General features: G+C 73.1%; 46 protein-coding genes (2 of these 46 running past the window's edge). 23 read left to right on the top strand and 23 right to left on the bottom strand.

The window, feature by feature from the left end; translation table 11 throughout:
• The 5 genes in view from IQ279_RS01070 to IQ279_RS01050 are tightly spaced (at most 56 nt apart) and all read right to left on the bottom strand, a layout consistent with a single transcriptional unit that may run on beyond the window.
• Positions 1-804, bottom strand: partial view of a cytochrome P450 family protein gene (locus IQ279_RS01070; protein WP_206346335.1) — the 5' portion only. 306 nt of this gene lie to the left of the window's left edge; the window shows 804 of its 1,110 coding nt (coding positions 1-804); it begins with the start codon at positions 802-804; its stop codon lies beyond the left edge, outside the window.
• The gene (locus IQ279_RS01065) at positions 801-1,424 is read right to left on the bottom strand and encodes a GTP-binding protein (protein ID WP_206346334.1); all 624 of its coding nucleotides are present in this window, start codon (positions 1,422-1,424) and stop codon (positions 801-803) included. The genes IQ279_RS01070 and IQ279_RS01065 overlap by 4 nt, the downstream gene beginning before the upstream one ends.
• Positions 1,405-1,788 carry a DUF742 domain-containing protein gene (locus tag IQ279_RS01060; RefSeq protein WP_206346333.1) on the bottom strand — a complete coding sequence of 128 codons (384 nt, stop codon included), beginning with the start codon at positions 1,786-1,788 and terminating at the stop codon, positions 1,405-1,407. The genes IQ279_RS01065 and IQ279_RS01060 overlap by 20 nt, the downstream gene beginning before the upstream one ends.
• Positions 1,785-2,171 (bottom strand): roadblock/LC7 domain-containing protein, encoded by a 387-nt coding sequence (locus IQ279_RS01055; RefSeq protein ID WP_206346643.1) that lies wholly within the window; start codon positions 2,169-2,171, stop codon positions 1,785-1,787. Before IQ279_RS01055 ends, IQ279_RS01060 begins: the two co-directional genes overlap by 4 nt.
• A 56-nt stretch (positions 2,172-2,227) precedes the next feature.
• Positions 2,228-3,799, bottom strand: a complete 1,572-nt coding sequence (locus tag IQ279_RS01050) for an ATP-binding protein (RefSeq protein WP_206346332.1) — start codon at positions 3,797-3,799, stop codon at positions 2,228-2,230.
• Between the two features lie 576 nt (positions 3,800-4,375).
• On the opposite strand from IQ279_RS01050, the gene IQ279_RS01045 reads away from it, so the two are divergent.
• Complete coding sequence (locus IQ279_RS01045) at positions 4,376-4,927, top strand: hypothetical protein (RefSeq protein ID WP_206346331.1); 552 nt, start codon at positions 4,376-4,378, stop codon at positions 4,925-4,927.
• 7 nt (positions 4,928-4,934) lie between these two features.
• On the opposite strand, the gene IQ279_RS01040 is transcribed toward IQ279_RS01045, so the two are convergent.
• Both IQ279_RS01040 and IQ279_RS01035 read right to left on the bottom strand, forming a co-directional pair.
• Positions 4,935-5,096 (bottom strand): hypothetical protein, encoded by a 162-nt coding sequence (locus tag IQ279_RS01040; RefSeq protein WP_206346330.1) that lies wholly within the window; start codon positions 5,094-5,096, stop codon positions 4,935-4,937.
• The gene (locus IQ279_RS01035; RefSeq protein ID WP_206346329.1) at positions 5,089-6,009 is read right to left on the bottom strand and encodes a Gfo/Idh/MocA family protein; all 921 of its coding nucleotides are present in this window, start codon (positions 6,007-6,009) and stop codon (positions 5,089-5,091) included. Before IQ279_RS01035 ends, IQ279_RS01040 begins: the two co-directional genes overlap by 8 nt.
• A gap of 215 nt (positions 6,010-6,224) precedes the next feature.
• Between IQ279_RS01035 and IQ279_RS01030 the strand changes: the two genes are divergently transcribed.
• From IQ279_RS01030 to IQ279_RS28595, 9 genes are all read left to right on the top strand, one after another.
• Positions 6,225-6,692 carry an SRPBCC family protein gene (locus tag IQ279_RS01030; protein WP_206346328.1) on the top strand — a complete coding sequence of 156 codons (468 nt, stop codon included), beginning with the start codon at positions 6,225-6,227 and terminating at the stop codon, positions 6,690-6,692.
• Between the two features lie 98 nt (positions 6,693-6,790).
• The gene (locus IQ279_RS01025; RefSeq protein ID WP_206346642.1) at positions 6,791-7,198 is read left to right on the top strand and encodes a hypothetical protein; all 408 of its coding nucleotides are present in this window, start codon (positions 6,791-6,793) and stop codon (positions 7,196-7,198) included.
• A 66-nt stretch (positions 7,199-7,264) separates the two neighbouring features.
• Positions 7,265-8,911, top strand: coding sequence for a phytoene desaturase family protein (locus tag IQ279_RS01020; RefSeq protein WP_206346327.1), 1,647 nt, complete (start codon positions 7,265-7,267; stop codon positions 8,909-8,911).
• Between the two features lie 308 nt (positions 8,912-9,219).
• Complete coding sequence (locus IQ279_RS01015) at positions 9,220-9,672, top strand: subtilase-type protease inhibitor (protein WP_206346326.1); 453 nt, start codon at positions 9,220-9,222, stop codon at positions 9,670-9,672.
• Positions 9,673-9,870: 198 nt separating this feature from the next.
• Positions 9,871-11,016, top strand: coding sequence for an alkaline phosphatase PhoX (locus IQ279_RS01010; RefSeq protein WP_206346325.1), 1,146 nt, complete (start codon positions 9,871-9,873; stop codon positions 11,014-11,016).
• 157 nt (positions 11,017-11,173) lie between these two features.
• Positions 11,174-12,217: a phosphatidylinositol-specific phospholipase C domain-containing protein gene (locus tag IQ279_RS01005; protein WP_206346324.1), complete on the top strand. Its 1,044-nt coding sequence runs from the start codon at positions 11,174-11,176 to the stop codon at positions 12,215-12,217.
• Between the two features lie 206 nt (positions 12,218-12,423).
• Positions 12,424-15,609, top strand: coding sequence for an alpha-N-acetylglucosaminidase (locus IQ279_RS01000; protein WP_206346323.1), 3,186 nt, complete (start codon positions 12,424-12,426; stop codon positions 15,607-15,609).
• 107 nt (positions 15,610-15,716) lie between these two features.
• On the top strand, positions 15,717-16,412 hold the full coding sequence (locus IQ279_RS00995; protein WP_206346322.1) for a TetR/AcrR family transcriptional regulator: 696 nt from the start codon (positions 15,717-15,719) through the stop codon (positions 16,410-16,412).
• A gap of 10 nt (positions 16,413-16,422) precedes the next feature.
• On the top strand, positions 16,423-17,280 hold the full coding sequence (locus IQ279_RS28595; RefSeq protein ID WP_206346321.1) for a DUF4253 domain-containing protein: 858 nt from the start codon (positions 16,423-16,425) through the stop codon (positions 17,278-17,280).
• Positions 17,281-17,391: 111 nt separating this feature from the next.
• On the opposite strand, the gene pulA is transcribed toward IQ279_RS28595, so the two are convergent.
• The 7 genes from pulA to IQ279_RS00955 all read right to left on the bottom strand — a co-directional run bounded on the left by pulA (position 17,392) and on the right by IQ279_RS00955 (position 31,263).
• A complete protein-coding gene (gene pulA / locus IQ279_RS00985) occupies positions 17,392-22,794 on the bottom strand; it encodes a pullulanase-type alpha-1,6-glucosidase (RefSeq protein WP_206346320.1) in 5,403 nt (1,800 codons plus the stop codon).
• A 233-nt stretch (positions 22,795-23,027) separates the two neighbouring features.
• Positions 23,028-24,692 (bottom strand): carbohydrate-binding module family 20 domain-containing protein, encoded by a 1,665-nt coding sequence (locus IQ279_RS00980; protein ID WP_241027437.1) that lies wholly within the window; start codon positions 24,690-24,692, stop codon positions 23,028-23,030.
• A 486-nt stretch (positions 24,693-25,178) separates the two neighbouring features.
• Positions 25,179-26,285, bottom strand: coding sequence for a LacI family DNA-binding transcriptional regulator (locus IQ279_RS00975; RefSeq protein ID WP_206346318.1), 1,107 nt, complete (start codon positions 26,283-26,285; stop codon positions 25,179-25,181).
• Complete coding sequence (locus IQ279_RS00970; protein WP_206346317.1) at positions 26,282-27,937, bottom strand: glycoside hydrolase family 13 protein; 1,656 nt, start codon at positions 27,935-27,937, stop codon at positions 26,282-26,284. The genes IQ279_RS00975 and IQ279_RS00970 overlap by 4 nt, the downstream gene beginning before the upstream one ends.
• Before the next feature lie 58 nt (positions 27,938-27,995).
• Positions 27,996-28,922 carry a sugar ABC transporter permease gene (locus IQ279_RS00965; RefSeq protein ID WP_206346316.1) on the bottom strand — a complete coding sequence of 309 codons (927 nt, stop codon included), beginning with the start codon at positions 28,920-28,922 and terminating at the stop codon, positions 27,996-27,998.
• Positions 28,923-28,927: 5 nt separating this feature from the next.
• Positions 28,928-29,947, bottom strand: a complete 1,020-nt coding sequence (locus IQ279_RS00960) for a carbohydrate ABC transporter permease (protein WP_206346315.1) — start codon at positions 29,945-29,947, stop codon at positions 28,928-28,930.
• A 38-nt stretch (positions 29,948-29,985) separates the two neighbouring features.
• Entirely contained in the window at positions 29,986-31,263 is a 1,278-nt protein-coding gene (locus tag IQ279_RS00955; RefSeq protein WP_206346314.1) for an extracellular solute-binding protein, read from the bottom strand.
• 239 nt (positions 31,264-31,502) lie between these two features.
• Between IQ279_RS00955 and IQ279_RS00950 the strand changes: the two genes are divergently transcribed.
• The 3 genes from IQ279_RS00950 to IQ279_RS00940 all read left to right on the top strand — a co-directional run bounded on the left by IQ279_RS00950 (position 31,503) and on the right by IQ279_RS00940 (position 34,894).
• Entirely contained in the window at positions 31,503-32,837 is a 1,335-nt protein-coding gene (locus tag IQ279_RS00950) for an extracellular solute-binding protein (protein ID WP_206346313.1), read from the top strand.
• 104 nt (positions 32,838-32,941) lie between these two features.
• Positions 32,942-34,012, top strand: a complete 1,071-nt coding sequence (locus IQ279_RS00945) for a LacI family DNA-binding transcriptional regulator (protein ID WP_206346312.1) — start codon at positions 32,942-32,944, stop codon at positions 34,010-34,012.
• A gap of 36 nt (positions 34,013-34,048) precedes the next feature.
• The gene (locus IQ279_RS00940; RefSeq protein WP_206346311.1) at positions 34,049-34,894 is read left to right on the top strand and encodes a phosphatase PAP2 family protein; all 846 of its coding nucleotides are present in this window, start codon (positions 34,049-34,051) and stop codon (positions 34,892-34,894) included.
• 270 nt (positions 34,895-35,164) lie between these two features.
• On the opposite strand, the gene IQ279_RS00935 is transcribed toward IQ279_RS00940, so the two are convergent.
• From IQ279_RS00935 to IQ279_RS00925, 3 genes are all read right to left on the bottom strand, one after another.
• Entirely contained in the window at positions 35,165-38,203 is a 3,039-nt protein-coding gene (locus IQ279_RS00935; protein ID WP_206346310.1) for a bifunctional [glutamine synthetase] adenylyltransferase/[glutamine synthetase]-adenylyl-L-tyrosine phosphorylase, read from the bottom strand.
• 59 nt (positions 38,204-38,262) lie between these two features.
• Positions 38,263-39,624: a gamma-glutamylpolyamine synthetase GlnA2 gene (glnA2, locus tag IQ279_RS00930; RefSeq protein ID WP_206346309.1), complete on the bottom strand. Its 1,362-nt coding sequence runs from the start codon at positions 39,622-39,624 to the stop codon at positions 38,263-38,265.
• Positions 39,625-39,720: 96 nt separating this feature from the next.
• Complete coding sequence (locus IQ279_RS00925; protein ID WP_206346308.1) at positions 39,721-40,353, bottom strand: GNAT family N-acetyltransferase; 633 nt, start codon at positions 40,351-40,353, stop codon at positions 39,721-39,723.
• 188 nt (positions 40,354-40,541) lie between these two features.
• Here IQ279_RS00925 and IQ279_RS00920 point away from each other — a divergent pair, with 188 nt between their 5' ends.
• Positions 40,542-42,296: an NAD+ synthase gene (locus IQ279_RS00920; protein WP_206346307.1), complete on the top strand. Its 1,755-nt coding sequence runs from the start codon at positions 40,542-40,544 to the stop codon at positions 42,294-42,296.
• A gap of 370 nt (positions 42,297-42,666) precedes the next feature.
• On the opposite strand, the gene IQ279_RS00915 is transcribed toward IQ279_RS00920, so the two are convergent.
• From IQ279_RS00915 to IQ279_RS00905, 3 genes are all read right to left on the bottom strand, one after another.
• Complete coding sequence (locus IQ279_RS00915; protein WP_206346306.1) at positions 42,667-43,953, bottom strand: MFS transporter; 1,287 nt, start codon at positions 43,951-43,953, stop codon at positions 42,667-42,669.
• A 270-nt stretch (positions 43,954-44,223) separates the two neighbouring features.
• On the bottom strand, positions 44,224-45,270 hold the full coding sequence (locus IQ279_RS00910; protein WP_206346305.1) for an endonuclease/exonuclease/phosphatase family protein: 1,047 nt from the start codon (positions 45,268-45,270) through the stop codon (positions 44,224-44,226).
• Positions 45,271-45,554: 284 nt separating this feature from the next.
• Complete coding sequence (locus IQ279_RS00905) at positions 45,555-47,210, bottom strand: MFS transporter (protein WP_206346304.1); 1,656 nt, start codon at positions 47,208-47,210, stop codon at positions 45,555-45,557.
• A 172-nt stretch (positions 47,211-47,382) separates the two neighbouring features.
• Between IQ279_RS00905 and panB the strand changes: the two genes are divergently transcribed.
• From panB to IQ279_RS00890, 3 genes are all read left to right on the top strand, one after another.
• The gene (gene panB, locus IQ279_RS00900) at positions 47,383-48,240 is read left to right on the top strand and encodes a 3-methyl-2-oxobutanoate hydroxymethyltransferase (protein ID WP_206346303.1); all 858 of its coding nucleotides are present in this window, start codon (positions 47,383-47,385) and stop codon (positions 48,238-48,240) included.
• A 163-nt stretch (positions 48,241-48,403) separates the two neighbouring features.
• Positions 48,404-48,865 carry an Hsp20/alpha crystallin family protein gene (locus IQ279_RS00895; RefSeq protein ID WP_206346641.1) on the top strand — a complete coding sequence of 154 codons (462 nt, stop codon included), beginning with the start codon at positions 48,404-48,406 and terminating at the stop codon, positions 48,863-48,865.
• Between the two features lie 62 nt (positions 48,866-48,927).
• Positions 48,928-49,704 carry a site-2 protease family protein gene (locus tag IQ279_RS00890; RefSeq protein WP_206346302.1) on the top strand — a complete coding sequence of 259 codons (777 nt, stop codon included), beginning with the start codon at positions 48,928-48,930 and terminating at the stop codon, positions 49,702-49,704.
• On the opposite strand, the gene IQ279_RS00885 is transcribed toward IQ279_RS00890, so the two are convergent.
• A complete protein-coding gene (locus IQ279_RS00885; RefSeq protein WP_206346301.1) occupies positions 49,691-49,912 on the bottom strand; it encodes a hypothetical protein in 222 nt (73 codons plus the stop codon). The two genes, IQ279_RS00890 and IQ279_RS00885, sit on opposite strands and share 14 nt — an antisense overlap.
• Positions 49,913-50,278: 366 nt before the next feature.
• Here IQ279_RS00885 and npdG point away from each other — a divergent pair, with 366 nt between their 5' ends.
• Entirely contained in the window at positions 50,279-50,995 is a 717-nt protein-coding gene (gene npdG, locus IQ279_RS00880; protein WP_206346300.1) for an NADPH-dependent F420 reductase, read from the top strand.
• Positions 50,996-51,362: 367 nt separating this feature from the next.
• Here npdG and IQ279_RS00875 read toward each other — a convergent pair whose 3' ends face one another.
• Positions 51,363-51,590: a hypothetical protein gene (locus tag IQ279_RS00875; RefSeq protein ID WP_206346299.1), complete on the bottom strand. Its 228-nt coding sequence runs from the start codon at positions 51,588-51,590 to the stop codon at positions 51,363-51,365.
• A gap of 53 nt (positions 51,591-51,643) precedes the next feature.
• Here IQ279_RS00875 and map point away from each other — a divergent pair, with 53 nt between their 5' ends.
• The 4 genes from map (at position 51,644) to IQ279_RS00855 (ending at position 56,260) form a co-directional block, all read left to right on the top strand.
• Positions 51,644-52,501 carry a type I methionyl aminopeptidase gene (gene map / locus IQ279_RS00870; protein WP_206346298.1) on the top strand — a complete coding sequence of 286 codons (858 nt, stop codon included), beginning with the start codon at positions 51,644-51,646 and terminating at the stop codon, positions 52,499-52,501.
• 122 nt (positions 52,502-52,623) lie between these two features.
• The gene (locus IQ279_RS00865) at positions 52,624-53,289 is read left to right on the top strand and encodes a biliverdin-producing heme oxygenase (protein ID WP_206346297.1); all 666 of its coding nucleotides are present in this window, start codon (positions 52,624-52,626) and stop codon (positions 53,287-53,289) included.
• Positions 53,290-53,435: 146 nt separating this feature from the next.
• Positions 53,436-55,097 (top strand): cellulase family glycosylhydrolase, encoded by a 1,662-nt coding sequence (locus IQ279_RS00860; protein WP_206346296.1) that lies wholly within the window; start codon positions 53,436-53,438, stop codon positions 55,095-55,097.
• Between the two features lie 176 nt (positions 55,098-55,273).
• Positions 55,274-56,260 carry an SCO2278 family lipoprotein gene (locus tag IQ279_RS00855; protein ID WP_505011405.1) on the top strand — a complete coding sequence of 329 codons (987 nt, stop codon included), beginning with the start codon at positions 55,274-55,276 and terminating at the stop codon, positions 56,258-56,260.
• A 48-nt stretch (positions 56,261-56,308) separates the two neighbouring features.
• Here IQ279_RS00855 and IQ279_RS00850 read toward each other — a convergent pair whose 3' ends face one another.
• On the bottom strand, positions 56,309-57,043 hold the full coding sequence (locus tag IQ279_RS00850) for a bifunctional DNA primase/polymerase (protein ID WP_206346295.1): 735 nt from the start codon (positions 57,041-57,043) through the stop codon (positions 56,309-56,311).
• Between the two features lie 457 nt (positions 57,044-57,500).
• Between IQ279_RS00850 and ddaH the strand changes: the two genes are divergently transcribed.
• Positions 57,501-57,671: the 5' end (the start) of a dimethylargininase gene (ddaH, locus tag IQ279_RS00845; protein ID WP_372445055.1), read on the top strand. It continues 639 nt past the right edge of the window; the window shows 171 of its 810 coding nt (coding positions 1-171); it begins with the start codon at positions 57,501-57,503; the stop codon falls past the right edge of the window.

Genomic DNA, 57,671 nt, shown 5'->3' with positions numbered 1-57,671 from the left:
CGACCAGGACGAGGAGGTCCAGGTCAGCTCCTCCCCGGGGACGGCCAGCCGCAGGTCCGGCAGTCTGGCGATCAGGGTGTCGATCCCGGAGCCGGTGACGGCCCGCCCGATGTCCTGGCCCGGGCACTCGTGCGGCCCGCTGTTGAACGACAGGTGCGAGCGGTTGCCGTACATCTCCTGGCCCGTGGTGCGCCCGGTGGCCGGGTCGGCGTTCCCGGCCGCCAGGCCGAGCAGCAGCAGATCGCCCTCGCGGATCTCGCGCCCGGCGATCTCCATGTCGTACCTGGGGAACCGCGCGGGCAGCACCGTCAGCGGCGGCTCGTCCCACAGGATCTGCTCCACGGCGGCCGGGAGGGTCATCTGGCCGCCGTGGAGGGTGCCCCGGAAGCGCGGGTCGGTCAGCACCATCCGCAGTGTGTTGACCATCAGGTTGGTGGTGGCCTCGTGGGCCAGGACGAGGACGAGCCGCAGGTGCTGGCGGACCTCGTCGTCGCTGAGCGCGGCCTCGTGCTCGATCAGCCAGGAGGCCAGGTCGGGGCCGGGCGCCCGGTGCTTGGCGGCGACCAGCCGGCCCAGGATCCCGTGGATGTGCCGGTCGGCCTCCAGCGCTTTCCGCGTACCGCCGACGAGCTGCCGGCTGGCCGTGACCAGCCGCGCCCCCTCCTCCAGCAGCCCGCAGAGGTCGGTCAGCACCATCATGGGCAGCGACAGGGCGAACTGGCCGACCAGTTCGGCCCGCCCCGCGCCGGCGGCCGGGATCCCGCCGTGCGCGGCGGACGGTCCGGGGAAGGGCGGCGTGCTCACAGGACCTCCCGGGTCGCGGTGGCGGAGTCGTGGAGGTGGTGCATCAGCGTCAGCAGGACGTCGCGGCTGGAGTCGGATCTGCGGGCGTCGCAGTCGACGACGGGGACGTGCCCGGGCAGGTCGAGCGCGGACCGCAGCTCACGGGCGGGATGGACGGGGGCGCCGGGGAAGTTGTCGGCGGCGACGACGAAGGGGACGCCGCCCTGCTCCAGGCGGTCCATGGCGGGGAAGCTCTCCTCCAGCCGCCGGGTGTCCACCAGCACCACCGCGCCCAGCGCGCCCGCGATCACGCCGTTCCACAGGAACCAGAAGCGCTGCTGGCCGGGTGTGCCGAACAGGTAGAGGACGAGCCGTTCGTCGAGGGTGATCCGGCCGAAGTCCATGGCCACGGTCGTCTCGGTCTTGCGCTCCACGCCGGAGAGGTCGTCCACGCCGACCCCGGCCTGGGTCATCGTCTCCTCGGTGGTCAGGGGGCGGATCTCGCTGACGGAGCCCACCATGGTCGTCTTGCCGACGCCGAAGCCCCCGACGACGACCACCTTGACCGATCTCTCAGCGGAGGCCGGCAGCAGGTCCTCGCGCCGCGGGCCGGGCGGCGTTCTACAGTCGTTGCAGTCCATCGATCAGCGCTTTCAGGATCTCGACGTCGGGGTCCGCGGCCGCCGTGTGCGCCGCGCGGGTCTGCCGCGCCTCCACCAGGCAGTCGCCGACCAGATCCGCCAGCAGCACCTGGACGGCGCTGAACGGCAGGTCCAGGTACGCGGACAGTTCGGCCACGGAGAGCGGGCCGGTGCACATGCGCAGGATGGAGACGTGCTCGGGGCGCATCCCCGGCTGCGGCTCGGACCGGGCCACGATCAGCGTGACCAGGTCGAGCACCCGTTCCTCCCCGGCCTCGGTGCGCCCGCCGGTGACGATGTACAGGGGGACGGGCGTGCCCTCCTCCCAGTCCCCCTCCCCCGCTGCCCGGCCGTCCCCGCTCACGGGGCCTGCTCTGGGGCCCGGGGCGGACTGGCGAGGTGGTCGCCGATCCTGGTGACCAGATCCCTCATCCGCTGGCTCATCAGTCCGGCGTCCACCCCCTCGTCGGCGGTCACCGCCAGGCAGGAGTTGGCGGCGGCCGCCATGAGGTAGAAGAAGCCGCCGTCCACCTCCAGCACGACCATGCGCACACCGCCCTCGCTGTGCGGGAACTCCGCGGCCACCGACTGCGCCAGGCTCTTGAGGCCGGAGGAGGCCGCGGCCAGCCGGTCGGCCGCGTCCTTGTCGCCGCCCCACCGGGCCATGCACAGGCCGTCGGCGGAGAGCAGGACGATGTGCCGGGTGCGGGGGACGGTGACGGCCAGGTCCTTGAGCAACCAGTCCATGTTCTTGAGCCGCTGCTGCGTCGTCACGTGCAGATCACCTGATTCCACTACTGGTTTCACGAGTCGTCGCCGGCCGCGGGCCGGTCCGGTGCCCGCCGGGGCGCCGGAGGCGTCGGGGGCTGGGGCGGGGCCGTGCTCCCGCCGGGTTCGGCGCAGCCGGGCTTGTCGCCGTCGGGTTCGGCGCCGTCGGGCCCGGCGAAGAACGCGCCCGTCCACAGCCCCGTGCCGGGGTGGGTCAACAGGGGCGACCTCCCGGCCGCCTCCGCGCCCGGCGCCCCGAACACCCCGTACCTGCCGCCCAGGGTTCCCGTGCCACCCGCCCCGGTCGTGGGGACGGCGGCGCTGCGGCGGCGCTGCGGCAGCCCGTTGGCGTTGCGCTCGACGGCGGCCGGTCCGCCGTCCGCGTCCGCCCCGGCGGCGGACCGGGCCGCGGGCGGACGCGCCGCCGGGTGGGCGGGCGCGGGCGGCGGACCGGCCATGGCCCGACGCCGGGTCACCGGCCCGGGAGGACGGCCGCCGACCCGGGCGTAGGCCTCCATGGGCAGCGCGGTGAGCAGGTCGTGCGGGACGAAGACGACCGCGCGCACCCCGTCGCAGGTCGAGGGCCGCAGGGAGATCCTCAGCCCGAGGCGGCCCGCCAGGACGCCCGCCACGCGCAGGCCCATGCGGGCCGTCTCGCCGAGGTCCTCCAGGTCCAGCCCGTTCTGGGCCTGGGTGAGCAGGAACTCGGCGTGCCGGCGGGTCTCCTCGGTCAGGCCCACCCCCTTGTCCTCGATGGAGACCTCGATACCCGAGGCCACCTCCTCGGTGTTGACGACCACCTTGGTGCTGGGCGGCGAGTAGCGGGTGGCGTTGTCCATCAGCTCGCTGAAGACCAGGCTCAGCGGCTCGACCGCCGGGCCGAGCACCGCGATCTCGGCGATCCGGTGCAGTTCGATGCGCAGGTACTCGGCGATGGGGGCGCTGCCCGCGCGCAGCACGTCGTAGAGGGAGACGGGTTTCTGCCACTGGCGCGCCGGGCTGCCGCCGCCGAGGACGGCCAGACTGGTGGCCACGCGGCCGGCGACGTTGACGCCGTGTTCCAGGTGCATCAGGTCGCCGAGGGTCTCGGGGGCCGGGTGCTTGAACTGCATCCTGCGCAGGTCGGCCTGGAGGCGGTGGATCTCGGCCTGGATGCGGCAGGCGATCGCGACGATCGCGCGGCGGGCGGAGTCGCGCTGGAACTCGCGGTCCTGGACCGCCCTGACCACGGTGCTGGTCAGCTTCTCGTGGGCGGTCACCAGTCGCGGGTCGGAGTCGGCGGGGTGCAGCGAGGGGGGCAGTACGTCGCCGGGCACCTCGCCGCGCTGCACGGCCTCGACGACGGGCGGCATGACCTCCAGGCAGTAGTGCTCCAGGTCGGCGAGCTGGCGTTCGGCGCGCTGGTGGGCGGCGGTGATCTCACGGCCCCGGCGGACCACCTCGTGGGCGGCCGCGGCCACCGCGAGCGTCGCCGCGGCCCCGCACCAGGCGACCGCGGCACGGGCCGGGGCGGTGACGAAGATCGCGGCCAGGGCCGCACAGGCGGCCGCCAGTACGGGGGAGGCGAGCCACAGGCCCCCGGGAGAGGGGGGTCGGCCTCCCGTCAACGAGCCGGCGGGCTCCATGGGCATCCTCTGGGACGTTGGGGTGGACGGTGGGACGGCTGCGGGACGGTTCGTGCTCCGGGGCGGCGGGCGCCTGCGGATGACGTGTCCGGGGCACCTACCAGCGGCATACGCCACTCACTGAGAGAGGGAGGTCCGGCCCCGTCGGCCCCCCGGCCACCCCGCTTCGGGGCATGGCGGCACCGGGGCACCGCACGCGGCGGCGCCCCCCCGTGACGGAGGTGCCTCGCTGCGTGACGGGGAGCATAGGGGCATTCGGCCGGCCGTCGAGGAGACTTGACAAACACCGTGCGAATGTGCGGCGACACGCCGGGTGATCATGCGGGCGTTACGGCCCGAGCCTGCGCGTTCGCTCCACTTTGGGCGGGTGTGCACACCGCCACCCCTTGGCCAGAACCGGATACCCGTTCCATCACCCGCGGGAGTGACGGCCGCTCGGTCCGCGGCCTTCCGCAGGAACACGGGAAAACGCGGGAAAGTACGGAAAGCGGCCCCGCCGGAGGTGTCGGATGGTGCAGTGTGCGGTCATCCTCTCCGTGGGACGACAGGGGGGCGAGGATGAGCAGTTTCGGTACGCACCGGGCCCGTGTGCACGACGCGGCGCGGCCCGCGCACCGCCGGCTGAGCGATCTGCGGACGTGCCTGCAGCACTTCGCTCCGTACGGCTTCCGGGCGACGTACCACCACCTGCGCGGGAGCGCGGGCATACCGGGCAGGCCCGAGAGGGACCCGGACTCGCTGGTGCGGGCCGTCGAGGAGCTCCACGCGGCCCGGCAGGTGTGGCTGGCCGCCGAGGCCGCGTACGCCGGGCGCCGGATGCGCGAGAAGCGCGCGGGCAGGCGGCAGCCCGGCCGCGCCGAGGCCTGGCAGGCGCAGCGGCGCCGGTGGCACAGCCTGGCCTACTGCCCCGACCCCCGGCGCCACCCCGCCGAGCCGCTGCCGGTGGTGGTGCGCCGTGTGCTGTGCGCCCGGCCGCCCGGCCGCCCGGAGCCGGGCGGCACGCCGGGGTGCTGGGTGTGCGCCGGGCCGGCCGGCACCGAGCTGTGGCGCGACGGCTACTGGACGTACACGCTGTGCGCGGGCTGCGGTGTGAGCCTGCGCCGGGAGTGACGCGCCCTCAGGCCGTCCGGGGCCCGGACGCCTCCGCCTCGGCCGCGCGGAGGAGGCGCAGCAGCTCGCGGGCCGGGGCGCTCTCCCCGTCGAAGGCCGGCGACTCCCGCTCCCCGCCGGGTCCGAGGACGAGCGCGAAGGGGGCCGGCGGCCGCGCGGGGTCAGTCACGGCCGGGCGCGGAGCGGGCCCCGTCGAGCCGGGCCTGCGCCGCCGCGAGGATCTCCGTCACCCGCACCCCGAACCGTATGTCGCACGGGTGCGGCTCACCGGTGCGGGCCGAGGTGATCAGGGCGTCCACGGCGTGCCCGAGGGCGGCGACCGCGTCCGTCTCCCCGTCCGGCAGTTCCACCGCGCCCGCGGTGCCGCGCAGTTCCACCCGGGTCACGGACGCCGCGGGCGCGACGGCGAGGCCGAGCGCACAGGTGCTGGCGGCCCCCGAGGTGTGGCTCAGGGCGAGCTGGACGGTCTGCCCGGCGCCGCGGACGGCGGCCACCGCCCCGTCGAGGCCGGCCACGTCGCCGAGCACCGGCAGCAGCATGGACAGGGCGTGCGGGCCGACGTCCCACAGCCCGCCCTTCTCCCGCCGCCAGGGCGAGTCGGCGAACGGGCTGGGCTCGGCGCCCTCGGCGAAGATGCCGCCGAGCCAGTCGGCGCGGCCGAGCTGCCAGCCGCCCGTCCGTTTCTGCTCCTCCAGCCATGCCGCCGTCTCGGGCCGGAACCGCAGGGTGAAGAAGACGACCGAGGCCACTCCGGCCGCCCCGGCCGCGCGGGCGATGCCGCGGGCGGCGGGGACGGTGGTGGCCACCGGCTTGTCCAGCAGCAGATGGCGGCCGGCCTCGGCGGCCCGTACGGCCAGGGGCGCCTGTATGTCCGGGGGGAGCGCCACGGCGACCGCGTCGCAGTCCGCCAGCAGCGCGTCCACGTCGTCGTAGGGCCGCCCGCCGAACCGTTCGGCGATCTGCGCCGCCGCCTCGGGCCTGCGGCCCCACACCCCCGCCAGCTCGGCGTCGGGGTGGGCGAGCAGTGCGGGGCCGTAGGCGAGTCGCGCCCAGGGGCCGGTGCCGAGCAGGCCGAATCTCATGTCGCGGTGTCTCCTTGGCTGTGCGGGTGGCCGTACCGGCCGCTGTACCGGTAAAGACGGGCGAGGGCGCCGCCAACCATGCCAGACGGCAGCCGGTGCCCGACACCCCGCTCGGGCCTGGGACGGCGGCGCGGGCGGGCGGCGGGCTCGCCCGTAAGGGGGCCGACCGCCCCGCCCCGGCGGTGCTTCGCGCGAAAGCGGGTACCCGGCCCCGCATGGCAGTGCGACATGTGTGGGTGAACAGGAAGCCAGAGAGAGTGTGGAGCGTCCTCGGCGACGCCGAGCAGTACCAGAAGTGGGTCGTGGGCACCCGCGAGACGCATGAGTCCGAGGGGCGCTGGCCCGAGGTGGGCACGGCCCTGCGCTACACGATCGGCATGGGGCCGCTGACCGAGCGCGGCCACACGATCGTCCGCGTCTGCGAGCCGCCCGGGCAGCTGGAGCTGGAGGCGTCGGCGGGGCGGCTGGGTACGGCCCGCATCGCCATCTCGGTGAAGCCGTGGGGCGAGGGCTCACTGATCACCATGGACGAGCACCCACTGCGCGGCGCGGTGGCGCAGCTGCACACCGCACCCCTGGACGCGGCGCTCCAGCTGCGGCACCGGATGATGCTGTCGCGGCTGCGGAAAGTGGTGGAGTCCGGCCGGAGCGAGGCCGACCGGGAAGCGGGGAGGCACACGTGACGGACGAACGCACCGGGGACCGCGCCGCCGGCCGGCCCGGGGAGGATTCCGGCGACCGGCCCGACCGGCCCGACCGGGCGCACCGCCGCCCGCCGGGCGTGGACGACGCCACGGTCGAGGCCGTCGGCAAGGTCACCGAGGCGCTGGAGGCGACCGAGCGGGCGCGTGGCCACCTGTACTCCTTCCACCAGATGACCGGCCGCTCCGACCTGCTGCTGGGCGAGGCGGTGGAGCTGCTGCGCGAGGCCGGGCACACCGGGGAGGCCGAGCTGCTGGAGACCGAGGCGCTGGGCCGCAACGTGATCCCGGGCCACTGGACGTTCCAGATCGTCGAGGGCTACGACTCGCACTACTACAAGCCGTTCGCGCGGCTGGAGGAGTTGGTGCGCGACCGGCTGACGGGCGGCCTGAAGCACCTGTACGAGGCGGAGATGAAGGAGGCCCGGCGCACCCACGGCCACCCCGCCCACACCGCGCGCCCCGACACCGCCCCGCCCGGGGACTGACCACCGCGCCGGCCCGCTCACCTCGCTCCCGTAACCCCCGCCGTCGCAACAGGAGGCTGTCCGCAGATGTCCGAGGCGTACGACGCCGTCGTGGTGGGATCCGGCCCCAACGGACTGGTGGCCGCGAACCTGCTGGCCGACGCGGGCTGGCAGGTGCTGGTCCTGGAGTCCCAGTCCGAGCCCGGCGGCGCGGTGCGCAGCGACCGAGGCGTCCACCCCGACTACGTCAGCGATCTGTTCAGCTCCTTCCACCCACTGGCCGCGGCCTCGCCCGTCATCCGCTCCCTGGAGCTGGAACGCTGGGGTCTGAGGTGGAGCCACGCGCCGTCCGTCCTGGCCCATCCACTGCCCGACGGGCGCTGCCCCGTGCTGCACCGGGACCGGGAGGAGACCGCCGCGGGCCTGGAGGCCTTCGCACCCGGCGACGGGGAGGCGTACCTGCGGCTGACGCGCCTGTGGGACGGGCTCGGCGAGGATTTCCTGGACGCACTCCTCAGCCCCTTCCCGCCGGTGCGTCCCGCGCTGTCGCTGCTGGCCCGGCTGCGCGCGGCCGGGGGGCTGCGCCTGCTGCGCACCCTGCTGCTGCCGGTGCGGCGGCTGGGCGAGGAGGAGTTCGGCGGCCGGGGCGGGCCGATGCTGCTGGCGGGGTGCGCGCTGCACACCGACCTCTTCCCGGAGTCCACCGCCGGCGCGGCCTACGGCTGGCTGCTGGCGATGCTGGGCCAGCAGTACGGCTGGCCGGTGCCCGCCGGCGGCGCCGGCTCCCTGACCGCGGCGCTGGTGGGCCGGCTGGAGTCGCGGGGCGGGACGGTGCGCTGCGACGCCCGGGTGGTGCGGGTGGTGGTCCAAGGCGGACGCGCGCTCGGCGTGCGGACCGCCGGCGGCGACGCCGTACGGGCGCGGCGGGCGGTCCTGGCCGACGTCCCCGCCCCGGCGCTGTACGGCGGGCTGGTCGACTGGGAGCACCTGCCCCTGCGGCTCCAGGACGACATCCGCCGCTTCCAGTGGGACACCTCGACGTTCAAGGTGGACTGGGCGCTGTCGGGCCCCATCCCCTGGTCCTCCCCCGGCGCCGCGGGCGCGGGCACCGTCCATCTGGCCGACGACATGGACCACCTCACCCGCCACAGCGCCCAGCTGGCCACCGGCCTGGTGCCGGACCGGCCGTTCTGCCTGCTGGGCCAGATGACCACCGCCGACCCCACCCGCTCCCCCAGGGGCACCGAGTCGGCCTGGGCCTACACCCACCTGCCCCAGCGGGTGCGCGGCGACGCGGGCGGCGACGACGGCATCACGGGCCGCTGGGGGCCGGGCGAGCGGGAGGCCATGGCCGACCGGATGGAGGAGGAGGTGGAGCGCCGCGCCCCCGGCTTCCGCGAGCTGGTCAAGGAGCGCCGCGTCATGGCCCCGCCGGACCTCCAGGCGCGTGACGAGAGCCTGGTCGGCGGGGCGCTGAACGGCGGCACCGCGGCCGTCCACCAGCAGCTCCTCTTCCGGCCCGTGCCCGGTACCGGCCGTCCCGCCACCCCGGTGCGCGGTCTCTACCTGGCCTCCGCCTCCGCCCATCCGGGCGGCGGCGTCCACGGCGCCTGCGGCTCCAACGCGGCCCGCGCGGCCCTGGCCGCCGCCCGCCCTCTGGCCCACTACGTCACGGGCCCGGCCCAGGCCGCCGCCCAGCGCGCGGCCATGCGGACGCGGGGCCGGCTGGGCTGACGCTTCCCGGGGGGCGCCCGGAGCGTCGTCTTCCGGCCGAGTCGGGAGCGCGGCGCGCGGCGGCGGGCCGAGGACCCGCACGTCATCGCGTCGTCATATGCCCCCGCCCGTCCTCTGCCCGGTTCCGGGGCGCCCGCCGGCCCCCTCTCCGGATCCTTCGGCGCTTTCCCGAGCAGGGTGGATGCGGCGTTCCGGAGCGAGGCGAAGCGGAAGGTGACCGGATCCGATCGCCCCGATGTGTCCCGGTATGAACTTCGGTAAGTCGTTCGCCCGGAACCTGTCCCCGAGAGGTCAAGGGAGTGTTCGACATGCGGTACGCCACCAAGGGCCTGGGGCTGGGCGCCGTGCTGACCGCGGCCTGCCTGGCGGGGTCCGCGGCCGCCGCGACCGCCGCCCCGACCACCGCCCCCGCCTCCGCCGCGGCCGACAGGCCGTCCGGGCCCTCGGTCCTGGCGCTCACCGTCGCCGCGGGCGAGAACCCGGCGACGGCCCCCGAGCGGCGGAGCGCCACTCTCGTCTGCCCGCCGGGTCCCGGGGGCGCCCACCCGGCCCCGGAGCGGGCGTGCGCCGCGCTGCGCTCGGTGGACGGCGAGGTCGGCGCGCTGGTCGAGACCGACACCGACCGGGTCTGCCCGATGATCTGGGACCCGGTCACGATCACGGCCAAGGGCGTCTGGGGGGGCCGCGCGGTCTCCTACGAGCGCACCTTCGCCAACTCCTGCGTCATGGAGGGCGCCACGGGCCCGGTCTTCTCCTTCTGACGCGTCCACGACTCCGCGGCGAGGCCGCGGCCCACGATCGCCGGCCCCCCGGGCGCACCGCCGCGCCCAGGGGCCGGCGGCCGTGTGAACGACTGTTCACCGGATCTTCTCCCCCGGCTCCCTTCGCCCGGCGCCGACGGCGCGCGATGGTGACGTGTACACGCCCTTCACACGTTCCCTCACACGCCTGGAGTCCGCATGCAGCGACGCACCTTCCTGAGAACCGCCTCCGCCGGCGCGGGGGCCGTCGCCTTCTCCGGCGCCCTGTGGCAGGGCGCCGCCACCGCGGCCGGCGTCTCCACCGCGACGGCCGGCCCGTACGGACCGCTGCGGGCGCCGGACGCCAACGGGGTGGCGCTGCCGGAGGGGTTCCGCAGCCGGATCGTGGCCCGCTCCAGCCTGCCGGTCGGCGGAGTCCTGTGGCACCCGGCGCCCGACGGCGGCGCCTGCTACCCGGACGGCGACGGCTGGATCTACGTCTCCAACTCCGAGGTCCCCCTGGTCGGCGGTGCCTCGGCGATCCGCTTCCGCGCCGACGGCTCGGTCGACCGGGCCTACCGCGTCCTGGAGGGCACCAACCTCAACTGCGCGGGCGGGGCGACCCCGTGGCGGACCTGGCTGTCGTGCGAGGAGACCTGGCGCGGCCGGGTCTTCGAGACCGATCCGTACGGGCGGCGCGAGGCGGTCGTGCACAAGGCGATGGGCCGCTTCAAGCACGAGGCGGCGGCCTGCGACCCGGACCGGCGGGTGGTCTACCTGACCGAGGACGAGTCGGACGGCTGCTTCTACCGCTACACCCCCGAGGTCTGGGGCGATCTGTCGCGCGGCCGGCTGGACGTGCTGTGCGAGTCGGCCGGCGGCGGTGTGGAGTGGCGCGAGGTCCCCGACCCGTCGGCGCCGCTGTTCGGCAGGCAGACGCGCCACCAGGTGTCGGCCGCCCGTCACTTCGACGGCGGCGAGGGCTGCCACTACGCGGGCGGCACCTGCTGGTTCACCACCAAGGGCGACAACCGGGTGTGGGCCTACGACGCCGAGCAGAACGAGCTGTCGGTGACCTATGACGCGGACTCCCCGCTGGACGGGGTCGACAACATCACCGGCACTCCCGGCGGCGACCTGTACGTGGCGGAGGACGGCGGCAACATGGAGATCAACGTCATCACGCCCGAGGGCGCGGTGGCCCCGGTGATCCGGCTCGACGGCCACGGCGACTCCGAGATCACCGGTCCGGCCTTCTCCCCGGACGGCTCCCGGCTGTACTTCTCCTCCCAGCGCGGCACCCTGGGCGATCCGGCCGGGCTGGGCGGCATGACGTTCGAGGTGTCCGGCCCCTTCCGCCGCTGACGGCTCCCCGGCGCGCCCCGCCGTCCGGCGGGGCGCGCCGGTGCCGTACACCCGCCGTTCGTTCGCGCACCATCCGCGCCCCCTCCCCCGTTCGGCTCAACCCCCTTACCGTAGGTGCGATTTGACCCTCCCCCCCCGCACACGGAAGGCGGCGCAGATGACACAGCGGCGAAGAGGTCGGGCGGCGACGGCGGTGGCGGCGGCCGGAATCGTCACGGTGCTCGTGGCGGCCGTGCCGGCCGGAGCGGCGGAAGGCGGCGCGCTGCCGTACTCCGGCACCACCTCCGTCGGCGTGCACAACGCCTACGAGAAGGACAAGTACACCTACTTCGCCGACGCGTTGGACTCCGGCGCCTCACTGCTGGAGCTGGACGTGTGGGCCAAGTACTCGGGCGGCTGGCGCGTGGCCCACGACGGCCCGCTGGTCAACGACAACAACTGCGAGAACGCCTCCTCCCCCGCCGAACTGCGCTCCAGGCCACGCAACCAGAGCCTGGCCGGCTGCCTGGCCGACATGCGGGCCTGGCACGAGGCCAACCCCGGGCACCGGCCGGTCCTGATCAAGATCGAGATGAAGGACGGCTTCGCCGGCGACCGCGGCCGCGGGCCCGCGCAGTTCGACGCCCTGGTCTCCCGGGAGCTGGGCGACGCGCTCTACCGGCCCGGCGACCTCGCCTCCGGCCACGCCACCCTCGACGACGCCGTACGCGGCGGGGGCTGGCCCACCAGGGACGCGCTGGCGGGGAAGTTCCTGATCCACCTCATCCCCGGCACCGTCGAGGAGTCCAACCCCTTCGACACCCTGTGGACCGACCGCGAGTACGCCGCCCGTCTGCGCGGCCTCGCCGCCGCCGGGCGGCTGGGCGAGGCCACCGCCTTCCCCGCCGTGCACCGCGCCGCGGCCGGGGACCCTCGCACCCGCTACGCGGACGCCTCGCTGCGCCCCTGGTTCGTGGTCTTCGACGGCGACGCCTCGGCGTACGTCTCCGGCGGCATCGACACCGCCTGGTACGCCCGCAACGGCTATCTGCTGGTCATGACCGACGCCCACGCCGTGGCCCCGGCCATCAGCGCCACCGCTCCGACGGAGGGTCAGGCGCGCGACCGGGTGGCGCTGCTGGCCGCCGAACGGGCGAGCGTGGTCACCTCCGACTGGACCCGGCTGCCGTCCGTGCTGTCCACCGTACTGCCGCGCGGCTGAGGAGGGTTGGCCGCCATCCGGGCGGTCCCGTCCGGCCGTCTCGCGGTGCCCGGGCGGCTGGGGGCGGCAGCCGTGCGTGTCGTCCTCGCCGGGAAGCCGTTTCCGCCATGCGGCGGCCTGGTACGGCTGCCCCAGGCGTACGGCCGCCGGAGGGCCGCGGCGGCGAGGGCGGGCGAAGGCGGATTCCCTTCTCCGAAAGGTGTTCCATGGAACTGCTGGATCAGGGACGGCCGGAAGCGGCCGAGGCCGCGCAGGCGGTGGAGGGCACGGGCGGCAGAGGGCTCACCCGGCGCACGGTGCTGGGCGCCGGGACGGCGGCGGCGTCCCTCGTCGCCGCGGTCGGCCCGGGTCTGACGGTGGGCGGTGGCGGCGCGGCGGCGGCCGCGCCGCTCTTCTCCACCGAGCCCGCCGCCGCGGCGCTGCGCCGGCTGCTGCCGGAGCACGCCGCGCAGTTCCGCCTGGCCGCGCTGGACGCGCCGGACGGCGCCGAGCGGTTCCGGGTCGCGGGCGCGGCCGGGCGGGTGGAGGTGTCCGGCACCAGCCCGGCCGTGCTGCTCACCGGGGTGCACTGGTACCTCAAGGAGGTCTGCTCGGCGCACATCTCCTGGGCCGGGCGCAACATCGGCCTGCCCGCCACCCTGCCCGCGCCCGGGCGCCCCCTGGAGCGCTCCACCGCGCTGCCCAACCGCTTCGCGCTCAACGACACCAACGACGGCTACACCCACCCCTACGCCGACTGGCCCTACTGGGAGCGGCTGATCGACGTGCTCGCCCTGCACGGCTGCAACCAGGTGATGGTCATCGCCGGGCAGGAGGCCGCCTACCACCGGCTGCTGAAGGACTTCGGCTACTCCGACGCCGAGGCCCGCCGCTGGCTGCCCGCCCCCTCCCACCAGCCCTGGTGGCACCTGCAGAACCTCAGCGGCTACGGCGGCCCGATGAGCCCGGAGCTGATCGGGCGGCGCGTGGAGCTGGGCCGGCGCATCACCGCCCGGCTGCGGGAGCTGGGCATGCACCCGGTGCTGCCCGGCTACTACGGCTCGGTGCCCGGGGACTTCGCCGGGCGCGTCCCCGGAGCCCGCACCGTCGCGCAGGGCACCTGGCACGGCTTCGCACGGCCCGACTGGCTCGACCCGCGCACCTCCGTCTTCGCCGACGTCGCCGCCGCCTTCTACCGGCACCAGCGGGAGCTGTTCGGCGACGCCTCGCACTTCAAGATGGACCTGCTGCACGAGGGCGGGAACGCGGGGGACGTGCCGGTGGCCGACGCCGCGCGCGGGGTGGAGAGAGCACTGCGCAGGGCCCACCCGGAGGCGGTGTGGGTGATCCTGGGGTGGCAGAACAACCCGCGGCGCGAGCTGGTGGACGCCGTTGACAAAAGCCGGATGCTCATCGTCGACGGCATCTCCGAGCGCACCGAGACCGTCCACGACCGCGAGGCCGACTGGAACGGGACCCCCTACTGCTTCGGCGCGATCCCCAACTTCGGCGGGCGCACCACGCTGGGGGCGAAGACCCATGTGTGGAACGAGCGCTTCCACGCCTGGCGCGACAAGCCCGGCAGCGCCCTGGCCGGCACCGCGTATCTGCCGGAGGCCGCCGACCGCGACCCGGCCGCCTTCGACTTCTTCTCCGAACTGGCCTGGCGCGACGCCCCGGTGGACCTGCCCGGCTGGTTCGCCCGGTACGCCGGGTACCGATACGGCGGAGCCGACCCGCGGGCGCGGGAGGCCTGGCGGGCGCTGCACGACACCGCCTACCGGCACCACGCCAGGCTCTACGGCTTCGCCCACGACAGCCTCTTCGCCGCCCGCCCCGACCTCACCGCCACCCGGGCCGGGCAGTACGGCCCCACCGGGCTGACCTACGACCCGGCGCGCTTCGACGCCGCCCTGGACGGGCTGCTGGAGGCGGCCCCCGCCCTGCGCGGCGGCGACGCCTACCGCCACGACCTGGTGGACGTCGCCCGGCAGGCCCTGGCCAACCGCAGCCGGGTGCTGCTGCCCCAGCTGCGCACCGCCTACGAGGGCGGCGACCTGGGGACCTTCCGGGAGCTGTCGGCGCTGTGGCTGCGGCTGATGACGCTCAGCGACGAACTGGCCGGAACCCACCGGATGTTCCTGCTGGGCCCGTGGACGGACGCCGCCCGCCGCATGGCGGCCTCCCCGCGGGAGGCGGCGGAGCTGGAGCGCACCGCCAGGACCCTGCTGACGGTGTGGGGGGAGCGGGCCACCGCCGACGCCGGGAAGCTGCACGACTACGCCAACCGCGACTGGCACGGGCTGACGGGCGACTTCCACCTGCCGCGCTGGCGGCTGCTGCTGGACGAGCTGGACGCCTCGCTGGCCTCGGGCCGCCCGCCCGCTCCGGTCGACTGGTACGCGGTCGAGGAGCCCTGGACACGGGAGCGCCGGGAGTATCCGCTGCGGCCCTCGGGGGACGCGTACGCCACCGCGCAGCGCGTGCGCGACAGCCTCGCCCGCGCGCCCTACCAGGGGCGACTGGAGGCCGCCCTGGAACCGGGGGCGCTGGAGCCGGGCGGGCGCGGGCTGCTGACCGCCTCCTTCACCAACACCAACGGGCTGCGGGCCGCGGGCCCGGTCGAGTTCGCCCTGTCCACCGGCTCCACCGGTCTGCGGGCCGTGCCGCTGGACCCCACCACCGCGGACCGTGTGCCGCCCGGCGGCCGGACCCGGGTCCGCTGGCGGGTGACCGCCCCCGGCCGGCCGCCGACCGCACCGCTGCGGGAGCTGTCGTACGGTCTGACGGCGCGGTACGGCCCCGAGGGCGGGCGCCGGGCGCGCACGGAGCTGGGCGGCTCGCTGTTCCTGGCCGGGCCGCTGCCGGCGGGGCTGCGCACGGTCTCCACCAACGGAGCGGTCTTCGGCCGGCTCGGCGAGCGGTACGCCGTGCACGGCGGGGGCGCGGACCTGTGGAAGGGCACCGCGGAGTTCGGCGCGGTGTACCGGCCGGGCGGGCTCGGCGAGCGGGGCTCGGTGACGCTGCGGGTCGACTCCCAGGCGGAGACCGGGCCGTGGGCGAGGGCGGGGATCATCGTCCGCAACGACCTGTCGCGGGCCGGCTCGCCGGGCTTCGTCAACCTGTCGGTGACCCCGGCCAACGGGGTGGTGCTGTCCTACGACTCCGACGGCGACGGCACGCTGGACTCCTACCGGCGTATCACGGGGGTGAAGGCCCCGGTGCTGCTGCGGCTGCGGCGCGCGGGGGACGGGTACACCGGCGAGCTGTCCGACGACGGCGGCGCGAGCTGGCGGACGGTGGCGACGGTGCGGGTGCCGGGCGCGGCCGGACGGCAGGACGCCGGGCCGGGCATGACCGCGGCGGGCGGCACGGCCGGCACTGTGGAGTTCTCCGGGTGGCGCACGGCCTGACACCGGGCGGCCGGTGGCGGGCCCGGCGCCTCCTCCGGCCGCCTGCCGGCCGTCTCCGGACACGGACGGGGCGGGCCGGTGTCCGCGGCGCTCGCTAGGGTGTTCCCATGACCACCGGGGTACGCCGCAGGATGGGTGTCAAGGAGCGTCGGCAGCAACTGATCGACGTCGCACTGAGGTTATTCAGCGACCGTCCGCCCGAGGAGGTGTCCATCGACGACATCGCCACCGCGGCGGGGATATCGAGGCCGCTGGTCTACCACTACTTCCCGGGCAAGTACAGCCTCTACGAGGCGGCGGTGCGGCGGGCGGCCGACGAGCTGTCCACCCGGTTCCACGTACCGCACGAGGGCCCGTTCAGCCTGCGGCTGCTGCTGGTGATGGGGCGCTACTTCGACTTCGCCGAGGAGCACGCGCCGGGCTTCTCGGCGCTGCTGCGCGGCGGTTCGGTGCGCAGCGAGGCGGTGGTCGAGGAAGTGCGGCAGGCCGCCTACGAGCAGCTCCTGGCCCATCTGGAACTCACCGACCCCGGGCCCCGCATGTCCCTGGTGATCCGCACCTGGGTCGGTGTCGCCGAGACCACGGCGCTCGGCTGGCTGGCCGACCGCTCGATACCGCGCCGGGAGCTGGAGCGGCAGCTCGTCCACGACCTGCTGGCGCTGGCCGCGGTGACGGCCGCGTTCGACGAGGAGACGGCCGGAGTGCTCCGCCGCGTCGTGGAACAGGAGCCGCCCGACGGCCCGTTCGCGGAACTGGTGTCCAGACTGCTGGCACTCGTTCCCGGGAGGGCCGGCGGCGGGTAGTTTCGAGGCCGTGACTCATGTGACCCGTGGACCGAGCACCAAGGCACCGAACCTGCGCTCGCTCGCCGCATCGGCGGCGCTGCCGCCGGGCACGCTGGTCGACCGGACGGTGCTCGGCAGGCTGCCCGAGCCGCTGCTGTGGCGCGCCGACGAGCCCGCAGGGCCGGACGGCTGGGAGCGGATGCTCCCGGTGCGGGACGCCACCGGGCTGTGGCCCGTGCTGCTGGGCACGCATGTCCGCGGCACCGCGGTGGAGGACGATCTGCTGCCCCCGCCGCAGGACGCGGGCGGTGGCGGCGGGACGAGCGCCGGGGCAGACACCGGGACGGCCGCCGCCGGTGTGCTGGCCGCCTGGTGGAGGCGGCACGCCGCGTGGGAGCCGGGTGGCCGCGGGGCCGGGGGGATACCGGCGCTGCGGCCGTACGGCAGGCGCCCGCCCGAACTCGCGCGCCCCTCAAGCGCGGGCGGTGATCCGGACGCGGCGGCGGCCGGGGCGGCCCGCGCGCTGGTGACGCGCGGCACCCTGCGCCGCCCGCGGATGGCCCTGGTCCCGGCGGCGCGGAGCGCGGACATACCCGCCGTCATCGGCTGGTCGGGCACCCTGGCCTCCGGCGAGGACTTCGAGGGGTACGGCACGGTGCTGCGCTCCTGGGAGGAGCGTTTCGGCACGCGGGTGGTGGCGCTGGAGCCGGATGTGCTGCACCTGTCGGTGCCGAGCCCGCCCCGCACCGCGGCCCAGGCCCTGCCGGTGGCGGCCGAACACTACGCGTTCTGCCCCTCGGTGGTGCGGCAGGGCGCCGGATCGATCTCGCGCTACGCGGACAGGTGGCTGACCGGCCGGAACCTGTGGTCCTTCTGGTGGGACTGAGTACCGGCCGGGACGGCCGGCGGGGAGGCGGCCGACAGGACGCGCCTCGGGGCGGGGCCGTCTGTCGCCGGCCCCGCCCCGAGGTCTTTCCCGTCTACCGCCCCGCGCGGGTCACCGCGCGGCGAACACCGCCACCGTGCGCGGCGGCACCGTGAAGGCGCCCTTCTTCCCGTCGAAGGCGGCGCTGCGGACCACTTCGTCGGAGCCCTCCGCCTGCACCGGGTGCAGTGCGTAGGAGGCGCCGGCGAGCGAGGAGACGGTCTGCGTCTGCCGCTCGGGGGTGGCGTTGAAGACGACCACCAGGTCGCGGTCGCCGTCCGCCAGGCGCATGGTGATCACGCCCGGGGTCTCCTCCTCGCCCGACAGCGGGAAGGACAGCACCCGCTGGACCCCGGCCGCCGTGGACCGGCTGAAGACCTCCTCGGTGGAACGGATCTCCAGCAGGTCGCGGTAGGCGGCGGAGGCACCCTGGATCTCCCCGCAGGAGGGCGAGAGGTCGGCCAGGGTCAGCAGCGGCTTCGCGTACGGCCACTTGTCCTCGTTGTCCCAGGCCGGCGGCAGCCCGCGGCCGAAGCCGTTGCCCGCCTCGCAGTTCCAGTGGATGGCGTTGTACCAGTCGCCGGAGTTGTAGGAGTTGCGGTCCAGCGACTTCGAGCGCAGCAGGTCGCTGCCCGCCTGGCTGAGGGCCGGTCCCTGGGAGAGGGCGGCGGTGGCCATGGCGATCACCTGCATACGGGCCCGGTCGGCGGCCGGGGTGTCCTGGGGCAGCTTGAACGCCAGGGCGTCGTAGAGGGTCTCGTTGTCGTGGGCGTCGGCGTAGGCGAGCGCCTCGCCGGGGGCGCCGGCGTATCCGGCCGGTGAGCCGTTGTAGTCGACCTGCGAGCCGGTGACCCGCTTGCCGGAGGTGTCGGTGAAGGTGTAGTCGGCGAGGTTGCCGGACAGGCCGACCTTGATCAGGTCCTGGTAGTGCAGCAGCCGCTGCCTCTGCTCGGCCCGGCTGCCGTTGTCCTCCGAGGAGTTGGGGTCGGTGTACAGGCCGCTGGCGAAGCCCTGGACGCCGGGGTCGGCGTCGAAGGGGCCTCCGCCGCGCACCGCGTCGCGAGCCCGGTCGGAGAAGGTGGCGATGCCGGTGCCGGCCATGTTCTTCTGCGTGGCCTGGACGAAGCGGGCGTCGTCGGCGACCTCGCCGAAGTTCCAGCCCTCGCCGTAGAGGATGATGCTCTTGCCGTCGACGCCGTCCTTCTCGGGCGTGAGGGCGTCCAGCGCCTCGCGGACGGCCAGGATGTTGGCCTTGGGGTGGTGGCCCATCAGGTCGAAGCGGAAGCCGTCCACCTTGTACTGCCTGGCCCAGGTGACGATGGAGTCGACCGTGAGCTTGCCCATCATGGTGTGCTCGGGCGCGGTGTTGGCGCAGCAGGTGGAGGTGGCCACCGTGCCGTCGGCCAGCAGGCGGTGGTAGTAGCCGGGCACGATGCGGTCCAGGACGGACTGCTCGTCCTGCCCGGCGGCCATGGTGTGGTTGTAGACCACGTCCAGCACGACCCGCAGTCCGGCCTCGTTCAGGCTCTTGACCATCTCGCGGTACTCGACGGTGCGGGTGGTGCCGTCGGCGTCGGTGGCGTACGAGCCCTCGGGCACGGTGTAGTGCAGCGGGTCGTAGCCCCAGTTGTAGGCGTCCTCGTCGCGGATCTTCCCGATGCACTCCTGCTGCTCGCCGGAGTCGGCGGGCAGGGCCGCCAGGTCGCAGGCGGGCTCGGCCCTCTCGGCGGCGCGCTCGGGGATGGAGGCGATGTCGTACGAGGGCAGCAGGTGGACGTGGGAGGTGCCCGCGTCCGCCAGCTTCCCGAGGTGCTTCATGCCGTCGGCGGAAGTCTCGGTGAAGGCCAGGTAGCCGCCGCGGTGCTCATCGCTCACCGTGGGGTCGGCGACGGAGAAGTCGCGGATGTGCAGTTCCTGGATCTGCGCGTCGCGCAGCGGGGCCGGGGCCGGCTTGTCCAGCTTCTTCCAGCCCCTGGGGGCCAGCTTCGGGTCGGACAGGTCGACGACCAGGCTCTTTACGGAGTCGGTGGTCAGGGCGGTGGAGTAGGGGTCGGTGACCTTGTTGGTGACCACCTTCCGCACCGAGGGGTCCCAGACCTTCACGTGGTAGCGGTACGGCTTGCCCGTCCAGCTCCGGTTGCCGCGCGCGCTCCACACGCCGGTGGCGTCGTCGCGGCGCATCCGCACGGTGCGGCCGTCCAGTTCGAGGGAGACCCGCTGCGCGGTGGGTGCCCACACCGACAGGGTGGGGCGCCCCTTGCGGTCGAAGACCGGGCCGAGGTCGGCCTTGGCCGCCCTCCTGCCGTAGAGGTCGTCCAGCACGCCGGGGATCTGCACTCCGGTCGCCGCCAGCAGCGCGCCCTCGGTGTTGCGCTGGGTGGCGACGATCTGGCCGCGCAGGGCGGTGCGCACCCGGTCGCGGTCGCGGGGGTCGACACGGAAGGCCGGGTAGTCCTTCAGGTGCGGGAACCTCTCCTTCTGCGCGTCGCTCAGCCCGCCGGGCACGGGGTTCAGCCGCAGCCAGCGGCCCTCGTGGTTCAGGGCGCCGTCCTCGACCGCGATGGTGCCGCGGGTGTCGTAGGCGAGCTGCTGGCTGGTGGCGTCGGTGGCCTTGACCTTCCAGGCGACGGTGTCCCGGTCGATCCACTGGGCTCCGGCCCCGTCCAGGTCCAGGTCGGGCGCGCTGCCGGTGGTGGGCAGCAGGTAGCCGGGGGTGGCGGACAGCTTCCAGACCTCGCGGCCGTGGGTGGCGAAGTCCAGTGACTGGTCGGCGTTCTCGTCCTTGGTGTCGCCCTTGTGGACGATGTAGCTCAGCGAGGTCGCGCCCTCGGCGAGCGGCACCTCGAAGGTGACGCCGAAGGCGTCCTCCTCGACCGGCATCAGCGGCTTGGACCAGTCGGTGGGCTCGGCGGCGCCGGTCCAGGTGTGCAGGCCCCAGCCGTCGTAGTCGCCGTCCGTGCGGTGGTAGTGCAGGACGGCCTTCTTCCCGTCCTGCGGCGGGTAGACGCCCTCGGGGCGCTCGGGCAGCGTCCTGTCGCTGCCCTGCTCGACCCACACCTCGCCGGTCCTGGCCAGGTCTATGGTGCGCTCGGGTCCGTCGTCCACGCCGTCCTTGGTGACGGTGAAGGACACCTTGCCCTCGCCGTCGGCCGGCCTGATCCAGGCGAAGGCGCCGTAGGCGTCGCGGCCGGTGAAGTCGGCGGTGCGGTCGCCGGCGACCAGTTTCCAGCCGTCGTAGTCGCCGTCCGTGCGCTGGTAGTGGACGACGGCCCAGTCCCGCTCGACGGCCGAGGGCTTCTCGGGCGGCGGGGCCTGGCCGGCGGCCGAGGAGGCGGTGTCGGAGGCGGTGCGGCCCCTGGCGTCGACCACGACGGCCTTGTAGCGCAGCGGCGTTCCGGCCTTCACGTCCCGGCCGATGTGCTGGGTGACCTTGTAGGGGGCGTGGTCGGCGGTGCCGAGGGTCTGCCACTTCCCGTTGCCCGCCTGGGCGGCGAAGACGACGCGGTTCGGCGTGCCGCCGTCTCCTCCCCCGACGTTCGCGGTGATCTCGACGGTGCCGGTGGCACCCGCGGCGGGGGCCTCCAGCTCGACGGTGGGCGCGGCGGCGGGGGCGGGCAGCGGCTTCGCCGCCTTGAACACCGCGGTGGACAGGGCCGGGACGGTGACGGTCAGCTTCGCGTCCGATCCGGTGCGCACGGTGGCGTCGCCGCCGTGGATCTGGCGGAACGTGGTGCCGGCCGAGCCGGTGGGGATCTCGACGGTGCGGGCCTTCTCGCCGTTGTTGGCGGCGACGAGGTACTCGGTGCGCCGCTCGGCGTCGGTGCGGGTGAAGGCGTACACGCCGGGGCCGTCGCCGCTGTGCGCGTACCGCTCGGTCTGGACGCCGTCGCGCAGGGCGGGGTACTTCCGGGTCAGCTTCGACAGGGCGGCGATGGAGCGGTACAGGGGGTGGGAGGTGTCGTAGGCGTCCTCGGCGTGGGTGCGGTCAGTGCCGATCCGGTCGTTCTTCTCCTCGTCCAGGTAGGAGGGCACCTCGGAGGCGAAGAGGGTCTGGCGGGCGTCCTGGTCGCCGCCGGTGCCGGTGAAGCCCTGCTCGTCGCCGTAGTAGACCACCGGGTTGCCGCGGCTGAGGAACATCAGCTCGTTGGCGAGCTCGGCCCGCTTGAGCAGTTCGGCGTCACCGGCGCCGGGGTTGTCCTGGCGCAGGAAGGCGCCGATGCGGCCCATGTCGTGGTTGCCGGTGAAGGTGACCTGCTCGTACGCGTTGGAGCGGCCGGTGGTGTAGCGGTAGTCCTGGGCGAACAGGTCCGACAGCTTGGCCGCCGGCCCGCTCTGGGAGGCGTAGGAGCGGGCCGCCTCCTGGAAGCCGAAGTCGAGGGTGGCGTCCAGCTTGCCGCGGGTGACGTAGGGGGCCATCTGGGCCGGGTCGGAGGAGTAGACCTCGCCGAACATGAAGAAGTCCTCGCGGCCCTTCTTCGCGGCGTAGGCGTCCAGGGCGGTGGCCCACTGGGTCCAGAACTCCATGTTGACGTGCTTGACCGTGTCGATACGGAAGCCGTCGATCCGGAAGTCCTTCACCCACCGCTGGTAGATCTTCTTCATGCCCTCGACGACCTCGGGACGCTCGGTCCACAGGTCGTCCAGGCCGTAGAAGTCGCCGTACTGCGAGCTCTCCCCGGCGAAGGTGGAGTCGCCCCGGTTGTGGTACATCTCCGGGTCGTTGAGCCAGCCGGGGACCTTGACGTCCTTCTCGGCGGCCGGAACGACCGGGGTGCGCGGGAAGGAGTCGCGGCCGGTCTTCGGGAACCTCTTCCCGGCGGCGCGGTCGGCGTAGTCGGCGTCGTCGAAGGGCCTGCCGTCCTCGGTGAGGTAGGGGAAGGCGCCCTTGGACAGGTAGGAGTAGGACTTCTCCTCGTAGTTCACCACGTCGGCGGTGTGGTTGGTGATGACGTCGAAGAAGACCTTCATGCCCTTGTCGTGGGCCGCGTCGATCAGCTTCCGCAGGTCGTCGTTGGTGCCGAAGTGCGGGTCGACCTGGGTGAAGTCGGTGATCCAGTAGCCGTGGTAGCCGGCGGACGCGTTCTCCCCCTCACCCTGGACCGGCTTGTTCTTGAAGATGGGCGCCATCCAGATGGCGGTGGTGCCCAGGCCCTTGATGTAGTCGAGCTTCTTCGTCAGGCCCTTGAGGTCGCCGCCCTGGTAGAAGCCCTTGTGGGTGGGGTCGTAGCCGGTGGTCAGGCGGTCGCCCTTCAGTCCGCCGCGGTCGTTGGAGCGGTCCCCGTTGGCGAAGCGGTCGGGCAGGACGAAGTAGAACTGCTCCCGTGTCAGGTCGTGCCGGGTGGGCTCGGCGGCCAGTTTCGCGTCGGACGGCGGCGGTGGTGCGGCCTTGGCCGGTGCCGCCGCGGTGATGAGCGTCGCCAGGAGCGCGGCCGCGATGCTCGCGGCCGCTCCTCTGCGCGCCAGGGGACCTGTCACGGGTCGCTCTCCTCGGGTGCGGTGATCTGTGCGTGGTGCGCGGTGTCGCGCTGTGTGGTCGCGCTGTGTGGGGGATGACCTGTGGGGGGAGTCCGGACGGCCGGATGACCGGCTGGGCGCCGTGGGCCGCCCGGCCCGGCGGCGGGGAAGTGGGCCGGGGTCCGGGCGGCCGTCTCATGGCCTGCGCGGGAGCCGGCGCCGGGGTCTGCGCAGGGGCCGGCGCCGCGCGCGGGTCAGCTGCGCCAGGTGTCGTTCAGGACGACCCTGCCGTCGGCGGGGACCGTGGCGGTGCGGTTGGCCCCGCTCTCCCAGGTGACGTTGCCGCCGGCGTCCTTGCGTATGTACTTGTACTCGAAGGAGGTTCCGGCCGGCAGGTCCACGTCCAGCTTCCACACCGGGTAGCCCAACGGGTCCAGCTTGGGGGCGTTCGCGGTGTTCCAGCCGCCCAGCTCGGCCCGGTTGCCGACGACGTGGATGTTCTGGCCCATCACCGTGGTGGCCTCGACGTTGAACGAGGCTCCGTCGGCCGTGTCCCCGCCGTCGCCGGAGTCGCCGCCGGAGCAGGTGCGGGCGCCGGTGTGCAGGGCCAGGGCGGTGTTGGCGCCGAGGGTGGCGGTGAACCGGCCCGATCCGTCGACGGTCACCTTCCTGCCGCTCTGGACGTCGCAGTAGTCACCGGACGGCAGGGAGGTGGTGAAGGTCCGCGAGAGCGAGGAGCCCTCGTGGTTGATGGCGACGTACGCCTTGGAGCCGCGCCCGAAGGCGATGGCGTTGTTGCCGTTGTCCCACCAGTCGGTGACGGCCTGTCCGCGCGAGACGTTGCGGAAGGCGACCATGGAGGAGATCTCGCGCCAGGCGTGCTGGCACTTCCATCCTCCGCTGTAGCAGGCGGTCACGTTGCCGCCGTTGGGCGGGCCCGCGTCCTTGTTGGACCACTCGTAGCCGGAGTGGACGTCCGGGGAGCCGTAGGGCCAGGCCAGCATGAAGACGTTGGCCAGGGTGTAGTTGGCGCCGTCCTTGTAGTTGAGGGTGTCGCCGACGCGCTCGGTGTCGTGGTTCTCCACGAAGACCCCGGACTTGCCGGACTCCATGAAGCCCCAGCCCTCGCCGAAGTTCTTCAGGTAGGCGAGCTTGTCGCTGTTGAACACCCGCTTGAGCTCGCGTCCGTAGCGGAACTCCTGGACGTCCCCGCTGCCGAGGTACTCGGTGGGCGAGACCGCCTCGCCGGCGCCGTGGATGGCCTCGTGCTTCCAGTAGACGTTCGGGTTGGACAGCCGGGACTTGACGGCGGCCAGGTCGGTGGCGGGCATGTGCTTGGCGGCGTCGATGCGGAAGCCGTCCACGCCCAGGGAGAGCAGGTCGTTCAGGTAGGCGGCGATACGGCCGCGGACGTAGTCCTCGCCGGTGTCGAGGTCGGCCAGGCCCACCAGTTCGCAGTTCTGGACGTTGGCCCGGTCCCGGTAGTTGTTCACCTCCGACCGGCAGTCGTCCATGTCCCGGCCGCTGTAGATGCCGGGGTAGTCGTACTTGCCGAACGGGGTGCCGCCGGTGCCGGTGCCGCTCGCGTGGGCGGACATGTGGTTGATGACCGCGTCGGCGATGACCTTCACACCGGCCGCGTGGCAGGTGTCGATCATGTTCTTGAAGGACGCTCGGTCGCCGAGCCGGCCGGCGATCTTGTAGCTGACGGGCTGGTAGGACGTCCACCACTGGCTGCCCTGGATGTGCTCCTGGGGCGGCGAGGTCTGGACGTACCCGTAGCCGGCCGGGCCGAGGGTGTCGGTGCAGGCCCTGGCGATCGAGTCGAAGCGCCACTGGAACATCACGGCGGTGACGTCCTTGGTCCCGGGCGGCGCGGCCTGTGCCGATCCGGGAACGGCTATGAGGGAGCCTGCCATGCCCGCGACAAGCGCGAGTGTGGCGGCCGCTGATCTCCTGGCCACGTTTCCTCCTGTGGGGGAAGCAGATGCGAGTGCCTGCCTGGGGGCAACGCGCCGCGCCCGTAAGGCGATGGAGCAATGAATGCTCTTGCCGCAAGAAGACTGAAAGTGCCTGAAAGTCTTCGCGCAGGAGACCGTAGACGGACCCCGAAGGGCCGTCAAGGCTTTGGACATCTCCGGGAAACACAGCCGTCGCCTCTGCGCAAACTCTTTCGCAAGAGATTGCACGGTGCTACGTTCAACCACACTCCCGGTCCGGTCGGCCGGGGGACCAGGCACATGGCCCCCACGCGCCCGGCCGGCCGGGCCGGGATGCCCGCGGACTCCCCGCCGCACACGGTTTCCCCCCGGACGCACCGCCGGGCGCCGGCGGGCGTCCGGCGGCGGGCCGTCAGGGCACACACCGCCGGGCGCCCGCCGGCGCCCGGCGGCATGTGCCCGTTCCTACGACGGCTGCGGCGGCGGGGCCGTCGAGCCCCTCACCACCAGCTCGGGCTGGAAGACGAACTCCGAGTGCTGGACGGGGTTCCCCCCGATCTCCTCCAGCAGGGCGTTCACCGCCGCGCTCGCCATGGCCTTGACCGGCTGGCGCACGGTGGTCAGCGGCGGGTCGGTGAAGGCGATCAGCTCGGAGTCGTCGAAGCCGACCACCGACAGCTCGCGCGGAACCTCCAGCCCGCGCTGCCGGGCCGCCCGCACCACGCCCAGCGCCATCAGGTCGCTGCCGCAGACCACCCCCGTGCAGCCGGCGCTGATCAGCGCGCCCGCCGCGGCGTGGCCGCCCTCCAGGGTGAACAGCGTGTGCTGGACCTGCTCGCGCACCCGCGCCGCGGGCACGCCCTGCTCGATCAGCGCCGCCGTGAACCCCTCCGCCTTCCGCCGCACCGGGACGTACCGGACGGGGCCGACCGCCAGGCCGATCCGCAGGGGATCGTGGCCCAGATCCACCAGATGGCGTACCGCCATCCGGGCCGCCGCCCGGTCGTCGGGCGACACGAAGGGGGCGCTGACGTGCTCGTTGAATCCGTTGATGAGCACGAACGGCACGCCCCGCCCGGACAGCCGCACATAGCGGCCCGGGTCGGCGGTGGTGTCGGCGTGCAGCCCGGAGAGGAAGACGATGCCGTTGACGCCCCGCTCGACGAGCTGGTCGACCAGCTCGTCCTCGGTGGCGCCGCCGGGCATCTGGGTGCACAGCACCGGGGTGTAGCCGTGTCCGGCCAGGACCTGCTCGATGACCTGGGCGAACGCCGGGAAGATCGGGTTGGTCAGCTCCGGGATGACCAACCCGATCAGGCCGGCGCTGCGCTGCCGCAGCCGCACCGGCCGCTCGTACCCCAGCACGTCCAGGGCCGCCAGCACCTTCTGCCGGGTGCCGGCCGCCACACCCGCCTTGCCGTTGAGCACGCGGCTGACCGTGGCCTCGCTGACCGAGGCCTGGGCCGCGATGTCGGCCAGACGGGCGGTCCCGGGAGCACTGCCGGGTACGGCGCCCGCGGCCGGTCCCCCCTGCTGGGGGACCGGCGCGGGCGCCGTACCCGTGTCGGTCATACCTCCCACCAGACGGTGGTGTCGGCCGGGATCGCCCCGCCCTCGTACTCGCCGCTGGCCAGCAGCGCCCGGCCGGGCGCAGCGGACAGCTCCACGGGCCGGTCAGTGGTGTTGGCCGTGCACACGAGGTCGCGGCCGGAGCCGTCGGCCGCACGGCGGCGGAAGGCCAGCACGCCGACGGGGAAGTCCTCCAGCCACTCCACGCTCTCGCCCGCGCCCAGCGCCGGGTGCTCGCGGCGAACCGCCAGCGCGCTGCGGTACAGCTCCAGCGTGGAGGTGGGGTCGCCGGTCTGCTCCTCGACCGACAGCTCGGCCCACTGCCCGGGCTGGGGCAGCCAGCTTCCGCCGGAGCCGAAGCCGTAGCTGGAACCGGTCCGCGTCCACGGGATGGGCACGCGGCAGCCGTCGCGCAGGCCGTCCTGGCCGTTGTCCTTGAAGAAGGACGGGTCCTGTCGCACCTCGTCGGGCAGGTCGGCGACCTCGGGCAGGCCCAGCTCCTCGCCCTGGTAGACGTAGGCCGAGCCGGGCAGCGCCAGCATCAGCAGCGAGGCCGCGCGGGCGCGGCCCAGACCACCGCCGAGCCGGGTGCGGTGGCGCACCACGTCGTGGTTGGACAGCACCCAGGTGGTGGGGGCGCCGACCGGGCGCATGGAGTCCAGCGACTGGTCGATGACCTCCCGCAGCGCCTCGGCGTTCCACGCGGTGCCCAGGTAGTGGAAGTTGAACGCCTGGTGCAGCTCGTCGGCGCGCAGGTAGAGCGCGGTGCGCTCGGGGCTGGGCGTCCAGGCCTCGGCGACGCCGATGCGCTCGCCGGGGTACTCGTCGAGGATCCGCCGCCAGGAGCGGTAGATCTCGTGGACGCCGTCCTGGTCGAAGAAGGGCAGCACCTGGTTGCCCAGCAGCTTCAGCTGCCCGGCCCGGCCCATGTCGGGCAGCCCGGCGGCCTTGACCAGCCCGTGGGCGACGTCGATGCGGAAGCCGTCCACGCCCATGTCCAGCCAGAAGCGCAGCACCGAGCGGAACTCGTCCCGCACGGCCTCGTTCTCCCAGTTGAAGTCGGGCTGCTCGGGGGCGAACAGGTGCAGGTACCACTCCCCCGGGGTGCCGTCCGGGTTCTCGGTGCGGGTCCAGGCCGGGCCGCCGAAGATGGACTCCCAGTCGTTGGGGGGCTCCTCGCCCTTCGGGCCGCGGCCGGGGCGGAAGTGGTAGCGGTCGCGCAGCGGCGAGCCGGGGCCCTCGCGCAGGGCGCGCTGGAACCACTCGTGCTGGTCGGAGGAGTGGTTGGGCACCAGGTCCACGATGATCCGCAGCCCCAGCTGGTGGGCGTCGCGGATCAGCGCGTCGGCGTCGTGCAGGTTGCCGAACATCGGGTCGATGGCACGGTAGTCGGCGACGTCGTAGCCGGCGTCGGCCTGCGGGGAGGCGTAGAAGGGGCTGAGCCAGACGGCGTCGACGCCCAGGTCGGCCAGGTAGGGCAGCCGCGCGCGGACGCCCGCCAGATCCCCCATGCCGTCGCCGTTCCCGTCGGCGAAGGAGCGGGGGTAGACCTGGTAGATCACCGCGTCGCGCCACCAGCCGGTCGGCTCTCCCGTGGCGTCCGTGCGGATGGCCGGGGCCGTGCCGGTGGCGGGGGCTGATGAGTGCTGGGTCATGTCATCCCTGGTGTCGTGAGTGGGGGGACGCGAGGTGCCGGACGGGTGGGGCGGCGGGTCAGGACTTGACGGCGCCGGAGGTCAGTCCGGCGACGAGGTGCCGCTGGGCGATACCGAAGACGATCGCGGCCGGGACGGCGATGATCACCGCGGCGGCGGTCATCGATCCCCAGTCGCCCACGTACTGGTTGACGAAGGTCTGCAGGCCGCCGGCGAGGGTGAGGTTCTCCTCGCCGGTCATGAAGGCCGACGCGTAGGCGACCTCGGCCCAGGCCGTCACGAAGCTGTAGAAGCCGGTGACGGCCAGCCCCGGCTTGGCCAGCGGCAGGATCAGCCGCCAGAAGGTGCCGAAGGGGTTGAGGCCGTCCACGCGCCCCGACTCGTCGATGGAGACGGGGATGGTGTCGAAGAAGCCCTTCATCATCCAGGCGCAGAACGGCACCGCGATGGTGAGGTAGGTGATGATCAGTCCGACGGGCTGGTTGAGCAGGCCGAGCTGCGCCATCAGGTTGTACAGCGGCACGATCAGGATCGCCATCGGGAACATCTGCGTGATCAGCAGGGTCCACATCAGCGGGCGCATCCCGGGGAAGCGGAAGCGGCTGACGGCGTAGCCGGTGGTGGCGGAGATGAACACGCCGAGCAGCGTGGTCGCCGCCACGACCACCACCGAGTTCCAGAACCAGGTCAGGAAGTAGGTGTCGCCCAGGACGTGGGTGTAGTTCTCCAGCGTGAAGTTCTGCACCAGCGAGGTGGTGAAGGTCTCCGTCTTGGGCTTGAAGGATGTCACCAGCAGCCAGAACGGCGGGAAGACCGCGGCCACGGCCGCGAGCAGCAGGCCCGCGTGCAGCGCGGCGGAGGCCAGCGGCCCGCGCTCGCCGCGCCCGCGCACCCGCCGGGGCCGCCCGCCGCCGGCCGGCGGCACGGGCGCGGTGGTGGCGGGGTCGGGGGTCGTGGTCGCGGTGGTGGTCTTCGTGGTGTCCATCGTCGTCACCACACCTCTCCCTGCTTGCGGAGCGAACGGCGGTAGAACACCGCGAAGAGCATCAGGAGCAGCAGGATCAGCACGCCCCAGGCCGCGGAGGTGGCGAAGTCGCGCGGGCTGTTGAGGAAGGACAGCCGGTAGGCGTAGGTCACCAGGATCTCGGTGGAGTCGCCCGGCCCGCCGCGGGTGAGCAGGTAGATCACCGGGAACATGTTGAACGTCCAGATGGTGCTCAGCAGGACCACGGTGCTGCTGACCGAGCGGATGCCCGGCAGGGTGACGTTGCGGAAGCGCTGCCAGGCGTTCGCGCCGTCCACCTCGGCGGCCTCCAGCAGCTCCGAGGGGATGGACTGGAGGGCGCCCAGCAGGGCGACGAGCATGAACGGCACGCCCAGCCAGACGTTCACGGCGATGACGGAGATCTTCGCCCAGGTGGGGTCGCCCAGCCAGGGGACGCCCTCGATGCCGCCGCCTTCCAGGATCCTGTTGAGGATGCCGTTCTTCTCGTTGAACAGCATCTGCCAGGCGAAGACGGAGACGAAGGCGGGGATGCCCCAGGGCAGGATGATCGCGATGCGGTACACCGCCCGGCCACGCAGCTTCCGGTTGAGCATGGTGGCCAGCACCAGGCCCAGCAGGAAGGTCACGGAGACGCAGCCGACCGTCCACAGCACCGTCCAGCCGAGCCGGTCCCAGAAGACGTTGTCGGTGAGGATGGCCCTGTAGTTCTCGAGACCGATGAACTCGTAGGTGGCCTCGATCTCGTTGACGCCGATGGTGCGGGCGACGTTGGCCTCGTCCGCGTCCGTCAGGGACAGCCAGACGCCGCGGAACAGCGGATAGCCGATGATCACCCCGATGACGATCACCACGGGGGCCACCATGGCCCACGCGTACCAGTGCGTCGCCATCGCGCGGCGCAGCGGTCCGGGGACCTTGCTGGACTTCTCGCCAGTTCCGCGGCCGCGGCCGCGGGCGTCTCCGCCCGCGGCCGGTGCCACCGACTGGCCGGTCTCGACAGCCATGGTCGTCGGTCAGCCTCTCCCTGAGCTCTTCCGGACCCTTACTTCCAGTCCCCGTCCTTGAGGAGCTTGGCGTACTCCTCGCCGGCCTTCTCGGCGGCGGCCTCCGGCTTGGTCTTGCCGGTCAGCACGTCGGCCATCTGGACGCGCAGCGGCTCGAAGAGGGAGTTGCCCTCGGCGATCCAGGGGCGCTCGACGGCCTTGTCGACGGCGGGCTTGAAGAACTGGACCATCTGGTTGTCCTCGACGGTCTTCTCCTCGTACACCGAGGCGCGCGTCGGCAGCAGGCTCAGCTCCTCGGTGGTGCGCTTCTGGACCTCGGCGGAGCTCATGTACTTGACGAACTCGTAGGAGGCGTCGAGGTTGTCGGAGCCGGCGTAGACGGAGTAGTTGTGACCGCCCTGCGGGGCGCCCTGGCCGGCGCTGCCGGCCGGGACCGCGGCGACACCGAGGTTGTCCTCGTCGTCCTTGAACTGCTTGCCCGCGAGGGTGTCCTCGATGGCCCAGGGGCCATTGATCATCATCGCGACCTTGCCGTCCTTGAAGGACTTCTGCATGTTCTCCCAGCCGTTGGTGGTGTCCGTGGTCGCGGCCTCGGAGTCCACCAGGTCCTTGATCACCTCGAACGCCTTCACGCCGGGCTCGTCGTCGACTGTGATCTTCTTGGCCTCGGCGTCGAGCATGTCGCCGCCCTCGCCGTACAGGAAGGGCAGGAACCAGTACGGGTCGTCGCCGCGCAGGTAGAACGGGGTGACGTCGTTCTTCTCGAACGCCTTCGTGGAGTCCTTGATCTCCTCGATCGACTGCGGGACCTCGACGCCGGCCTTCTCCAGCAGACCCTTGTTGTAGAAGAGGGCCAGGGTGTCGATGACCTGCGGGACGGCGTAGGTCTTGCCGTCGTACTGGGTGCTGCCCCAGGCCTGCGGCAGGTAGTCGTCCTTGTCGTCGACCGCGGCGGTGTCGTCCAGCGGGGCGAGGTAGCCCAGGCTGGCGAAGTCGGCCACCCAGGCGACCTCGGTGCGCATCACGTCGGGGGCGCCGGAGCCTCCGCCCGCGGCGTTCTTGAACTTGTTGCTGGCCTCGCCGAAGGGGACGTTGACGTACTTGACCTCGACGCCGGGGTGCTCGTCCTCGAACTCCTCGGCGACCTTCTTGTAGAAGCCCTTCTCGGCGTCGCCCGACGTGTCCCAGAACTCGACGGTGCCCGACAGCTCGCCGTTGGCGTTCTTCTTCTCACCGTCGCCGCTCTCGCCGCCGCAGGCGGTGGCCGCGAGCGCGATGGCCGCGACCAGTGCGGTGGTCCCTATGCCACGCCGCATGTGAACTCCTCCATGATCCGGTGCCCGTCTCGCGGGGGCACTGGCGTACTCCGCGCGGGCCGCGCGGTCGCGGCGCCGGGCTGACCAGGAACGTAACAGCGGGGCAATCTTTTAGAAAGACCTTGCGGCAACTTTCTGCAAACGAGTCTGCAACGGCTTCCGCAAGAAGTTGCGCTCCTGCTACCTTCCTCCGCGTTCCACTGCGGATCCTCCGCTTGAGGACAGACGGGAAGAGCACGATGGAAAGTCACATACACCCCGACGCGTCCGATTCGACCGGACGGGCCCCCCGGCGCCGCAGGGCCGCCGCCGCCCTGGCCGCCGCCCTGGCCCTGACGGCCACCGCCTGCACAGTGCTCGGCGGCTCCGCCGAGGAGGACGCCCCCGCCGCCTCCGGCAGCGTCACCTGGTGGGACACCTCGGGCGAGGCCGAGGCCCCGCACTTCGCGAAGCTCGTCGCCGCCTTCGAGAAGAAGTACCCGGAGGTCGACGTCGAGCACGTCTCGGTCCCCTTCGACCAGGCCCAGCAGAAGTTCCTGGACGCCGTGGAGTCCGGCCAGGGCGTACCCGACGTGCTGCGCGCGGACGTCGGCTGGACGATCGGCTTCGCCGCCGACGGCCACCTGGCCGACCTCACCGGCACCCCCGCCCTGGACGCCGACATGTCCGGCTTCCTGCCGACCACCACCGCGAGCGTGACGCTGGAGAACGGCGGCGTCTACGGCGTCCCCCAGGTGACCGACACCCTCGCCCTGCTCTACAACCGCCGGATCTTCGAGGAGGCGGGGATCAACCGCCCCCCGTCCACCTGGAAGGACCTCAAGGACGTCGCGCTGGAGATCAAACGGAAGACGGGGGCCGAGGGCATCGCCCTCAACCCCGATCCCTTCTTCTCCCTGCCGTTCCTGTACGGCGAGGAGAGCGACCTGGTCGACGTCGCCTCCCGTACGATCACCGTCGCCTCCCCCGACTCGGTCCGGGGGGTGGCCACCGCCGCCGACCTGGTCTCCTCCGGCGCCGCACCCAAGCCCCCGGAGAAGGACGCCTACGCCGCCATGCAGAACGCCTTCAAGAGCGGCGAGACGGCCATGATGATCAACGGCCCCTGGGCGACCGCCGACATCTTCTCCTCCCCCGAGTTCAAGGACCGCGACAACCTGGGCATCGCCGCCGTCCCGGCCGGCGGGTCGGGCACCGCGGGATCCCCCACCGGCGGCCACAACCTCGTGGTCTCCGCGGAGGCGGAGAACCCCGACGCCTCGTATCTCTTCGTCAAGTACATGACCGATGCAAAGCAGCAGGAGAGCACCGCCCTGGCCCTGGGACTGCTGCCGACCCGTACGGCCGCCTACACCGGGAAGGTGCTCTCCGACCCGGTGCGCAACTCCTTCTACCTGGCGCTGACCAAGGCCGTGGCCCGGCCCTCCCTCCCCGAGGGCGGACAGCTCTTCGTCGCCCTCCAGCCCCGCTACACGGCCATCCTGCGCGGCGAGGAGACCGCCCGCGAGGGGCTGACCCGCACCGCCGAGGAGTGGAGCGAAGGACTGCTGCCCGGCTACAGCGTCGAACGGTGAGACCGCGGTTCCGCCTCCCGGCCCAGGGGGCGAAACCGCACCTATCAGGGCGAACTCCCGGGTACGGTGGGCAGTCGGACACATGACCGGTACAGTCCGGTGCTGTGACCGCACGGCTAGCTGACATCGCAGCCCAGGCGGGGGTCAGCGAAGCGACGGTCAGCCGCGTCCTCAACGGCAAGCCCGGCGTTTCCCCGGCCACCCGCGAGTCCGTCCTCGCCGCACTGGACCTGCTGGGGTACGAGCGCCCCATGCGCCTGCGCCGGCTCAGCGCGGGGCTGGTCGGGCTGATCACCCCCGAGCTGGAGAACCCGATCTTCCCGGCGTTCGCCCAGGTCATCGGACAGGCGCTGACCCGTCAGGGCTACACCCCCGTCCTGGCCACCCAGACCCCCGGCGGCTCGACGGAGGACGAGCTGACCGAGATGCTCGTGGACCGGGGCGTGGCGGGCATCATCTTCGTCTCCGGACTGCACGCCGACACCACCGCCGACACACAGCGCTACGAGCAGCTGCGCGGCAAGGGTGTGCCGTTCGTGATGGTCAACGGATTCTCCCCCAAGGTCCGCGCGCCCTTCGTCTCACCGGACGACCGGGGCGCGATGCGACTGGCCGTCACCCACCTCGTCTCGCTCGGCCACGAGCGCATCGGACTGGCCCTGGGACCGGCCCGGTTCGTGCCCGTCCAGCGCAAGACGGAGGGCTTCACCACCAGCCTCCAGGAGCAGCTCGGGCTCTCGCCCGACGAGGCGGAGTCGATGGTCCAGCACTCGCTGTACACCCTGGAGGGCGGCCAGGCCGCGGCCGGCACCCTGATCGACCGCGGCTGCACCGCCGTGGTCTGCGCCAGCGACATGATGGCGCTCGGCGCCATCCGGGCCGCCCGGCAGCGTGGCCTGGCCGTTCCCGGCGACGTCTCGGTCATCGGCTTCGACGACTCCCCGCTGATCGCCTTCACCGACCCGCCCCTGACCACCATCCGCCAGCCGGTGACCGCGATGGGCCAGGCGGCGGTACGGGCCCTGCTGGAGGAGATCGGCGGCACCCCCGCCCCGCACAGCGAGTTCGTCTTCCTCCCCGAGCTGGTCGTCCGCGGCTCCACCGCCTCCGCACCCCAGGGTCCGGGGTCCGTCTCAGGGAGGACCGGAGGCGGTCAGGACCGGACCGGGGGATGATCGGTCGGGGTCCGGATTCTGGCAGACTGGCGCACCATGGGGGCTCCGATCACGAGGACGACAGAAGAAGCCGGAGTGACCACTGTCGCTCCGGCAGATGAACACACGGTCGCTCCGGCTCCGCGCCGCACCGTCTCCCGGCTCATCCGCGCGCCCCGCAGGCCCCGGATCTGGTTCGAGATCACGCTGATCGCGGTCAGCTACTGGACGTACTCCCTGATCCGCAACGCCGTGCCGGAACAGGAGGCGCAGGCCCTGCGGAACGCCGACTGGCTGTGGGAGGCCGAGCGCGCCCTCGGCATCGCCGTCGAGCAGTCCCTCAACCACGCGGTCAACGGCGTCACCTGGCTGATCGTGACGATGAACTACTACTACGCCACACTGCACTTCATCGTCACCATCGGCGTCCTGGTCTGGCTCTACCGCAGACACCCGGGCCGCTACGCCGCCACCCGCACGGTCCTGTTCGCCACCACGGCCGTCGCCCTGCTCGGCTACTACCTCTATCCCCTGGCCCCGCCTCGGCTGATGGAGAGCGTGCACTTCATCGACACCGTCAAGGTCCACGGCACCTGGGGCTCGATGGCCTCGGGCGACATGGCCAGCGTCTCCAACCAGTACGCGGCCATGCCCTCGATGCACATCGGCTGGTCGGTGTGGTGCGGCATCACCCTCGCCCTGCTGGCGGCGCCGCTGTGGGTGAAGATCCTCGGATGGCTCTACCCGGCCCTCACCCTGGTGGTCATCGTCTGCACCGCCAACCACTTCTGGCTGGACGCGGTCGGCGGGCTGCTCTGCCTGGGCATAGGCTACGCGGTCTCCTGCGCCTGGTACGGCGTCCCGGCCCACCGCCTCCCCCGCCTGGTCCCCACCTCACCCTGACACCGCGGAAACCCCCTCGACCACACGCCCACCCACCGGAGGAACCCCCTACCCCCGCGCCGGGGAGCCGCCCCCGGACGACGGCGGGAGGGGACGGGGAGGGGCGGATGTTCCGGACACTCCGGGGTTCCCCATGCCGGAGGCCAGGGGCGTGATTTGCGGGCAATGGGAGTTCCAGAGAGCGGTGCACACCCAGGCCCGTAAATCATGCCGTCCGGAACGTCCGCCCCGGACCGGCCCCGCCCCCGCACCCGCCACCGGCGGAAACCCTCACTCCACCCCGTAGAACAACCGGTCCACCACCCCCCGGGCACGCCGCGTGATACGCCGGTAGTCCTCCAGCATCTCGCCCACGTGCCCCGGCTCGTACCCCAGGTAGCGGCCGACGGCGGCCAGCTCGCGCGGCTCGGAGGGAAAGGTGTCGCCGGGCCGGCCACGCACCAGCATCACCGCGTTGCGCACCCGGGTGGCCAGCAGCCACGCCTCGTCCAGGGTCACGGTGTCCTCCTCGCCGATCAGTCCTGCGTCCCGCGCGGCGGCCAGCGCGGCACGGGTGCGGGTCGTTCGCAGCCCCGGCGCCTTCGCTCCGTGGCGCAACTGCACCAGCTGGACCGTCCACTCCACGTCCGACAGCCCGCCCCTGCCCAGCTTGGTGTGGGTGGTGGGATCGGCGCCGCGCGGCAGCCGCTCGCTCTCCATCCGCGCCTTGAGGCGGCGGATCTCCCGCACCGCGTCCTCCTCCAGGCCGTCCTCCGGATAGCGCAGGGGGTCGATCAGCTCGACGAAGCGGCGGCCCAGGTCCGCGTCGCCCGCCACCGGTTCGGCGCGCAGCAGCGCGTGCCTCTCCCACGCCTGCGACCAGCGGCGGTAGTAGGTCCCGTAGGAGGCCAGGGTGCGCACCAGCGGGCCGCTTCTGCCCTCCGGCCGCAGGTCGGCGTCGATGAGCAGCGGCGGGTCGGAGCTGGGAAGCTGCAGGAGGCGGCGCATCTCACCCGCGACGGCGAGCGCCGCCTCGCCGGCCTCCCGTTCGTCCACGCCCTCGCGCGGTTCGTGTACGAACAGCACATCCGCGTCGGAGCCGTAGTTCAGCTCGCGGCCCCCGAAACGCCCCATTCCGATGATCGCGAAGCGGGTGGGCAGGGTGTCGCCCCAGCGTGCGTCCACCGCCGCCCGCAGGGCGCCCGCGACGGTCGCGGCGTTCAGGTCGGACAGCGCCTCCCCCACCCGGTCCACGGCCGCCGCGACGCCGTCGGCGTCCCCGGAACCGCCCCCCGCACCACCAAAACCGCCCCCACCTCCCGCCTTGTACGCGCCGATGACATCGGCGGCGGCGGTACGGAACAGCTCACGCCGCCGCACCCCGCGGACGGCGGTGACGGCCTGCTCGGGCCCGTCGGCCCGGCCGACGGCCGCCAGCGCCTCCTGGGTCAGCGACTCCCGGCCGCGCGGCCGCAGCCCGCCGGGGTCGCCGAGCAGGGCGACGGCCTCGGGGGCGCGCAGCAGCAGGTCGGGGGCGAGCCGCCCGGCCGACAGCACACGGGCCAGGTTCTCCGCGGCGGCCCCCTCGTCCCGCAGCAACCGCAGGTACCAGGGCGTCTGGCCGAGCGCGTCGGAGACCTTGCGGAAGCCCAGCAGCCCGGCGTCGGGGTCGGCGGAGTCGGCGAACCAGCCCAGCAGCACCGGCAGCAGGGTGCGCTGGATGGCGGCCTTGCGGCTGACTCCGGAGGTCAGTGCCTCCAGGTGGCGCAGGGCGGCGGCCGGGTCCGCGTAGCCCAGCGCCTCCAGGCGCTGCCGGGCCGCGCCGGCCGACAGCCGCACCTCTCCGGGCGCGAGCTGGGCGACGGCGTCCAGCAGCGGCCGGTAGAAGATCTTCTCGTGCAGCCGCCGCACCACGGCCGCGTGCCGCTTCCAGGCGCGGGTCAGCTCGGCCACCGGATCCTGGCGGAAGCCCAGACAGCGGCCCAGACGGCGCAGTTCGGCCTCATCCCTGGGCATCAGATGGGTGCGGCGCAGCTTCTGGAGCTGGATGCGGTGCTCCAGGACGCGCAGGAAGCGGTACGCGTCGCCGAGCGCTGCGGCGTCCTGACGGCCCACGTACCCACCCGCCGCGAGGTCGTCGAGCGCGGCCAGCGTGGTGGGGCTGCGCAGGGTGGTGTCGCTGCGCCCGTGGACGAGCTGGAGGAGCTGGACGGCGAACTCCACGTCGCGCAGGCCCCCGGGGCCGAGCTTGAGTTCGCGGTCGAGCTGTGCGGCGGGGATGCCCGCGACCACGCGGCGGCGCATCTGTTGCACGTCGGTGACGAAGTTCTCCCGCTCGGCGGCCTGCCACACCATCGGGGCCAGGGCCTCGGTGTACTCACGGCCCAGTGCCGGGTCGCCGGCCACCGGGCGGGCCTTGAGCAGGGCCTGGAACTCCCAGGTCTTGGCCCAGCGCCGGTAGTACGCCAGGTGGCTGGACAGGGTGCGCACCAGCGGACCGTTGCGCCCCTCGGGCCGCAGGTTGGCGTCCACCGGCCAGATGGTGCCCTCGGCGGTGGTGTCGGAGCAGATCCGCATCATGCGCGCGGCGAGCCGGGTCGCGGCGCGCAGCGCCTCGCTCTCCCCGTCTCCGTCCCCCGCCGCTCCTCCGGCGGGCTCGGCGACGAAGACGACGTCCACGTCCGACACGTAGTTGAGCTCGCGTCCGCCGCACTTGCCCATCCCGATCACGGCCAGCCGGCACGCCCGTGCGTCCTCCGGCTCCTCGCGTCCGGCCATCGCCAGGGCGGCGCGCAGGGTGGCGGTGGCCAGGTCGGCGAGCTCGGCGGCGGTCTCGTCGACGGTGGTGGTGCCGCACACGTCACGGGCGGCGATGGTGAGCAGGGCCCGGCGGTAGGCGACGCGCAGCTCGTCGGGGCCTTCCGCGCCGGCGAGGGCGGCCTCGAACTCCTCCACGCCCGGGTGGAGGTCGGCCGTCTCGTAGGAGTGGAGGGCCTGCCAGTCGTCGGGGTGGCCGGCGAGGTGGTCGCCGAGCGCCTCGGAGGCGCCCAGCACGCCCAGCAGCCGGTCGCGCAACGGCTTGGCGGCCAGCACGGTGCCCAGCAGCGTCTGCTGCCCGGCCTCCTCCGGCTGGGCCTCCACCAGCCGGACGAAGGACAGCAGCGCCTGGTCGGGGTCGGCGGTGGCGCCGAGCGCGTCGAGGAGCACCGCGTCGTCGCGCACCCGGGCCAGGGCGGGCGAGTCCAGCAGGCGGACGGCCGCCCCCGGATCGGTGAACCCGCGCCGTACGAACCTTCCGAACCGGCTGTCCCGCCGACCGCCCTGCACCACCGTGGCCTTGCCTCTCGCCGCTGCCGCCCTACCGCCCCGCCCCGTGTCCCTCGGGCCCGCTACAGCACCGGCAGGCTCTTGCGCAGCTCGAAGGCGGTGACCTCGGAGCGGTACTCCTCCCACTCCTGCTTCTTGTTGCGCAGGAAGAAGTCGAAGACGTGCTCGCCCAGGGTCTCGGCGACCAGTTCGCTGTGCTCCATCAGCGCGATCGCCTCGCCCAGGTTCTGCGGCAGTGGCTCGATGCCCATCGCGCGGCGCTCGGCGTCCGACAGCGCCCACACGTCGTCCTCGGCCCCGGCCGGGAGTTCGTAGCCCTCCTCGATGCCCTTCAGCCCGGCCGCCAGCAGCACCGCGTAGGCCAGGTAGGGGTTGGCGCCGGAGTCCAGGGAGCGCACCTCGATGCGGGTGGAGCCCATCTTGCCCGGCTTGTACATCGGCACGCGGATCAGCGCGGAGCGGTTGTTGTGCCCCCAGCAGATGTAGGAGGGCGCCTCGCCGCCGGCGCCCGCGGTGCGCTGGGCCCCGCCCCAGATGCGCTTGTAGGAGTTGACCCACTGGTTGGTGACGGCGGAGATCTCCCCGGCGTGCCTGAGCAGCCCGGCGATGAAGGAGCGGCCGACCTTGGAGAGCTGGTACTCGGCGCCGGACTCGTGGAAGGCGTTGCGGTCGCCCTCGAACAGCGACAGGTGGGTGTGCATCCCGGATCCGGGGAACTCCGAGAACGGCTTGGGCATGAAGGTCGCCTGCACCCCCTGCTCCAGCGCGACCTGCTTCATCACCAGCCGGAACGTCATGATGTTGTCGGCCGTCGACAGGGCGTCGGCGTACCGCAGGTCGATCTCCTGCTGGCCCGGAGCGCCCTCGTGGTGGGAGAACTCCACCGAGATGCCCATCGACTCCAGCATGGTGATCGCCTGGCGGCGGAAGTCCTGGCCGACGTGCTGGGGGGTGTGATCGAAGTAGCCGGAGGAGTCGGCCGGGGTGGGCCGGGTGCCGTCCACCGGCTTGTCCTTGAGCAGGAAGAACTCGATCTCGGGATGGGTGTAGAAGGTGAAGCCCAGGTCGGAGGTCTTGTTCAGGGCCCGCTTGAGGACGTAGCGGGGGTCGGCGTAGGACGGGGAGCCGTCCGGCATCAGGATGTCGCAGAACATCCGCGCGGTGCCGGGGGCCTCGGCGCGCCAGGGCAGGATCTGGAACGTGCTCGGGTCGGGCTTGGCGATCATGTCGGACTCGTAGACGCGGGCGAAGCCCTCGATCGCGGACCCGTCGAATCCCATGCCCTCGTCGAAGGCCTGCTCCAGCTCCGCCGGCGCGACGGCGACGGACTTCAGGAAGCCGAGCACGTCGGTGAACCACAGCCGGACGAACCGGATGTCGCGCTCCTCGAGCGTCCTGAGCACGAATTCCTGCTGCTTGTCCATGGTCACCCATCCTCGCTGGTCAGACGGCCCTTCCCCGCACCGCCCGGGAAGGGAGCGGCCCGCACACCAGTATCACGGTGAGGGGTTACCGTCACATTACGCCGACCCGATGTCCGTGGACCTTCCCGGATAGGTGAGCGGGCCGGGGTCGCGCACCGCCAGCTCGTGAAAACCCAGGCGGTCGTAGAAGCGCCGTGCGCCGGTGTTCACCGTCAGCATGCCCAGATGGACCCGCTTCGCCCTCTCCCGGCGCAGGGCGTCCAGCAGCGCGCGCATCAGCGCCCTCCCGTGCCCCGCGCGCTGGTACGCGGGAAGGATGTCGATGTGGAGGTGCGCCGGGTGGTCGGCGAGTTCGGGCAGCACCATCCGCTCGGGTGTGTACAGCAGCTCGGTCATCCGCTCGTCCGGTGTCACCGGCCGCCGTGCCCTCGGATGCCTGCCGGCCACCCGCGGCAGCCACTGACGGCGGAACGCCTCGGTGAACGCGGCGGTGTCGGCGGTTCCGGTCGCGTACCCGACCGCGCGCCCGCCGTCGTCCAGCACGAAGGCCAGGGATGGCGCGAGCCACACGTACGGGCCGGCGAAGAGGTCGCCCATCAGGTCCGGGTCCCGGTAGATCCCCCGCGCGTCGCCGCCCGCGTCGGCGGTGCGCACGCACACGTCGTACACCGCCTCCCTGTCCTGCGCCCGGTACGGCCGTACGAACGGCCCACCCCTGCTCTCGTCCACCGAGACCTCCTTTCTGGGAGCGCTCCCAGAATGGCCGCACGCGCCCCGCGCGACAACCCTCCGAAGCCGCCGCCCCGGCCCCCGGCGCACCTCGGACCGAGACCCTCACCCGAACGGGTGCGACACGCGGTAGCCGGGCCGGTTCCCGCCTCCCGGGATCGCGTCAATACGACGATTAGACTGACCGTGTGCCTCAGCTACGACTCGCCCTGAACCAGATCGACTCCACCGTCGGCGACCTCGCCGGGAACGCGGACGCGGTCGTCCGCTGGACGCGGCACTCGGCCGAGCAGGGGGCGCACCTCGTGGCGTTCCCCGAGATGATGCTCACCGGCTACCCCGTCGAGGACCTGGCCCTGCGCCCGTCCTTCGTCCGGGCCAGCCGCTCCGCCCTCACCGCCCTCGCCGCCCGCCTGGCCGACGAGGGGCTCGGTGGACTCCCCGTCGTCGTCGGCTACCTCGACCGGGCGGAGGAGGCCCAGCCCCGCTACGGCCAGCCCGCCGGCGCGCCCCGGAACGCCGCGGCGGTCCTCCACGGGGGCGAGGTCGTGCTGACCTACGCCAAGCACCACCTCCCCAACTACGGGGTCTTCGACGAGTTCCGCTACTTCGTCCCCGGCGAGACCCTGCCCGTGGTCCGGGTGCACGGCGTGGACGTGGCCCTGGCGATCTGCGAGGACCTGTGGCAGGACGGCGGCCGGGTGCCCGCGGCCCGCGCCGCCGGGGCGGGCCTGCTGCTGTCCGTCAACGCCTCCCCCTACGAGCGGAACAAGGACGACACCCGCCTGGACCTGGTGCGCCGCCGGGCCCGCGAGGCCGGCTGCACCACCGCCTACCTGGCCATGGTCGGCGCCCAGGACGACCTGGTCTTCGACGGCGACTCGATCGTCGTCTCCGCCGGCGGCGAGGTCATCGCGCGGGCCCCGCAGTTCGAGGAGGGCTGCGTCGTCCTCGACCTCGACCTGCCCGCCGCCGCGCCCGAGCCTCCCTCCGGCAACGTCTCCGACGGCCTGCGCATCGAGCACCGCACCCTGTCGGCCTCCCCCCTCCCCCCGTACGAGCCGCAGGTCACCGGCGCGGAGGCCCCCCGCATGGACGACGACGAGGAGATCTACACCGCCCTCGTCACGGGCCTGCGCGCCTACGTCCTGAAGAACGGTTTCCGCTCGGTGCTCATCGGGCTGTCCGGCGGCATCGACTCCGCCCTCACCGCCGCCATCGCCTGCGACGCGATCGGCCCGGAGAACGTGTACGGCGTCTCCATGCCCTCGCGCTACTCCTCGGAGCACTCCAAGGGCGACGCGGCGGAGATGGCCCGCCGCACCGGCCTCAACTTCCGCACCGTGCCGATCGCCCCGATGTTCGACGCCTACATGGACTCGCTCCACCTCACCGGCCTGGCGGAGGAGAACCTCCAGGCCCGGCTGCGCGGCACCCTGCTGATGGGCCTGTCCAACCAGGAGGGCCACATCGTGCTCGCGCCGGGCAACAAGTCCGAACTGGCCGTCGGCTACTCGACCCTCTACGGCGACTCGGTCGGCGCGTACGGCCCGATCAAGGACGTCTACAAGACGACCGTCTTCCGCCTCGCCCGCTGGCGCAACAAGGCCGCCGCCGAACGCGGCGAGACCCCGCCGATCCCGGAGAACTCCATCTCCAAGCCGCCGAGCGCGGAACTGCGCCCGGACCAGGTGGACACCGACTCCCTCCCCGACTACGACGTCCTGGACCGGATCCTGGAACTGTACGTGGACCTGGACCGGGGCCGGGAGGAGATCATCGCCGAGGGCTTCGACGAGGAGACCGTCACCCGCGTCCTGCGCATGACGGACACCGCCGAGTACAAGCGGCGGCAGTACCCGCCGGGCACCAAGATCTCCGCGAAGGGATTCGGCAAGGACCGCCGCCTGCCGATCACCAACCGCTGGCGCGAAACCGGCTGACGCCGCCCCGGCGGCGGGCGCCCGCCGCCGGGGCGCCCGCCGCCGGAGAACAACGGGGCTCCGGATCCCGCCCCGGCGAGACCCCGGCCGCCGGAGGGAACGGGCAGAGGCCCCCCAGCACCCGAACGACGGCGGAAGGGAACCGGGCAGAAGCCCCCCGCACCCGGGCGACGGCGGGAGGGGGCGGGGAGGGGCGGATGTTCCGGACACTAAAGCGTGATTTGCGGGCAATAGGAGTTCCAGGCAACGGTGCACGCCCAGGCCCGTAAATCATGCCGTCCGGAACGTCCGCCCCGGACCGGCCCCGCCCCCCGCACGCACCCGGCCCCACCGCACCCGCACGCCCCACCGCCCACGGCGGACCCCGCCCTCAGCGAGCCCCGGCCCCGCCCCGGCTGCCCGCCTCCTCCCGCGAACGGGCCTCGCGCGCACCCGCCCCGCGAGCCACCACCCGCGACCGCCGCCCGGCCGGCGCCCCCCGGTCCAGCACCCCCGCCACCACGGCGATCACCAGCCCCACCACCGCCAGGCCCGCGCCCACCAGTGCCGGGGACGTCCACCCCCAGCCCGCCGCGATGGCCGTACCACCGGCCCACGCACCGCCCGCGTTGGCCAGGTTGAACGCCGAGTGGTTGGAGGCCGCGGCGAGCGTCGGCGCGTGGCGCGCCTTCTCCATCACGAGCATCTGCAGCGGCGTGGTGGTCATGAACCCCACCGCACCGATCATCACCACGGTCGCCATCGCCGCCCACGGCACGTGGACGGTGAACCGGAACGCCACCAGCACCAGCGCCAGCGCACCCAGCGCCCCGTACAGCGTGGGCCGCAGCGCACGGTCGGTCAGCGGTCCCGCGGCCAGCGCACCCAGCGTCATGCCGACACCGAAGAGGGCCAGCACGACCGTCACCGACGACTCGGCCATCCCCGTGACCTCGGTGACCATCGAGGCGAGGTAGCTGTAGAGGGCGAAGACGCCCGCGAACCCGAAGACGGCCGTCAGCAGCCCGAGCAGCACCTGCCGGTCCCCCAGCGCCCGTACCTCGCGGCGCAGCTCACGAACCACACCACCATCAGCACCGGCGTCCCCCGCACCGCCACCCCGCCGCTCCAGCGGCAGATACGGCACCAGCGCCGCCAGCGCCCCCATCGCGACCAGCCCGATCACGGTGACGACCAGGAACGTCGCACGCCACCCCAGTTGCTGCCCCAGCGCCGTGCCGCCGGGCACGCCGACGATGTTGGCCACGGTCAGCCCCAGGAACATCGTGGCCACGGCCCGCGCCTGCCGGCCCTCCCGCACCAGGCGGGCGGCGACGACCGCGCCGACGCCGAAGAACGCGCCGTGCGGCAGCCCGGCCAGCACCCGCCCGGCCAGCAGCGTGCCGTATCCGGGGGCGAGGGCAGAGGCGAGGTTGCCGAGGGTGAACAGGCCCATCAGGGCGATGAGCATCCGCCTGCGCGGGACGCGGACCCCGACGGCGGCCAGGAGCGGGGCGCCGATGACGACGCCGATGGCGTAGGCGGAGACGAGATGACCGGCGGTGGGCACGGAGACGCCCAGGTCGTCCGCGACATTGGGCAGCAGGCCCATCATCACGAACTCGGTGGTGCCGATCCCGAAGGCCGCGACCGCGAGAGCGAGCAGGGCCAGGGGCATGGGAGAGCCTTTCGACGCGAGGGGTGGGTGCGCAGCAGGACAAGGAAACGGAGCCGGTGTGCTCCGAACACGGTCAAGTCTCGCAGTCTTTTTGTTCCGACACAAAACAAATAGGTGACAGCCGTGCTACAGGCAGCGGACGGCCCGCCCCACACAGGGGCGGGCCGTCCTCGGAACCCGGGATCCCTCCACCGCCGGCCCCGGAAGCGGAACCGGGCCCGATCCCGCCCCCACCTCGCCTTCGTCACACCCTCGCCGCGCCCCGCGGCCCTACCAGCTCACCGACGCCGCCAGCGGCAGATGGTCACTCCCGGTCGCCGGCAGCGCCCACGACGACACCGGCTCGACCCCCTTCACCATGATCTGGTCGATCCGGGCCATCGGGAACGAGGCGGGCCAGCTGAACCCGAACCCGTCGCCCGCCGCGCCCTGCGTGGAGCGCATCTGGGAGGTGACGGACGCCAGCGCCCGGTCGTTCATCGTCCCGTTGAGGTCGCCCAGCAGCACCACCCGCCCGACGGGCTCCGCCACGATGGCCTCACCCAGCAGGTCGGAGGCGACATCGCGCTGGCGGGCGGTGAACCCCGCCTCGAACTTCACCCGCACCGACGGCAGGTGCGCGCCGTACACGGCGACGTCCCCCCTCGGCGTGCCGACTGTGGCACGCATCGCCCGCGTCCAGCCGATCCCGATATCCACAGGCCGGGCGTCGTCGATCGGGTACTTGCTCCACAGCCCGACCGTGCCCAGCACCACGTGGTGGGGGTAGGCGTCCGCCAGCGCCTTCTCGTACTCCGCCACCGACCGGCCCGGCAGCTCCTGGAGGGACAGCACCTCGGCGCCACTGCGTGCCAGCTGCCGCGCCGTACCGGCGGGGTCGGGATTGTCGGCGTTGACGTTGTGGGTGACCACCGTCAGGTCCCCGCCGCCGGCGCGCTTGTCGGTAACCAGACCGCCGAACATGTCCGCCCAGACCACCGCGGGCAGCAGCAGCGCCACCAGTGCGGTGGCCGAACGGCGCAGCAGCGCCGCCAGGAGCAGCAGGGGGATCGCCAGACCGAGCCACGGCAGGAAGGTCTCCAGCAGGCTGCCAAGATTGCCGACCCGGTTGGGCACCCGGGAGTGCAGCGCCATCAGCAGAGCGACCACCACGGCCAGCAGCGCGAGCAGCAGGCCGCGGCGCCACCGCCCCTCGCCGCCCGCCCGGGCGATCGCGCGCCGGAGGCGGGCGGCGGCGGAAGGGGCGGGACCGGGACGCCCGTCCACCTCTTCCCTCGCCGTCCGCGACTCCGCCTCGGTCATGTACGCCCGTGCCATCCGCCGTCCTCACCTGCCGTCATCGCGAGGCCGCCGCCCCGGTCCGGCGTCCCGGGTGGCGGCCGGTCTTGCTTGCTGGGCACACCGACCGCACCGAGCGGCCCGTACGCCTGTACGTCTGCCAGGACGAACGCGGTCCTGCGGCGGGTTCCTGACCTTCCGGCAGCATCCGCCACTGTAACGAAACACGCACATTCCGGCACGGCGCACAGACCCGCATGCACGTATGCGCGTACCGCCCCACACCCGCCGGGAACTCCTCTCGCCCCCACCCCTCAGCCTCCTCAGCCGCGCGGCCGGGCGCCCTCCAGCACCCCCGCGGCCTGCTCGGCCGGCCCCTCGGGCGACTGCCTCAGCTCCCGCCCGCCCTCCCCCTCCGACGCGCCCGGTCCGCCCGGCATGAACCGCGCGACGACGATCGCACCGGCCAGGGCGACGGCGGCGGAGGCCGCGACCGTGACGTGCATGGCGTGGACGAACGCCTCGTCGGCCCGCTCGGCCAGCGCCCGGCCCGCCGGGCCCATCCGCTCGGCCAGCGCCCGGGTGGCCTCGATGGACTCGCCCGCCGCGCGCCGGTCCCCCTCCGACAGGCCCGGCACCCCGGCCAGTTCGCCGTCGATCCAGCCCCGGTAGGCCGCCGACAGCAGCGAGCCGAGCACGGCGACGCCCAGCGCACCGCCGACCTGCCGGAAGATGTTGTTGACCGCCGACCCGGAACCGGCCTTCTCACGCGGCAGCGCCCGCATGATCGTGACCGTGACGGGCGGCGTGACGTGCGCCATCCCGGCACCCTGGACGACGAAGAGGACCTCCAGGACCCAGATCGGCGTGTCGGTGCCGAGCAGCACGAACGCAGCCATGGTCGCGGCGACCGCCAGCAGGCCGGCCGTGCAGGTGGCCCGGGCGCCGAAACGCTTCACGGCCAGCTCGGCCCGGGAGGCGAAGAACAGCTGCGAGGCGGCGAGCGGGAGCAGCAGCAGGCCGGTCTGGAAGGGGGTGTAGCCGCGCACACTCTGGGTGTAGAAGACCATGAAGAACGTCACGCCCATCAGCGCGAAGAACACCAGCGCCACGGCGGTGACGGCGGCCGAGAAGTCCGGCTCGCGGAAGTACCGCACGTCCAGGGCCGGGTGCCGGCTGCGCCTCTCGTGGAGCACGAACCCGGCCAGGACGGCCAGACCGCCGCCCACCGTGAGCAGCACCTCGGGGTCGGTGAAGTCGGCGAGCTGCCCGCCCTTGATGATGCCGTACACCAGCAGCACCAGGCCGACGACCGACAGCAGCACGCCGGGGACGTCGGGGCGGCCGGGCGCGGGGTCCCTGGATTCGGGGACGAGCACGGCCATCGCGATCAGCGCGGCGATCACGATGGGCACGTTGACCATGAAGACCGAGCCCCACCAGAAGTGCTCCAGCAGCAGGCCACCGGTGGCCGGCCCCACGGCGATGGCCACGCCGACGCCCCCGGTCCAGATCCCCATGGCCCTGGGCTGCTCGTCGCGTTCGAAGACGTTCATCAGGACGGCGAGCGTGGGCGGCATCACCAGGGCGCCGCCGACTCCCATCAGCGCGCGGAAGGCGATCAGCTCGCCGGGCGAGCCGGCCAGCCCGGCCAGCACCGAGCCGGCGCCGAACAGCACCAGGCCCGCCAGCAGCACCCGCTTGCGCCCCAGGCGGTCCGCGAGCAGGCCCGAGGTGAACAGCAGCCCCGCGAAGACGAGCGTGTAGGAGTTCACCGCCCATTCCAGCTGGCTGTGGGTGGCGCCGAGGCCGGTGGGGGGCGGGGTCGCGATGGTCTTCATCGCGACGTTGAGGATCGAGTTGTCCAGTACGACGATCAGCAGGCTGAGCATCAGGACCGCCAGGATCGCCCAGCGCCTGCGATGTACGGCCTCCGGAACCGTCGAACACGGCGGTACTTCGGAACCAACTGCACTCATCGCCACAGATTAGGACATCAGCGACACCAGTTCGTCTCGTGCCGTCCCCGCTCCCCCGTGTCGCACCACAGCCGGTCCCCCTTCCCTCCCGCCCGGCGGTAGTGCCACCATGGACGCGGATCCGGGGACGCCGTGAGGGCGCCTCGAGACGACGAACACAGGAGCCGGCGCAATGACGCATGCCCAGCAGGCAGCCGACAGCAGCAAGGCGCTGTACGGCGGAACGCAGCAGCGACGCATCACCGTGAGGGACCTGGCGGCCGCCAAGCAGCGCGGCGAGAAGTGGCCCATGCTCACCGCGTACGACGCGATGACCGCGTCCGTCTTCGACGAGGCGGGCATCCCCGTCCTGCTCGTCGGGGACTCGGCGGGCAACTGCCACCTCGGCTACGACTCGACGGTTCCCGTCACCATGGAGCAGATGGCCATGATGTCCGCCGCCGTCGTACGCGGCACCCGGCGGGCGATGGTCGTCGCCGACCTCCCCTTCGGCTCGTACCAGGAGGGCCCCGTCCAGGCCCTGCGCAACGCCACCCGCCTGGTGAAGGAGGCCGGCGCCGGGGCGGTGAAGCTGGAGGGCGGCGAGCGCTCGCTGGCCCAGACCGAACTGCTCGTGCGGTCCGGCATCCCCGTGATGTCCCACCTGGGCCTGACCCCGCAGTCGGTCAACGCGCTGGGCGGCTACTACGTCCAGGGCCGCGGCGACGAGGCCGCCCACCAGCTCCTGCGCGACGCCAAGGCCGCCCAGGACGCCGGCGCCTTCGCCCTCGTCATGGAGATGGTGCCGGCCGAGCTGGCAGCCGAGGTCACCCGCTCCCTGGGCATCCCGACCATCGGCATCGGCGCCGGTCCGGACTGCGACGCCCAGGTGCTGGTCTGGACGGACATGGCGGGCATGACGCCGGGCCGGATGCCGCGCTTCGTCAAGCAGTACGCGCGGCTGCGCGAGACGCTCGGCGACGCGGCGCGCGAGTTCGCCCAGGACGTGGCCGGCTCCGCCTTCCCCGCCGAGGAGCACACCTTCCACTGACCGGCGGCGGCCGGCCCTCCCCCACCGGCCACCACCGGTCCTCCCGCGGCGGCCCGCCGACGGCCTTCCGGCCCGTCGGCGGGCCGCCCGTTATGCTCGCCCGCGCCCGGATACCCGCCACGGCGCACGGACAGGCCACGAGGAGGGAGGCACTCCCGTGAAGATGCCAGTACGGCGCGGAGAGGGCGCACAGCGCCCGGCACGGCAGCAGCCGGGCTGGGGATGGCGCGACCCGCGCAGCGAGTTCGAGAACCTGTGGTCCGAGGTGGGCCGGTTCTTCCAGCAGGGCACCACGCCCACCGGCGAGCGGCCCTGGGTGCCGCTGGTCGAGGAGGAGGAGACCGAGGACTCCTATCTGGTGCGGGCCGAGCTGCCCGGCATCCCGCGCGAGAACGTCTCGGTGGAGCTGGACGCCAACGAGCTGCACATCACCGGCGAGCTCGAGGAGGAGCACCACGGAAAGGTGCTCAGCCGCCGCACCGGCCGGTTCTCCTACCGCACCATGGTCCCCCACGACACCGACGACGACGCGGTCTCGGCCGACCTGGCCGACGGGGTGCTCACCGTACGCATCCCGAAGTCGTCCCAGGGCAAGCGGCGCACGATCGACATCAGCGCCCAGTAGGCCGGCCGGGGCACGGGCCCCGGCTCGTGCCCCGGCGACCGCTCCGGGTACGGTCTGGCCCCATGAACAGACAGGTCAGCCCCGTGTTCCTGGGGCTCGTCACCGTCATGGGGGTGTCGGCCTGGGGCGTATGGGCGGGCTACGCGGCGAGCACCGGTTTCGCGGTGTTCCTCTTCGTCGTCTCGGCCTGGATCGTCTCCCTGTGCCTGCACGAGTACGCGCACGCTCGCACCGCGCTGCACGGCGGCGACATATCCGTCGGGGCCAAGGGCTACCTCACCCTCAACCCGCTCAAGTACACCCACGCGATGCTGAGCATCGTCCTGCCCGTGGCCTTCGTGATCATGGGCGGCATCGGCCTCCCCGGCGGCGCGGTGTTCATCGAGCGCCACCGCGTCCGCGGCCGGCTGGGGCACAGCCTGATCTCGGCGGCCGGCCCCCTGGTCAACGCCGCACTCGCCCTCGTCCTGGTGGCGCCCTTCCTGCTGGGCCTGCTGGACGACGCGCCGATCGCGTTCCGCTGCGCACTGGCCTTCCTGGCGATGCTCCAGGTCACGGCCGCGATCCTCAACTTCCTGCCCGTCCCCGGCCTGGACGGCTACGGCGTCATCGAGCCGTGGCTCTCACCCAGGGCCCGCCGCCAGATGGAGCCCTTCGCGCCCTTCGGTCTCCTCGCGGTCTTCGCCTGCCTGTGGATCCCGGAGGTCAACGCCGTCTTCTGGGAGGGCGTCGACGCCGTGATGGGGGCCCTGGGCGTCTCCTGGCAGGAGGTCGCCTACGGGCTGCGGTACTTCCGCTTCTGGGAGGGCGAGCCCCAGGACGTCTTCATCCCCCACTGACGCCGTTCGCCCCGGCCGAGGCCCGCTCCAGCCTGGCACGGCGCACGTAGTACCACGCCATGTTGGACGACAGCCCGGCCAGCAGGACCCAGACGATCCCCACCGGCCAGGCCCCCCGCACGAAGGACACCACCGCCGCGACGACGGCGAGGCCGCAGACGACCAGGGCGAACAGGGGGAGTCGTCGGGTCGGGGACGAGGGGGCCATGGGGGCGGGCTCCTGGGGGTGCGGCGTTACGACGGTCCCCATTGTCCCCCATCCGCCCCCGCACCCCCCGCGCCGGGGGCGCCCCCGCCCACCGGCGTAACCGGCCACCGCGCCCGTACGGGCCACATGCCCGCAGCCGGGCGACGGCGGGAGGGGACGGGGAGGGGCGGACGTTCCGGACACTCCGGGGTTCCCCATGCCGGAGGCCAGGGGCGTGATTTGCGGCCAATCGCCGGTCCGGGCAACGGTGCGCGGCAAGGGCCGTAAATCATGCCGTCCGGAATGTTCGCCCCGGACCGGCCCCGACCCCCGCACACACCCGGCCCCCACCGCACCCCGGCCCGCAAACCCTGGCAGGATCGGAGCATGACCTCCAACGATGCTTCCGCAGACGCCCCGAAGAAGGCACCCGCCAAGGACCCCTGGGAGCTGCCGGACGTCTCCGGCCTGGTGGTCGGCGTACTGGGCGGCACCGGCGACCAGGGCCGCGGTCTGGCGTACCGGCTGGCCCGGGCCGGCCAGAAGGTGGTCCTCGGTTCGCGGACCGCCGAGCGCGCACGGGCCGCGGCCGAGGAGCTGGGCCTGGGCGTGGAGGGCGCCGACAACGCCGAGTGCGCACGCCGCAGCGACGTGGTGATCGTCGCGGTGCCGTGGGAAGGGCACGCCGCCACCCTGGAGAGCCTGCGCGAGGAGCTGGCGGGCAAGCTCGTCGTGGACTGCGTCAACCCGCTCGGCTTCGACAAGAAGGGCGCCTACGCGCTGAAGCCGGAGGAGGGCAGCGCCGCGGAGCAGGCCGCCGCCCTGCTGCCGGACTCGCGGGTGACCGCGGCCTTCCACCACCTGTCGGCCGTCCTGCTCCGGGACCCGGAGATCGAGGAGATCGAGACCGACGTGATGGTGCTCGGGGAGGTGCGGGCCGACTGCGAGATCGTCCAGGCGCTGGCGGGGCGCATCCCGGGGATGCGCGGCGTGTTCGCCGGCCGGCTGCGCAACGCGCACCAGGTGGAGTCGCTGGTCGCCAACCTGATCTCGGTCAACCGGCGGTACAAGGCGCACGCGGGGGTGCGGCTCACCGACATCTGAGCGTGCACCGGGGCGCGGGCGCGGTGGGGGCCGGGGCGCGGTGGGGGCCGGGTGTGTGCGGGGGTCGGGGCCGGTCCGGGGCGAACATTCCGGACGGCATGATTTACGGCCCTTGCCGCGCACCGTTGCCCGGACCGGCGATTGGCCGCAAATCACGCCCCTGGCCTCCGGCATGGGGAACCCCGGAGTGTCCGGAACGTCCGCCCCTCCCCGTCCCCTCCCGCCGTCGCCCGGCTGCGGGCGGAACAGCGGCGCGCCCGCTGGGGGCGCGAGGCGGTATCGGACCCGTCGCCCGGCTGCGGGCATGTGGCCCGTACGGGCGCGGTGGCCGGTCACGCCGGTGGCCGGGCGCGGCGCCGAGCGCCGCTCACTCGGTCTCGTCCCGCGGAGCGGGCTCGTTCCAGCGCGGATCGTTCTCCCACCGCTCGTTGCGCTCGCGGGCCGTGTCCATCGCCTGCTCGGCCTCGACGCGCGACGAGTACGGGCCCAGACGTTCCCTGGCCGGGCACTGGGGGCCCTCCTCGACCGTGTGGTGTGCGAGGCAGTAGAACCACTCGCCCGACTTGCCTGTCGCCTTGCGCTTGAAGAGTGCCATGTGGTTCATGCTGCCCTGCCAGGGCGTCACCTATCACGGTTAGACTCGCGCACATGTCTGGCCAGTCGCTTCTCGTTCCCGGCACCGTCTCCCCGCACCGCGGCGTGCCCGCCTCGATCCCCCGCCCGGAGTACGTGGGCAAGGACGCCCCGACGCCGTACACCGGTCCCGAGGTGCAGGATTCCGAGACGGTCGAGAAGATGCGGATCGCGGGGCGGATCGCCGCCCGCGCCATGGCGGAGGCCGCGGAGCACATCGCTCCCGGCGTGACCACCGACAAGCTGGACGAGGTCGCCCACGAGTACCTGTGCGACCACGGCGCCTACCCCTCGACGCTGGGCTACCGGAAGTTCCCCAAGTCGCTGTGCACCTCGGTCAACGAGGTCATCTGCCACGGGATCCCGGACTCCACCGTCCTGCGCGACGGGGACATCGTGAACCTGGACGTGACGGCGTACGTCCACGGTGTGCACGGCGACAACAACGCCACCTATCCGTGCGGAGGGGTGGACGAGGAGTCGCGGCTGCTGGTGGAGCGGACGCGCGAGTCGCTCAACCGCGCGATCAAGGCGGTGCGGCCGGGCCGGCAGATCAACGTCATCGGCCGGGTCATCGAGTCGTACGCCAAGCGCTTCGGTTACGGGGTGGTGCGCGACTTCACCGGGCACGGCATCAACAGCTCGTTCCACTCCGGGCTGATCATCCCCCACTACGACGACCCGCGGGCGACGACGGTGATGAAGCCGGGAATGACGTTCACCATCGAGCCGATGCTGACGCTGGGCACCCACGAGTGGGAGATGTGGGAGGACGGCTGGACTGTGGTGACCAAGGACCGGAAGCGGACGGCGCAGTTCGAGCACACGCTCGTGGTCACCGACTCGGGGGCGGAGATCCTGACACTTCCCTGACGGTTTTCCGACAAGCTGTCGGCAAGACGTTGACTTACGGACCCGGTCGGCGAGAATCGGTCGGGTCCGGCGGCGCTTCCGTGGCGCCGTCCTCTCTGTCGTCCGGCCCCCGGAGGCCCGCCTTGGTCGCGTCCGCCACGACTCCGTTCTCCGTCCTCATCCGTGAGGCCTCCCGGCAGCAGCACACGGAGGCGGAGGGTTCCGCTTTCATGGGTGCCCTGCTGGGCGGCCGGCTCGGGGTGGAGGCGTACCGGCGCTACACCGAGCAGCTCTGGTTCGTCTACCGGGCCCTGGAGGACGGGGCCGAGGGGCTGGCCGGTGATCCGGTGGCAGGACCGTTCCTGCGGCCCGAGCTGGCCCGTACCGCCGCCCTGGAGCGCGATCTGACCCATCTGCACGGCGGGGAGGGCTGGCGCGGGTCGCTGGTCCCGCTGCCGGCGACCGCCGCGTACGCCGGGCGGATCGCCGAGCTGGCCGGCCGGTGGCCGGGCGGTTACGTCGCGCACCACTACACCCGTTATCTGGGCGATCTGTCCGGCGGCCAGATCATCCGGGGGAAGGCCGAGAAGACCTGGGGCTTCGCACGCAAGGGCGACGGCGTGCGCTTCTACGTCTTCGAGGGCGTCGACAACCCGGCCGCGTTCAAGCGCGAGTACCGGGCGGCGCTGGACGCGGTGCCGGCGGACGATCTGGAGAAGCAGCGGATCGCCGAGGAGTGCCGCCGCGCCTTCACGCTGAACACCGCCGTCTTCCGCGAGCTGGGCGAGGAGTTCCCGCTCAGCGCCTGACGGTTCCGGAACCGATTCACGTCACACCTCTTGACGCGGCGTCGACGGTGGCGATTGGTTGGGAGCGCTTCCACACCAGACCGACGGGTGTTCGCGTCCCGCCGGTCTGACATCGTTGTCAATCATACGGTTCACTGGAGTGACAGATGAGACCACGCACCACCCGCAGGGCCGCCGTCTCGGGGGCCCTGCTCGGATTACTGCTGCCGCTGTCCGGCCTGGGCCAGAGCGCGCAGGCCGCGTCCGGGACCACCGGGAGCACTGCCGCCGCCGGCCTCCACGTCAGCGGCGGGCGTCTGCTGGAGGGCAACGGGAACGACTTCGTGATGCGGGGCGTCAACCACGCCCACACCTGGTACACCGGCGAGCTCGACTCCCTGGCCCACATCAAGGCCAAGGGCGCCAACACCGTGCGGGTCGTGCTCAGCAGCGGCGACCGCTGGACGCGCAACGACGCCTCCGACGTGGCGAACGTCGTCTCCGAGTGCAAGGCCAACCGCCTCATCTGCGTGCTGGAGGTCCACGACACCACCGGCTACGGCGAGCAGAGCGGCGCGGCCTCCCTGGACCAGGCCGCGGACTACTGGATCAGCGTCAAGAGCGCGCTGGAGGGCCAGGAGGACTACATCGTCGTCAACATCGGCAACGAGCCGCACGGCAACAGCGGCTACCAGAACTGGGCCGACGACACCAGGGGCGCCATCGGTAAGCTGCGCGACGCCGGCTTCGACCACGCGCTGATGGTCGACGCCCCCAACTGGGGCCAGGACTGGTCGTTCACCATGCGCGACAACGCCGCGTCGGTCTTCGCCGCCGACCCCGACCGCAACACGATGTTCTCCGTCCACATGTACGGGGTCTTCGACACCGCCACCGAGGTGCGCGACTACCTGGGCCGTTTCACCGACGCCGGACTGCCGATCCTGGTGGGCGAGTTCGGGCACGACCACAGCGACGGCAACCCGGACGAGGACGCGATCCTGGCGACCACCGAGCAGCTCGGCCTGGGCTACCTGGGCTGGTCCTGGAGCGGCAACGGCGGCGGCGTGGAGTACCTGGACATGGTCGAGGGCTTCGACCCGGACGCCATGACGAGCTGGGGCGAGCGCCTCTTCAACGGCGCGAACGGCATCGCCGCGACCGCGAAGGAGGCCACCGTCTACGGCGGCCCCGGCGGCCCGGACGACACCACCGCCCCCACCCGGCCCGGCACCCCGGTGGCATCCGGTGTGACCTCCACAGGCGCCACCCTGTCCTGGGCAGCCTCCTCCGACGACACCGGGGTGACCGCGTACGACGTGGTGCGCGTCGACGGTGCCTCCGAGACCGCCGTGCGCAGCGTCACCGGCACCTCGGCACAGCTCACCGGGCTGACGGCCGACACCTCCTACACCTTCGCGGTGTACGCGCGGGACGCGGCCGGCAACCGCTCCGAGCGCTCGGCGACGGTGGACGTCACCACGAGCCGGGGCGGCGACCCCGCGCCGGGCGCCTGCTCGGTCGGCTACAGCATCGTCGGCCAGTGGCAGGGCGGCTTCCAGGGCGAGGTGATCGTCCGCAACACCGGCGCCTCCGCGATCAGCGGCTGGACGCTGGGCTGGCGGTTCGCCGACGGCCAGACCATCACCAACATGTGGGGCGGCACCCCGAGCCGGAGCGGGGCGGATGTCACCGTCGAGCCCGCCTCGTACACCGCGGACATCCCGGCGGGCGGCTCGGTGACCATCGGCTTCACCGGCACCTGGAACGGTTCCAACACCGCTCCGGAGGCGTTCACGCTCGACGGCGCCGCCTGCGCGGTGTCCTGACGCGCGTCCTGACGCGGTAGGTGTGACGGCCCGGCTCCGCCCGTTCGAACCGACCCCGGGCGGGGCCGGGTTCGCCGTGTCCCGGGCCCGGCCCATCCCCTCGCCCGGCCTCCGCGGGGCACCGGTAGGGTTCGGGCCGGGGAAGCCTCGTGATGGTCCGGGAGGGGTCGAGGAGAGTGCGGACGAAGGCGCGTGGGCTCAGGCGTGCGGTGGTGCTCGCGACGGCGCTGGCCGCTGTGGCGGTACTGCCGGGCTGTGTCACGGTGCACGGCGAGAGGGCCGTGGTCCCGGCGGTGACCGGGGCGGAGGCGGCGAAGGTCCTCGACCACTTCACCGAGACCAACAACGAGGCCAACCGCACCCACGACGCCTCCCTGAACGCCACCATCGAGACGGGCGCGCTGGGCGCCGTCGACCAGGCCGGGCTGCGGGCCCGCCGTGCCGTCCACCCGGACGGCAGCCCCGACCACCGGGACCTGGAGCTGACCGACGCCCGCTTCCTGATACCGCGGCAGGCGGGCTGGCCGAAGTTCTTCGTCGCCGACACAGCCTCCAGCCAGAGCCCCGGCAAGCGCTGGCTGCTGGTCTTCACCCGCGACGGCGTCGAGGAGAGGTGGAAGGCGTCGTACCTGTCGGTGCTGGACGCCTCCGCCGTGCCGGAGTTCGCCGAGGACGGCGAGGGCCACGTCGAGGCCGTCCCCGCCGGCGCGTCGGCCCGGCTGGCCGTCGCGCCGGAGGATCTGGGCGAGGCGTACACGGACTATCTGCGCGAGGGCGGCGACACCTTCGCCGACGGGCCGGCCACCAGCGGCCTGCGCCAGGAGCGGAAGAAGACGGCGGCGAACCCGGGCGCCCGCACCCAGTGGGCCGACCTCCCGGCCCGGGACGAGCGGTTCGCGCCGGTGGGGCTGCGCACCGGGGACGGCGGGGCGCTGGTGTTCTTCACCACCCACCACCAGATGCGGCAGACCGTCCCCCAGGGCTACAAGCCGCAGGTCAAGGACCCCTACGTCAAAGCCCTGATGGAAGGGACGCCGCGGCAGTCGGTGACGTACGTCCGCCTCGGCCTCCAGGCGGCGGCCGTGCCTCCGGCCGACGCCGGCGACCCGGAGATCACGCTGGTCTACCGCCTCCAGCGCCTGACGGGCGCCAAGGGCGAGTGAGCCCGGCGGCGGCCCCGGCGGTCCGGTGGTGACCTGGGGCCCGGCGCGTCAGCGCACCGGCCAGGGGGCGGCGTGGTCCGGCTCCTCCCGCGCGTGCGTGGCGCAGGCGTCCGTCAGCGCCTCCAGCATCGTCAGCGGGTCGGGCAGCGGGCGCTCGGGGGCGCGCAGCCAGCCCACCACCGAGTCGGAGTCGTCGCCGGGCAGCCGGGCGGGGGGTACGAGCACATAGCTGCCGCGGCAGTGCCACCGCAGGCCCGGGTGGTCCTCCAGGGTCTCGGGGTGGCAGTCCAGCTCGCACGGCCACCACTCGTCCTCGTCGGCCGGGGTGCCCCGGGTGGCGGTGAAGAACAGCATCCGTCCCGTCCGGGGGCCGGTGCCGCACACCGCCACCGGCCCGACCTCGACGCCCTCGGCCTCCAGCCGCTCCAGCGCGGCCCGCCCCGCGCCCGCGGGCACGTCCAGCACGTCGTGGGTGCGTCCGGTGGCGGTGATGAAGTTGGCCGACGGCTGGCCGGCGGCCCAGCGGGCGATCTGCTCGGGGTCGGTGGTGGCCTGGGTCTGCCAGGCGAAGGAGACCGGGTGCCGGCCGGGGGTGGGGCAGCCGATGCGGTCGCAGGAGCAGCCGTAGCCCTCGGGGTGCGCGGCGGGGGCCAGGGGGAAGCCGGCGGCGGCGGCCGTCAGCAGCAGGTCCTCCCGTACGCGGGCCGCTTCCTGCACGGCGCTCGCGTGCGCGCCGCGGGAGCGTCGGCGCAGCCACCGGGAGAATCTGCTTTCGCGTTCCATCGGACTCCTAGCGCTGGGACCACCGGCCTGGGCCTGTGGGGGAATCGCTTCCCTGGTTTGCGGTGCTCGGCCGGTCCCGCGGGGCGCCGGGGCGGGCCGGGCAGCGACCTCCGACTTGGAAAAGCCTCTCCTCACGAGAGGAGAGCGGAGATCGCGTACCACCCCACGCGCGACCTGAGCCGTGGGTTTCGAGGGTACGAAACCGAGCGCCTTCGGCCGGGCGGAATCCGCGGATCCCGAGCGTCCTTCTCCATCCTGCTCCTTCCGCGCCCCCGATGAGTAATCGAACGGTGGTCGTGATGGTCACAGCCGGCCCCGCCCGGCCCGCCCGCGGACGTCCTGCTCCGTACAGCGGAAATCCTCCTCCCGGACAGGACAGGGAAGCCCGGCCGGGTGGACGATGTGCTGACACAGCGCGACACCTCCGGCACACAGCGATCCTGTGAGGAGCCTCTTCGTGTACACACCCCGCCGCTATCTGATGTGCCCACCGGCGTACTTCGCGGTCACCTACTCCATCAACCCGTGGATGGACCCCGCCAAGCCCGTGGACCTCCCGCTGGCCGTGGCCCAGTGGGAGTCCCTGCGCGACACCTACCGCTCGCTCGGCCACACCGTCGAGGAGCTG

Source organism: Streptomyces verrucosisporus, from assembly GCF_017114865.1.
Classification (GTDB): Bacteria; Actinomycetota; Actinomycetes; order Streptomycetales; family Streptomycetaceae; genus Streptomyces; species Streptomyces fenghuangensis.
Note: the sequence above shows the minus strand (reverse complement) of the source record. Positions and strands in the feature narration are given on the sequence as shown.

What these genes read in the sequence shown, in the direction of transcription:
- IQ279_RS01065 (WP_206346334.1), bottom strand. Translation starts at nt 1,424, where the DNA reads ATGGACTGCAACGACTGTAGAACGCCGCCCGGCCCGCGGCGCGAGGAC.
- IQ279_RS00970 (WP_206346317.1), bottom strand. Translation starts at nt 27,937, where the DNA reads ATGACCCAGCACTCATCAGCCCCCGCCACCGGCACGGCCCCGGCCATC.
- IQ279_RS00965 (WP_206346316.1), bottom strand. Translation starts at nt 28,922, where the DNA reads ATGGACACCACGAAGACCACCACCGCGACCACGACCCCCGACCCCGCC.
- glnA2 (WP_206346309.1), bottom strand. Translation starts at nt 39,624, where the DNA reads ATGGACAAGCAGCAGGAATTCGTGCTCAGGACGCTCGAGGAGCGCGAC.
- IQ279_RS00890 (WP_206346302.1), top strand. Translation starts at nt 48,928, where the DNA reads ATGAACAGACAGGTCAGCCCCGTGTTCCTGGGGCTCGTCACCGTCATG.
- IQ279_RS00980 (WP_241027437.1), bottom strand. Translation starts at nt 24,692, where the DNA reads ATGGCAGGCTCCCTCATAGCCGTTCCCGGATCGGCACAGGCCGCGCCG.
- npdG (WP_206346300.1), top strand. Translation starts at nt 50,279, where the DNA reads ATGACCTCCAACGATGCTTCCGCAGACGCCCCGAAGAAGGCACCCGCC.
- IQ279_RS00895 (WP_206346641.1), top strand. Translation starts at nt 48,404, where the DNA reads ATGCCAGTACGGCGCGGAGAGGGCGCACAGCGCCCGGCACGGCAGCAG.
- IQ279_RS00950 (WP_206346313.1), top strand. Translation starts at nt 31,503, where the DNA reads ATGGAAAGTCACATACACCCCGACGCGTCCGATTCGACCGGACGGGCC.
- IQ279_RS01000 (WP_206346323.1), top strand. Translation starts at nt 12,424, where the DNA reads ATGGAACTGCTGGATCAGGGACGGCCGGAAGCGGCCGAGGCCGCGCAG.
- IQ279_RS01020 (WP_206346327.1), top strand. Translation starts at nt 7,265, where the DNA reads ATGTCCGAGGCGTACGACGCCGTCGTGGTGGGATCCGGCCCCAACGGA.
- IQ279_RS01035 (WP_206346329.1), bottom strand. Translation starts at nt 6,009, where the DNA reads ATGAGATTCGGCCTGCTCGGCACCGGCCCCTGGGCGCGACTCGCCTAC.
- IQ279_RS00860 (WP_206346296.1), top strand. Translation starts at nt 53,436, where the DNA reads ATGAGACCACGCACCACCCGCAGGGCCGCCGTCTCGGGGGCCCTGCTC.
- IQ279_RS01010 (WP_206346325.1), top strand. Translation starts at nt 9,871, where the DNA reads ATGCAGCGACGCACCTTCCTGAGAACCGCCTCCGCCGGCGCGGGGGCC.
- IQ279_RS00905 (WP_206346304.1), bottom strand. Translation starts at nt 47,210, where the DNA reads ATGAGTGCAGTTGGTTCCGAAGTACCGCCGTGTTCGACGGTTCCGGAG.
- IQ279_RS01055 (WP_206346643.1), bottom strand. Translation starts at nt 2,171, where the DNA reads ATGGACTGGTTGCTCAAGGACCTGGCCGTCACCGTCCCCCGCACCCGG.
- panB (WP_206346303.1), top strand. Translation starts at nt 47,383, where the DNA reads ATGACGCATGCCCAGCAGGCAGCCGACAGCAGCAAGGCGCTGTACGGC.
- IQ279_RS00875 (WP_206346299.1), bottom strand. Translation starts at nt 51,590, where the DNA reads ATGGCACTCTTCAAGCGCAAGGCGACAGGCAAGTCGGGCGAGTGGTTC.
- IQ279_RS00995 (WP_206346322.1), top strand. Translation starts at nt 15,717, where the DNA reads ATGACCACCGGGGTACGCCGCAGGATGGGTGTCAAGGAGCGTCGGCAG.
- IQ279_RS00885 (WP_206346301.1), bottom strand. Translation starts at nt 49,912, where the DNA reads ATGGCCCCCTCGTCCCCGACCCGACGACTCCCCCTGTTCGCCCTGGTC.
- IQ279_RS01005 (WP_206346324.1), top strand. Translation starts at nt 11,174, where the DNA reads ATGACACAGCGGCGAAGAGGTCGGGCGGCGACGGCGGTGGCGGCGGCC.
- IQ279_RS00850 (WP_206346295.1), bottom strand. Translation starts at nt 57,043, where the DNA reads ATGGAACGCGAAAGCAGATTCTCCCGGTGGCTGCGCCGACGCTCCCGC.
- IQ279_RS00915 (WP_206346306.1), bottom strand. Translation starts at nt 43,953, where the DNA reads ATGCCCCTGGCCCTGCTCGCTCTCGCGGTCGCGGCCTTCGGGATCGGC.
- IQ279_RS01015 (WP_206346326.1), top strand. Translation starts at nt 9,220, where the DNA reads ATGCGGTACGCCACCAAGGGCCTGGGGCTGGGCGCCGTGCTGACCGCG.
- IQ279_RS01045 (WP_206346331.1), top strand. Translation starts at nt 4,376, where the DNA reads ATGAGCAGTTTCGGTACGCACCGGGCCCGTGTGCACGACGCGGCGCGG.
- IQ279_RS00975 (WP_206346318.1), bottom strand. Translation starts at nt 26,285, where the DNA reads ATGACCGACACGGGTACGGCGCCCGCGCCGGTCCCCCAGCAGGGGGGA.
- map (WP_206346298.1), top strand. Translation starts at nt 51,644, where the DNA reads ATGTCTGGCCAGTCGCTTCTCGTTCCCGGCACCGTCTCCCCGCACCGC.
- IQ279_RS00940 (WP_206346311.1), top strand. Translation starts at nt 34,049, where the DNA reads ATGGGGGCTCCGATCACGAGGACGACAGAAGAAGCCGGAGTGACCACT.
- IQ279_RS00955 (WP_206346314.1), bottom strand. Translation starts at nt 31,263, where the DNA reads ATGCGGCGTGGCATAGGGACCACCGCACTGGTCGCGGCCATCGCGCTC.
- IQ279_RS01030 (WP_206346328.1), top strand. Translation starts at nt 6,225, where the DNA reads ATGGCAGTGCGACATGTGTGGGTGAACAGGAAGCCAGAGAGAGTGTGG.
- IQ279_RS00960 (WP_206346315.1), bottom strand. Translation starts at nt 29,947, where the DNA reads ATGGCTGTCGAGACCGGCCAGTCGGTGGCACCGGCCGCGGGCGGAGAC.
- IQ279_RS00910 (WP_206346305.1), bottom strand. Translation starts at nt 45,270, where the DNA reads ATGGCACGGGCGTACATGACCGAGGCGGAGTCGCGGACGGCGAGGGAA.